Source organism: Marinobacter sp. (assembly GCF_048259445.1).
Taxonomy (GTDB): domain Bacteria; phylum Pseudomonadota; class Gammaproteobacteria; order Pseudomonadales; family Oleiphilaceae; genus Marinobacter.
In genome coordinates, this window is sequence record NZ_JBLXHQ010000003.1 from 115344 (window position 1) to 173014 (window position 57671).

Consider the following 57671-nt stretch of genomic DNA (forward strand, 5'->3'; position numbering starts at 1 on the left):
GTCGCAATTGGGAAGTATGTCCATATTGCACCTTTTTGCTTGGTTGCAGGCGGTGAAAAGGGCGTCTTCATGGACGATTTTTGCGGGCTGGCGTATGGAGTTCAGGTGTTTTCACAATCGGATGATTATTCCGGCCGAACGCTAACGAACCCTACCGTAAGTGGAAAATACAAGAATGAGCGAAAAGCTGTAGTTCGAATTGGCAGACATGTGATTATTGGTGCAAGTTCGATGGTATTCCCCGGTGTGGATTTGGCAGAAGGCTGCTCTGTCGGTGCGATGACGCTTGTGAACAAAAGTACCCAACCCTGGGGCACCTATGCAGGCAACCCAGCTCGCAGAATCAAGGATCGCAAGCAGGATTTACTGGAACTCGAAGCGCAATTTCTCAAAGAGCAGCGAGAATGATTCCGTTCAATATCCCTCCGGTCACAGGCGCTGAAGAGCGATACATCACGCAGGCGCTGAAGAGTAACAAACTCTCCGGTGACGGCCCTTTCGGCAAAAAATGCCAGAAGTGGTTCGAATCGAACCTTCCAGCTAACAAAACGCTGCTAACCCCATCCTGCACCGCAGCACTGGAGTTGGCCGCCGTTTTGATCGATATACAGCCCGGCGATGAGGTCATCATGCCGAGCTACACTTTCGTGAGCACTGCAAATGCCTTCGTACTCCGTGGTGCGAAGATTGTATTCGTCGATATCCGTCCCGATACCATGAATATCGATGAAACCTTGATTGAGGCGGCAATCACTCCCAAAACCCGAGCCGTTGTGCCCGTGCACTACGCTGGTGTTGCCTGCGAGATGGACACTATTATGGATATTGCCGGGCGCCACAACCTCTATGTGGTTGAAGATGCGGCCCAAGGCATGATGAGCAGCTACAAAGGGCGTGCGCTGGGAACCGTTGGCCATCTGGGAGCTATCAGCTTCCACGAAACCAAGAACTACACCAGCGGCGGTGAAGGTGGCTTACTAATTATCAATGATGAACGTTTTGCCGAGCGTGCCGAGGTGATTCGAGAGAAGGGCACCAACCGGAGTCAGTTCTTCCGGGGCATGGTAGACAAGTACCAGTGGGTGGATATCGGCAGCAGTTATCTGCCAAGTGAATTGCAGGCCGCTTATCTGTGGGCGCAGTTGGAACATGCAAACGAAATCAATGAGTCGCGCCTAAGTGCTTGGCAACATTACTGGCAACAACTACAGCCATGGGCTGAGGAAGCACGCATTCAACTTGCAACCATTCCAGAAGGCTGCACGCACAACGCCCATATGTTTTATCTGAAAACTTCTGGGTTGGACGAGCGCACCGCTTTGCTGGAACATCTCAAGAGCCGGGATATTCTTGCGGTATTTCATTATGTGCCGTTGCACTCTGCCAAAGCAGGTGCGGCATTCGGTCGATTCCACGGTGAAGATCGTTTTACCACCAATGAAAGCGAGCGGTTGGTGAGACTGCCTATGTGGTTCGGGATTGATGAGGCGAAGCAGCGGCGAACGGTTGACGCCATTTTCGAGTTCTATCGGTGACACCCAAACAAATAGCCGTCTTCGCCATAGGCCCGGTTGGAGGTGCTGTCTTAGGTCTCATATCCCTGCCAGTTATTACCTGGTTCTTCTCTCAAGAAGACGTTGGGCGGATGGCCATGCTTCAAGTGACGCTTGGTTTTAGCGTCCTGCTATTCAGCTTGGGGTTAGACCAATCGTACGTGCGGGAGTTTCACGAGGCAGACAGCAAACCCGCACTATTAAAGCGAGCAATGCTGCCGGGGCTGGTTTTGCTGGTAGTTACCGTTTTGGTACTGTTGTCACTCGGCGGAAAGCTGGCCGGTTGGCTGTTCGATGTGCCTGCATGGCACTTGAGTATGTTGGTGGCCTTGGCGTTGGTGGGCAGCTTTATCTCCCGATTTTTGTCGCTCGTGCTGCGAATGAACGAGCGAGGCTTGGCCTTTTCGATGAGTCAGCTGCTCCCTAAACTGCTATTGCTTGCCATTATCGGGGGGTACGTTGCCGTAGGGGCTGACAAGAATCTGACCAACCTCGTTCTCGCGAACACCGCAGCGATTGCTTTTGTTTGTGCAATCTATGGGTGGAATACACGGGCAGAATGGCTTGCTGGCATTCGCACCAGGCTGGATATTGATCAGCTAAAAAGCATGTTCCGCTTCGGGCTGCCCCTGATTCTTGGTGGCCTGGCGTTCTGGGGGCTCACTGCCGTAGACAAGGTATTCCTGCGAACCCTTGCCAGCTTTGAGGAGCTGGGAGTTTACTCGGTATCGGTCAGCTTTGCCGCAGCGGCCAGCATACTGCAAAGCGTTTTTTCAACCGTTTGGGCACCCACGGTATACAAGTGGGCCAGCGCAGGCACCGGGCTGGAGAACGTAAATAGAGTAAGCCGTTACATACTGGCTCTGGTTATACTCGGGTTTGCCTTGGCCGGGTTGTTGTCCTGGGTGGTCACGTTCTTCCTGCCGGCCAACTACGCGGCAGTGCAGTGGATTGTGGTGTCCTGCATTGGTTATCCCTTGCTGTACACGCTTTCTGAAACCACCGTTGTAGGCATAGGTATCTCCCGGCGCACCTCTTTCTCTATGCTGGCAGCCGTTATCGCATTTGCCTTCAACCTAATTGGCAATTGGTGGTTAATCCCGATCTTCGGCGCCGCCGGTGCGGCGGTGAGTACCTGTGTTTCGTTTTGGGTATTTCTCTTACTGAGAACCGAGTTCTCCATTTTCTTGTGGAAGCCCATGCCCCGGCTAGTGCTGTACGCCTTCACACTGGTCTCTGTTGCTGGCGCTGTGGTGTTTACGCTTTGGGGCGAGGTTTTGAGGGGTTGGATGGTTGGGTATTGGTTGGTTGTTTTGGGGGCCTGGGCGGTTGTTTTTCGGGGTGAAATTTTGGGTGTGCTGGAGTTCTTAGCCAAACGCCAGAAGAGAGCCGAGCTCCCGTTAATTTAATAAGCATTGTAAATATTAGCTATTGACTAATTGTTGGATTTGGAGTAAATGAAATGAGTTTTTCTAAAATCAGCGTTGTTGGATTGGGCTACATTGGCCTCCCTACTGCAGCTGTAATTGCCTCTCGCAAACGTGAGGTGGTTGGAATAGATGTTAGTCAGCATGTTGTGGACACGATAAACAGAGGTGAAATCCACATCGTTGAACCTGATCTGGACATGGTCGTTCACGCTGCAGTAAAAGAAGGCTACCTGCGGGCCACGTTGGTGCCAGAGCCGGCGGACGCCTTTTTGGTGGCGGTTCCAACACCCTTCAAGGCTGAGGATGGCAAAACTCATGTTCCGGATTTGAAGTATATTGAGACCGCTGTCAAAGCTATTGCGCCGGTGTTGACGAAAGGCAATTTGGTGATTTTGGAATCTACGTCTCCGGTTGGTGCTACGGAGCAGATGGCCGATTGGTTGGCTGAGGCTCGGCCGGATTTAACTTTTCCCCAAAACCATGGCGAAGAATCTGACATTCGCGTTGCCCACTGCCCGGAGCGAGTATTGCCGGGACATGTGATTCGGGAGTTGGTGGCGAACGACAGAGTCATTGGCGGAATGAGCAAAGCCTGTTCTGCGGCAGCCTGTAAACTGTACGAGATCTTTGTGGAAGGTGAGTGTGTAGTCACCAATGCCCGCACGGCGGAGATGGCCAAGCTCACGGAAAACAGCTTCCGCGATGTGAACATTGCCTTTGCCAATGAGTTGTCTCTGATTTGCGACAAGCTGGCTATTGATGTGTGGGAACTGATTGGGCTGGCTAACCGCCACCCTCGCGTGAATATTCTTAAGCCTGGTCCCGGTGTGGGCGGGCACTGCATTGCAGTGGACCCCTGGTTTATCGTGAGCGAGGCGCCAGAACAGGCGCGGCTGATTCGCACAGCGAGGGAAGTCAATGATTCCAAGCCGAAGTGGGTGATTGAAAAAGTGAAGGTTGTGGTGGGGGATTTTCTATTGAAAAATCCGGGCCACACTGCGAAGAATGTCACGGTTGCCTTGTTTGGCCTGGCGTTCAAGCCGGATATTGATGACCTTCGTGAAAGCCCTTCTCTGGCCATTGCTCAACAACTAAAGCGTGAACTTGTAGGCACGCTGCTGGTGGCAGAGCCTAACATTCATAGGTTGCCGGAAGCTCTAGCGGGCTGCACGCTGGTTCAGCCAGAAGTGGGTATTGCCCGGGCGGATATATGTGTGGTTTTGGTGGGGCACAAGCAATTCCGGGGGCTGGATTTCTCTGCAAAGCCAGCAGATTTTGTAATTGATGTTGTTGCCAGTGGCCGGGTCTAACGTGGAGTTGGTTTTGAAGGTATTAACGGTATTTGGCACTCGCCCCGAAGCTATCAAGATGGCGCCGCTGGTGTTGGCACTCCAGGATGATGAGCGGTTTCAATCGGTATTGTGCGTAACCGGCCAGCACCGTGAAATGCTGGACCAGGTGTTGTCGTTATTTGCGCTGGTGCCGGACTATGATCTGAATATTATGAAAGCGGGCCAGGATTTGACTGATGTCACTGCGGGTATACTGCAGGGTATGAGAGGTGTTCTCGCAGAGGCTAAGCCTGACTTGGTTCTGGTGCATGGCGATACCGCTACCACCTTTGCTGCGACGCTTGCAGCGTATTATCAGAAGATTCCGGTAGGACATGTGGAAGCGGGATTGCGTACCGGAAACCTCTACTCCCCGTGGCCCGAGGAGGCCAATCGAAAGTTGACAGGTACGCTGGCCACACTGCACTTTGCTCCTACCCAGAGGTCGGTCGATAACCTGTTGGCGGAGGGTATTGCTGGTGAGTCGGTGCATATTACCGGTAATACTGTGATTGATGCTCTGCTCCGGGTTGTTGAGCGGTTTGATAAAGACTCTGACTTGGCGGACTCATTAGCGGGTCAGTTTTCGTTCTTGAGCTCTGACCGGCATATGGTGTTGGTGACCGGCCATCGTCGTGAGAGTTTTGGCGGAGGTTTTGAACGTATCTGCGAAGCGCTGAACCGAACGGCCCGCGCCTTTCCAGATGTGGATATTGTGTACCCGGTACACCTCAACCCCAATGTGCGTGAGCCGGTAAATCGGCTGCTGAGCGGGCTGGATAACGTGCACTTGATAGAGCCGCTGGGTTACCTGCCGTTTGTGTACCTGATGAGCCGTTCTTACCTAATCCTGACCGATTCTGGTGGTATTCAGGAAGAGGCGCCTTCGCTGGGTAAGCCAGTATTGGTAATGCGTGATACCACCGAACGGCCGGAGGCAGTTGAGGCTGGCACTGTGGAGTTGGTGGGTACAGATGTTGAGCATATTTGCGATCGGCTTCGGGCGTTGCTGACGGGAGATGAGGTATATCAGCGTATGAGTTTGGCGCACAATCCGTATGGGGATGGGAAAGCGTGCAGAAGAATAACGGCTGCAATTTTGTCGGAGGAACAATTGGTTAGAAATTTTCAGGTTAGTCATTAATCAGCTAAATCATTTCGTTGAGGTTTTTTGAGTGCGGTAGCCAAGGTCTAGCGAGACTCTGAATAAGTCTTAAAATCAGCGATAATACGGTCATCGTCGACCGCGCAGGCTTCGTTTCCACCATGGATCAGATCACCTTCTCTGAAGCCGAGTACCAGATCAAGAAACGCAAAACCCGTCGCGAAATCTTTCTGGAGCGGATGGACAAGCTGATTCCCTGGAAGCAGCTGGAGAAGAAGGTAGCCCGATACTATCCCAAGGGCCAGACGGGCCGGCCACCCTATCCGTTGCCCACCATGCTGCGAGTTCACTGCATGCAATTGTTTTATAACCTCAGCGACCCGGCCATGGAAGACGCTCTTTACGAGACTGAATCCGTGCGGCACTTTGCGGGCTGAAGCTGGACCGCCTGCCAGACGAAACCACCATTCTCAAGTTCCGCCATTTCCTTGAGCGCTAAGGACTCGGCAAAGTACTGTTCAAAGAAGTGAGCAAGCATCTGGTGAAAAATGGTTTGATGCTGCGTGAAGGCAGCATTGTGGATGCGTCCATCATTTCTGCCCCAGGCTCCACGAAGAGCGAAAGCGGCCAACGTGACCCAGAGATGCACCAGACCTGAAAAGGCATTTGCCATGAAGATGCACATCGGCGTTGATGACACTCTCGGACTGATCCACAGCATCGATACCACCGCTGCCAATGTCCACGACATCGTGTGCGCTGATAACCTTCTCCACGGTGACGAACGGCGAGTGTTCAGTGATGCCGGTTATCTTGGAATTGAGAAGCGGGGTGAGCATAAGGATCGTAAAGATGTTTCCTGGTTCATTGCCAGACGCCCCCGCACTCGAAAGAAGCTGGACGCCCGTAAACTGAAGGCCGAGAAGCTCAAAACCAGCCGCCCGGGCCAGGGTGGAACACCCATTCCGCTACATCAAACAGGTCTTTGGCTACAGCAAAGTTCGCTATCGCGGCTTGGCACAAAATAGTACCCGGTTGCACTCGCTGGCCGCGTTCACGAGCTTATTGATCGGTGAAAAATACTTACTAGTGTAGGGCCAGTGTGCCCGAATTCCGTCAAAATGGCGGGATTCGGGCAAAAACTAACAAATAGAAAGGAGGGTTGCGTCCGAATTGCTTTTAAATAGTATTTTATCGAATTGAAAAAATATTTAGCGATAAAGCAGGCGTTAATCAGACCTTCTCTAGAATGAACAATGATTTAAAGATGGGGGCCTTTTGTTAATTTATATTTTTCTGCTTGGGTTTATTCTTTTAGCTGGATTATTTTCGGTATGTCATCCTAGATCCTCTAACTTTCTTCTTGGTGTTTCAGTGCTTTTGATGACTGTTGTGGCTGGCTTAAGGGGAAGCGTTGGTCAAGACACTTGGTCATATATTTATTTGTATGATGAGGTTTTTGTTGGTGAGAGCTCAAGTTTAGTTTTTTTAAAGTTTGAACCATTGTTCTCTTTAGTTTTTATTTTTTCGAAATTTTTGGGTATTAGTTCTCAGGCTTTTTTGTTTTTTGTTTCAGTAATTCAGGGGGTGCTCCTGTTTAATGTTTCTAGGCGTTTGCGGGTACCTTTTGTTTTTTTGATTCTTTACTTTCTTGGTTTTTATTTGCAGTTTAGCTTTAATGTGATTCGCGTGGGTGTTGCGTGCTTGTTTTTTGCTATGGCTCTACTGGAGAGGCAACTATTCAAATCAGTTGCATACTATGTATTAGCAGTTCTTTTTCATTTTAGTGTGATTCCTTTTTTCTTTATTTTTTTCTTGTTTGGAAGATGGCCGAAAAAGCATTTTTTTTGGATGGCCGGATTTCTAGGTATAGTGGCTTTGGCCTTTTTTAGGAATTTGATATCTGAAAAGTTGCACATATATGCTTTAGAGTCAGAAGCTACTGAGATGTCAATTTATGGTTTATTTTTATTTTTTGGACTGCCGGTGACTTATTTTGCTACATCATTTTTTGTTGGGCGTGTGGATAGAAAAGTATTTTTTTTGTTTTTTGTGCTTTTGGTTCTGGGTGTTCTTAGGAATTATTTTGATATAGCGTATAGGCTTTATGATATTTATTCTTTTTTGTTACTGGTTTCTATTTGCTGGCTCTATTGCTTTAATGATATTTTAAAAAGTCCTCGTGTTCTGTCGTCATTTTTAATCTTGTTTTTTTTGGCAGTGCTTCGAGTTTCGGGTGTAGTCGGCGAGGCAGAGGCGATAAACGATTCAATTACGAAAGCTAGAATCGATTATACCTTCATTCCATATTCGGTGTTTTGGCAGGACACTTGATTTTGGTTCTTGACGACTTTCTTTATTATGCCTGCGGAGGCAGGGAGGGACTCGGGAGTTAGTCAGTAAAAATATTGAGCGTATTCGCGGGCGTTTGACGGCTTTGTTTGTGGATGTGGCAATTTGTCATCGTATGAATCAACTGAATAGCTCCTATGCTGATTCTGGAAAGGATATTGCCGGAATATCGTTTTATGCCTACGATGGAGAGTTTTATTAAATATATTCTTTTTATTTTTTTGAGTCAATTTTAACGGGATATGAGTCGTTGCGTCCTTTTCTAGGCTTGAGGGTTATATGATTTTTAAAAATGACGATGAAGCTGTTCTGCCCGATAAAGGCAAAAAAAAACTACTGGTTGTGTACAACAAGGTCTGGCCTTACAGGGTTTGTATATTTAATATATTATCAGAAAAGTTTGATTTGACGGTTGCGGTTAATGATAGGACTTCGCTCTCTCAAAGTTATAATTTTAAAGTTGTTTATTTGGAGACTAAAAAGGTAGGGCCGTTTCAATGGCACAGGAATAATCTTAGAAAGATAATGAACAGTTTCGACTGTGTCGTTGGGCTTTATGATATAAGGTGGCTCCGGTTTATGTTGGCATCTTTGTTTTCTAAGTCGCCAGTAATTTTTTGGGGAATTGGTGTAACTGCTTCTTACGAAAATAAATTTGACTCAAAGTCTACTTGGGATCGCGTCAGATTGTTCTTCGCAAAGCGAAGTAGAGGTGTTCTTTTATATAGTGATTATCCAGTAGAACGGCACATTAGGCTTGGTATGCCGAAGGATCGGATATGGGTTGCTCACAACACAACGAATGTTTCGCTAGACTCATATGATGAAAAATGTGAAAGATGTTCAATCTTGTTTGTGGGTAGTCTTTATAAAGAAAAGAATGTAATGGGTTTGTTGGGTGATTATAGGAAAGCTGTAAATGTGTCTGGTAGTATTCCAAAACTTGAAGTAATTGGTTCTGGTGAAGACTTTGAGATGGCAAAAAAATTCGTTATCGATAATGAGCTTTCTGATAAGGTTGTAATGCATGGTGCGATTTATAATCCTCAAGATTTGGTTTCTATTTTCAATAGAGGCATCGTTTGTATTTCTCCCAGTCAAGCGGGGTTGTCAGTTTTAACTTCGATGGGTATGGGGGTGCCTTTCGCAACCAATAGTGATGCAATTACAGGTGGCGAGATTTTTAATATTAGACACTTGGAGACAGGTGTTTTTATAGATAAGTTGGCGGAAGATACTACTAGTTTCTTTTTGTGGGTTGAAAAAAATCATGAGGATTTGTTATATATGGGTATTAAAGCTCGAGATTTTTATTTGAGTTATAGGCGCCCAGAAATTACGTCAGATATTATTTCTCAAGCAGTTGAGTCGGCAATTAAATGCTCTTAGTGTCGAGATTTTTATAGCTTGGGAGGATTCTCTGATTTTTGATTCTATTTTCTATCATTTTTCTTGTCGTTTTTAAGGCTTTCCGATGATAGTTTCTATTTTAAAAAATAATGAAAGGTGTAGGTTTTTAATTAGGGCGGTTTTCATGTTTATAAAGCGCCTTCTTTGGGGGTTAAAAGGAGTTTCTTCAAGTTTTTATTATTCTGGATGGGCTAGACTTCCGTCTGACTTGAAGGCTGACGATTTCTCTTATATTGGTCCAAACCCTAAACTTTGCCCGAAAATTCGGATTGGTAAATATACTCTCCTGGGTCCGAATGTGACAATAACGGGGGGCGACCATAATTATAATCTGCCTGGGGTTCCAATAATTTTTTCTGGTAGACCAATGCTTCAAGAAACAGTTATTGGGTCTGATGTGTGGATAGGTAATGGGGCCTTAATTATGGCAGGTGTTGTAGTAGGAGATGGTGCGATAGTGGCAGCGAGGGCAGTCGTTACGAAGAATGTACCTCCATTCGCAATCGTTGGTGGTATCCCGGCAAAGGAAATAGGGACAAGGTTTGAGGCTGACTGTGAGATTCAGCAGCATCAAAGAATGTTGGAAGCCGGGACATTTAAAGGGAAACTGTGTGGCCCTCTGGAGGGTAATTGATGTCATTCTCAAGCAAAGCACTACTCATCACCGGCGGCACCGGCTCCTTCGGTAACGCCGTTCTAAACCGCTTCCTGGACACCGACATCGAAGAAATCCGCATTTTCAGTCGGGACGAAAAAAAACAAGATGACATGCGCAAGCGCTACGCTAATCCCAAACTCAAGTTTTATATTGGTGATGTGCGTGATTATCAAAGCATCCTGAACGCCACCCGTGGCGTGGATTTTATCTTCCATGCCGCAGCGCTCAAGCAGGTGCCTTCCTGCGAATTCCATCCCATGGAAGCAGTCAAAACCAACGTTATCGGCACGGAAAACGTGCTCGAAGCTGCTATTCAGAACGAAGTGAAGCGCGTGGTTTGCCTAAGCACAGACAAGGCGGTTTACCCCATCAATGCTATGGGCATCTCCAAAGCAATGATGGAAAAGGTCATGGTGGCCAAGTCCCGCAATGTGGACCCGGAGAAAACTGTTATTTGCGGTACCCGCTATGGCAACGTGATGGCTTCTCGCGGTTCGGTTATTCCCCTGTTCGTTGACCAGATACGTGCCGGTCAGGCGTTGACCATTACTGATCCGAACATGACCCGCTTCATGATGACTCTTGCAGATGCTGTGGATCTGGTACTTTACGCCTTTGAACATGGCTCCAACGGTGATCTGTTTGTGCAGAAGGCGCCGGCCGCTACGATTGAAACTTTGGCACGTGCGCTTACCGACATTATGGGTAAGCCGGAGCATTCCATAAATGTGATTGGAACCCGGCATGGAGAGAAACTCTTTGAAGCGTTGCTCAGCCGGGAGGAAATGGCCTGTGCGCAAGACCAGGGTGGTTATTACCAGGTGCCGCCGGATCTGCGGGATTTAAATTACGGTAAGTTTGTGGAGGAGGGGGAAGAGAAAATCTCTCACACTGAGGATTACAATTCCCACAATACCGAGCGCCTGGATGTAGCCGGGATGCAAGCGTTGTTGCGTAAGCTGGATTTCATTCGAGCCTTGGAACGGGGTGAATACCTCAACACGGAGGATTGAACCATGCGTGTACTGGTAACCGGCGCTAACGGTTTTATTGGCAAAAACCTGCAAATGCATTTACGTGAGCGTGATGATGTTGAGATAGTTACGTTCACCCGCGAGCACACTGAGGCTGATTTCCCTGGTCTGTTGAAAGGCGTGAATTGGGTCTTTCATCTGGCAGGCATCAACCGCCCGGAAGACCCTTCTGAATTCATTACCGGCAATGCCGGGCTTACTCAGGCTTTGTGCGATGCGGTGAAGGAATCCGGCCGCAAAATTTCTGTGGTTTATACCTCTTCTATTCAGGTGGAGCGGGATAACGACTACGGCACCAGCAAGCGTGCAGCGGAAGATGCCCTGCTGGATCTGAACCAATCGACAGGCTGCCCGGTTTACATCTATCGCCTTCCGAATGTGTTCGGTAAGTGGGCACGGCCTAATTACAACTCGGCGGTGGCTACGTTCTGTCATAACATCGCCCGGGATTTGCCGGTACAGATTAATGATCCGGATTCAGTGATTCAGCTGGTTTATATTGACAACGTAGTAGCCAGCTTTATTAGCTTACTGGATGGTGGTGCACAGGCTATACCCTTTGTTGACGTAGAGCCGGTTTATCAGATTGCTGTGGGCGAACTGTCGGAACAGCTGCAGCGCTTCAAAGCTACCCGGGACAACCTGATTAGCGAGGCTGTAGGCACGGGCTTGACTCGCGCTCTGTATTCGACATACGTGAGTTACCTGCCACCGGAGAACTTTACCTATACCGTGCCCCAGCATGGGGATGAGCGCGGAGTGTTCGTCGAGATGCTGAAAACCCGGGATGCTGGCCAGTTTTCGTTTTTCACCGCGCACCCCGGTGTTACCCGTGGCGGCCATTACCACCACTCCAAAACTGAGAAGTTCCTGGTGATCAAAGGCGAGGCCTGCTTCCGTTTCCGCCATATGCTGAGCGGCGAGTTCTATGAACTGCGCACCTCCAGTGACAAGCCGGAGATCGTGGAAACCGTACCGGGCTGGACTCACGACATCACCAACGAAGGCGACAGCGAGTTGGTATGCATGCTCTGGGCTAATGAGATTTTTGACCGTGAGCGTCCGGATACCTTTGCATGCCCGGTGGGTACCCGAGCTTGAATAATGGTACGAATAGGTGAGTAACGTAATGAGCAAGTTAAAAGTCATGACTGTGGTTGGCACCCGGCCGGAGATTATTCGCCTCTCCCGTGTAATGTCCAAGCTGGACGAGCACTGTGAGCATATTTTGGTGCACACTGGCCAGAATTACGATTTTGAACTGAATGAAATTTTCTTCCAGGACTTGGGTATCCGCAAGCCGGATCATTTCCTGAATGCCGCTGGAGCCACTGGTGCAGAAACGATAGGCAACGTGATTATTGCGGTTGATAGAGTGCTGGCTGAAGTTCAGCCGGAAGCTCTGCTGATACTGGGCGATACCAACAGTTGTATGGCGGTTATCCCCGCCAAGCGCCGCAAAATTCCGACATTCCATATGGAAGCCGGCAACCGCTGCTTTGATATGCGTGTACCGGAGGAGATCAACCGCCGTATCGTGGACCACACGGCGGATATCAATCTCACTTACAGCACGATCGCCCGGGATTATCTGCTGCGCGAAGGCCTGCCATCAGACCGTGTAATTAAAACCGGGAGCCCGATGTTTGAAGTGTTGAACCACTTTCGCGAGGACATTGATGCTTCCGATGTTGTGGAGCGCCTGGGTCTGAGGGAAGGACATTTCTTTGTGGTTAGTGCTCACAGGGAAGAAAATGTAGATTCTGACAAAAACTTCCAGGCTCTTGTCGATACTCTGAACGCCGTGGCGGCGCAATATGGCTACCCGGTAATTGTTTCCACCCATCCCCGAACCCAGAAGCGTGTGGATGCCATGGGTGTGCAGTTCCATGAGAACGTACGTCTGTTGAAGCCTCTGGGGTTTAAGGATTACAACAAGCTGCAGTTAAGCGCGAAAGCGGTATTGTCGGATAGCGGAACCATTAACGAAGAAGCTTCTATTCTCAACTTCCCTGCACTGAACATTCGTGAAGCACATGAGCGCCCCGAGGGGATGGAAGAAACTGCGGCGATGATGGTAGGCCTAGGTATGGAGCGTGTGCTGCAAGGCCTGGCTATTTTGGAAACTCAGGGACGTGGTGATGAGCGCACCTTGCGGTTAGTGGCTGATTACAGCATGCCTAATGTGGCAGATAAGGTTGTTCGCATTATTCACAGTTATCGAGACTATGTAATGCAAACAGTTTGGAAGTGCTATTAAGGAAGTATCGCCAGCATGGGAAGGAAAAAAACGGATCTTGCTATCGTGAATCGCAGTTTCTGGCCTCACAGCCAGGTTATTGGGGAGGGCCTGCTGCAGTTTGCCGAACTGGCTGCGAAGCAATATTCGGTGTGTGTCATTACTCAACAAGAGGATAATCTAGCGGAGCTTCTGGCTGGCAAGGGCCGAGGGCAGGGAGTGGAGGTTCGAGCCTGCAAAGCCTACACGACATCTGGTAGTGGTTTGGTCAAGCGTATAGCTGAAGCGATATTCTTCATGCTTTGGACCTTCGTCAGCCTTGTAAGGACAAAACCAGCCAATGTGTACGTGTCCACTAACCCTCCTGTTGTTGTGCCTTTCGTCGTAGCTTTGTATTGCCGGTTGTTTCACGCCAATTACGTCTACCACTTGCAGGATATTCACCCAGAGGCGGCCAATGTTGTTGTGCCGTTGAACGGATTGGTATTTCGGTTACTCAAATGTATTGATGACTACACTCTGCGCCATGCCAAAGCCATTATCACCCTCTCCGGCGATATGAGGGAATATGTTCAGCAACGCAGCGGTACCCAAAGCGAGATCTACCTGCTCGATAATCCTTCTTTCGATGTGACTCCGGTACCCATGGCCCATCGCACCAGAGACGTCATATTCTGCGGGAATGCCGGGCGCTTGCAGCGAATTCCGCTATTGATGACGGCAATACGCGAGTACTTGCAGAAGGGCGGCAACCTGCGATTCACCTTTGCCGGTGGCGGCGTGTATACGCCGGATGTGAAGGCGCTGGCTGATGCGTACGAACAAGTAGACTACCTGGGCTTCATCCCCGCAATTGAAGCCGCTGCACTTGTTAATGATCATCGCTGGGCACTGCTGCCGATTGATGATGAGGTAACTAAATATGCCTTTCCCAGTAAAACTTCAGGCTATGCTTTATCTGGTTCGGGAGTGTTGGCCGTGTGCGGAGCTGAAACCAGCGTGGCTCGGTGGGTAGGTGAGCTTAACGTTGGTTTGGTTTGTGCTGCCGATCATGATGCCTTGGTTCAGTGTTTATTTTCTCTTGAAGAAAGAGTCGAAGACAACTTCACGGTTGGCGAGAATGTTAAAAAACGGCTGCAGATTTCTTATTTTGCTGAAAGATTAAGGGATTTCGTATTCACTGAAAGCCCCCCCAAGGACTAGTCTCGTATGTTTAAACGACTATGCGATATCGTGGCCGCCACTTTCGGCCTATTACTCCTTGCACCGGTTATATTGGTCATAGCATGGGAGGTAAAACGTAAACTCGGCTCTCCTGTCTTCTTTCGTCAAACTCGTCCGGGCCTGTATGGCAATTCCTTCGAGATGATTAAGTTCCGCACCATGAAGGATGCGATGGATGCCCAAGGTGACCCATTGCCGGATTCAGAGAGGATGACGCGGTTTGGTCAGTTCTTGCGATCCAGCAGTCTGGATGAGCTGCCAGAACTTTGGAATGTGTTGAAAGGCGAGATGAGCCTGGTGGGCCCCCGCCCGTTGTTGATGGAATACCTGCCGCTGTACTCGGAAGAACAGTTCCGCCGCCATGAAGTTCGCCCCGGTATAACTGGCTGGGCCCAGGTGAACGGGCGAAATGCGATTTCCTGGGAGGATAAGTTTAAGTTGGATGTGTGGTATGTCGAGAATCGTTCACTCTGGCTAGATTTTAAAATCCTGTTTCTAACTGTGAAGAAGGTGTTGGTAAGGGAAGGGATCAGTGGAGAGGGGGAGGCAACTATGTCTCGATTCACTGGAAAAGATCGAAAAGGAGACTAATTAATATGGCCAAAGTTCTTGTCGGTATATACGGCGCAAGTGGCTTCGGGCGAGAAGTTTTACCCTTGGTTCGCGCACAATTGAAGGTGGTCGACGCCGAACTCGTGTTTGTCGATGATGGTGATGTCGGTCCTTCGATGAATGGATACAAGGTTCTTAGCTACGAACAGTTTTTGGCTGACGACGCTCCGGGAAAACAGGTGGTTCTCGCAATTGCTAACAGCGTGGTCAGGGAGGAGCTGGCACAGAAATGTGCGGGCGATAATATTCCGGCGCTTACCGTGGAGGCTGACAACACTGTGGTGCTGGATGAAGTTTCGGTTGGCGAGGGCGCAATTTTTTGCCACTTCACGCAGTTAACCTCCAATATTCGGATTGGTAAGTACTTTCACGCAAACATATACAGTTATGTTGCCCATGATTGTGTGATTGGCGATTATGTAACTCTTGCTCCGGCGGTGCGCTGTAACGGCAACGTTGTTATCGAAGATCATGCCTATATCGGCACTGGCGCGGTTATTAAGCAAGGCTCACCTGATAAACCACTGGTGATTGGCAAGGGTGCGATCGTTGGGATGGGCGCTGTGGTAACCAAGGATGTGCCACCGGGCGTTACTGTCGTCGGTAACCCAGCGAAGATTTTCGAGCCTCGTAAAGCTTGATGCGATCACGTTCAAACCACGACAGTCACTCTACTTTAACTCGAAACCAAACAGAGTATCCATGCTAAACGGACCTTTCTCTCCATGGCCTTCCTTCACCGAAGAAGAAGCCAACGCTGTTTCAAATGTTCTGCTTTCCAATAAGGTCAATTATTGGACCGGAACGGAATGCCGTGAGTTTGAGAAGGAATTTGCTGAGTTTGCAGGTTCTGAATACGCCATTGCTCTGGCTAACGGTACGCTTGCGCTTGATCTGGCTTTGAAAGGACTGGGTATTGGCCCTGGTGATGAGGTGGTGGTCACGCCCCGTACGTTTTTGGCTTCCGTTTCCAGCATTGTAACGGCGGGTGCGGTGCCGGTATTTGCGGAGGTGGATGCGGATTCCCAGAACATTACAGCCGAAACGGTTAGGGCGGTGCTCACTGAACGCACCCGTGCGGTGATTTGTGTGCATCTGGCTGGTTGGCCTTGTGATTTGGATCCGATCATGGAATTAGCTACGGAGCATGATCTGTTCGTAATTGAAGATTGTGCTCAGGCCCACGGTGCCCGCTACAAGGGGCATGCGGTTGGTTCCATCGGTGATGTGGGTTGCTGGTCGTTCTGCCAAGACAAGATTATGACCACTGGAGGCGAGGGTGGTGCTGTTACCTGTAATGATCGTAACTTGTGGTCACGTATGTGGTCATATAAAGATCACGGTAAGAGTTGGAACGCTGTTTATGAACGCCAACATCCGCCTGGGTTCCGATGGTTGCACGAAAGCTTTGGAACCAACTGGCGCATGACGGAAATGCAGGGTGTAATCGGGCGTATTCAGCTTGCCCGTATGCCAGAGTGGCGGGAAGCGAGACAAAGGAATGCCAATGGGATCTGGGAGTGTGCCCGAAACCTACCAGGCTTGCGGGTACCGGAGGTACCTGCGGATATTGAGCACGCTGCCTACAAGTGTTATGTATTTGTTGAGCAGGATAGGCTGGCAGAGGGTTGGAGCCGTGATCGCATTCTGAATTCAATTGCGGAGGCAGGTGTTCCATGCTTCTCGGGCTCCTGCTCAGAGGTGTATCTTGAGAAAGCGTTCGATGGAACAGATTGGCGACCCAAAACGCCGTTGCCTGTTGCTCACGAACTGGGAGAGACCAGTTTAATGTTTTTAGTACACCCAACTTTGACAGACGACGAAATTGCTAAAACTTGTGATGTTTTGACGAGCATTATGAAAAATGCGGTGCCTGCGGATGTTTGAATCGTTTTTAAAGCTATCGCGCTTTCATAAACGTATTGTTTCTGTCGGCGTGGATGCGGTTGCCCTTCTCTTCGCTCTTTGGGCGTCCTTTGCACTGCGATTAGACGAGAGCCTCTGGTTACCCAACAAGGGGCAGCTGCTGGTCTCCGCTCTTACGGTCGTTTTCACTTTAGGCGTTTTTGTCCGTCTCGGTCTTTACCGCGCCGTTGTCCGTTACATGAGCGACCGAGCCTTCCTGACCATCATCATGGGCGTTGGCACTTCCGCCCTGTTATTGATCATTCTCGGCTATAGCCTCCAGGTTCAGATTCCACGCTCCGTTCCGATAATTTATGCAGCACTTGCGTTCATTTTCGTAGGTGGCAGCCGGATGAGTGTGCGCATGCTGGTGCATCACACCTCTAACCGTGGCAAAGAATGGGTAGCCATTGTGGGTGCGGGTGAAACCGGCGCTCAGCTGGCTAAGGCGTTGCAGCAGGGCACGGAATACCATCCCGTGGTGTTCATTGGTTTACTGGACGCCAATCACAAAGCCCTTATTGCTGGTGTGCCAGTGGTTGCTCTGAACGACCTTGAACAGGCCGTTCGCGTTCATGGTGTAAAACGGTTGTTGTTGGCACTGGATGTTGAGAAGCAGATCGATCGCCGACAGCTTCTTAAACGGCTGGAGTCATTGAAACTGCCGGTTCAGACGGTTCCTTCCATGTCTGAGCTGGTTGCAGGGCAAGCCCGCATTAACGATATCCGCGATCTGGAAATCGAAGACCTGTTAGGTCGGGATCCGGTACGGCCGGATAACGCCCAGGTTGCGGCCAGTCTGTATAACAAGGTGGTGATGGTAACGGGCGCCGGTGGCTCTATCGGTTCCGAGCTTTGCCGGCAGATTATCCAGCATCGGCCCCGGGCTCTGGTTCTGTTTGAACAGTCCGAATATTCCCTGTACGCCATTGAGCGGGAGCTACAGGCCATCAACCGGATTGACGGGCTTGATGTGGAGATTCATCCGCTTCTTGGCAGTGTGGTGCATCGTCGCCGGTGTGAGATGGTGATGCGCAGTTTCCGTATTGAAACGGTTTACCATGCCGCAGCTTATAAGCACGTGCCGCTGGTTGAGCACAATGTGATTGAAGGCGTTCAGAACAATGTGTTTGGCACGCTGCATGCGGCTGAGGCAGCTATTTCAGCGGGAGTTGAGCGGTTTGTTCTGATATCGACCGACAAAGCTGTCCGCCCTACCAATGTAATGGGTGCCAGTAAGCGCATGGCGGAGCTGGTGCTGCAGGGTCTTGCGCAGCGGCAGAGCAAAACCATTTTCTCTATGGTTCGTTTTGGCAATGTTCTGGGCTCTTCCGGCTCGGTGGTGCCTTTGTTCCGTGATCAGATTCGCGATGGCGGGCCGATTACCGTTACGCATCAGGATATCATTCGTTACTTCATGACTATTCCTGAAGCCAGCCAGCTGGTTCTGCAGGCTGGCAGCATGGGCCGTGGTGGTGAGGTGTTTGTATTGGATATGGGCGAACCGGTGAAGATTGCCGACCTGGCTCGCAAGATGATTCACCTGATGGGGCTTGTGGAAAAAACACCGGATCGGCCGGAGGGTGACATTGAGGTTGTCTTCACGGGGTTGCGGCCGGGTGAAAAGCTGTTTGAGGAATTGTTGATTGGTGATGATCCTCAGGGCACGTCCCACCCGCGCATCATGATGGCGCGAGAAGTATCCATGGCCTGGGATGAGCTGGAGTTGGTGTTGAGCAAGCTTTCACGCGCCAGCCAGGAGTTCGACTGTCGGGAGATTGTTGAGACTCTGAAAAGTGCACCGACTGGATTTGCGCCGAATGGTAATGTGGCGGATCTTGTTTGGTGTAATGGGGGGCATGAGGTGTCTCTTGCGAAAGAAGGTAAAGGAAAAATACATCGCCTTCCTGTTTGATTGAAGTTTAGAGGTGCTTGCCCTCTTTCCCCCGCCCCTCGGTCTCAAGTGAGCCGTTAGAATACTTCTATCGGCTCAATTTTTGAGTTAATGTGAGCCGATAGATCACTGCGAACGGCTCATTGATGTATACATGGGAATTGGACAATTGGCCTGCTTACGGCTTCGGCGATTCACCCTTATGAAGACGGTAATGGAAGGGTAGGCAGGGCGATTGCGGATGTGGCTGTGTCTCAAATGCTGGGGCAGCCGCTGATGATGAGCTTGGCGACGGTGTTGAGTAAGCATCGCAAAGCCTATTATCGGCAACTTAACAATGCCTCGAAAGACACGCTGAACGTGACGCCTTGGGTCGATTGGTTCGGTGAGCGGATTGTCGAGGCGTTGTCTGGCGCAATTGATGTGATTCAGTACGTGGTGGCAAAAGCCCGCTTCTGGGATGGGCTCGACACCGATGCACTGAACGCCAGGCAGATTAAGCTGATTCGAAGAATGCTCGGCGAGGATGTGCTGAGCTTTGAAAACGGAATCAATGCGGCGAAATACCAGAACTTGACGCGCTGTTCCAAAGCCACCGCTACCCGGGATCTCCAGGATCTGGTTGCGCAGGGTGTTCTGGCGCCGATTCATAGCAAAGGGCGTTATGCTCGGTATAAGTTAGTCACAACATGGATTGTTGATTGTGATAAATATTAGCCATCACGGCGCCACCACCGGCGTCACTGGTTCCTGCCACCAACTTACCCTCCGTTCTGAGCCAAACGCCTTCGGTGGTATCTTGATTGACTGCGGTCTATTTCAGGGTCAGGAGAAGGGCGACGGTGCCAGCGCTTCCAGTCTTTCCGTTGATTTCCCCCTTGAACATATCCGCGCTCTCGTGGTTACCCATGTGCACATTGACCATGTTGGCCGTATTCCCTATCTATTGGCGGCGGGGTTTGACGGGCCAATTATCTGTTCCGAGCCGTCCGCTATTATGTTGCCGGAAATTCTCGAGGATGCCCTGAAGATCGGTTTCACTCGCGACAAGTCGCTGATTGAGCGGGTGCTCGGACTGATCCGTTCCCGCCTTGTGCCTGTGCCTTACGGGCAGTGGCATGAAGTGTTTGCAGAGCAGGGTAGTTCGCTCTCCGTTCGCTTTCAGCGCGCGGGGCATATTCTGGGCTCGGCTTATGTGGAGTGTGATGCGGTTTCCGGAGAGCAGCGCGAACGCATAGTCTTCAGTGGTGATCTTGGCGCGCCCCATGCGCCTTTGTTACAGGAGCCGGCCTCTCCGGAACGGGCGGATCGTCTGGTGATTGAGAGCACTTATGGCGACAAGGATCATGAGAGTCGGGAAACACGTCGCTATCGCTTGAAAGCCATTCTGGAGCGGGCGCTGTCGGATGGTGGCACGGTGTTGATTCCGGCATTCAGCATCGGGCGCACCCAGGAACTGTTGTACGAAATTGAGGGCCTGATACACGAGTTCCGAAACGACCCGGTTGCAGAGAACCTGGTTTGGGATGATCTGGAGATTGTGGTGGATTCACCCCTGGCGGCGGAGTTCACCGGTATTTATCGCAAGCTGAAGCCCTTCTGGAACGCGGAAGCGGCCGATCGGGTTCGGCAGGGCCGGCACCCGCTGTCGTTTGAGCAGTTAACGGTGATTGATTCCCATGCGGATCATCTGAATGCGGTGGAGTATCTGGCCCGTTCTAATCGGCCTTGTGTCGTGCTGGCTGGTTCCGGGATGTGTGCCGGGGGCAGGGTGGTTAATTATCTTAAAGCAATGCTCGGTGAAGCCAGAAACGATGTGTTGTTTGTGGGCTATCAGGCGGCTGGTACTCCGGGGCGGGATATTCTTGCTTACGGACCTCGGGGTGGTTGGGTAGAACTGGATGGAGAGCGCTTTGATATACGGGCGAAGGTACATCAGGTGGGTGGTTATTCTGCTCATGCAGGGCAATCAGATCTGATCCGCTTTATTGAGGGTATTCCCGAAAAGCCGGCTGAGATACGTATTGTGCATGGGGATGAGCCTGCAAAGCTTGCGTTTAAGCAGCGTCTTATTGAGATGAATTATCCGCACGTACTCATACCCGATTAATAAAGTATTTAATAAGCTCTTTGATTTATTAATGTCTGTTAAATGAATAGTCTTTGCCAACTATATCGTGATGACTTATTATTCCTGTGATTTGAAAAAACCCTTGAGCCGTACACTGCGATATTCTAAGGTCGGGTTCAGATTTCAGAACTCAAATTTTAGAGTCCACAGAAAATATAAGGTTTTAATTCGATGGCAAAGATTAACGATTATTACCAGAAGAAGCAGCTTATGGAGAAGCTTGCAGACGAGATTAATCAACTGGAACAGGATCAATCTCTGAAGCGCGAACTGGCGTTTGAGAACAGCATTCGTGAGTTGATGAAGGAATACGACAAGTCTCCGAAGCATGTGCTGCAGATTCTGGCCGCTATTGATCCGTCCATTGCTGGCGCCAAAGCAGAAAGCACCACCGGCGGCACCCGTGCCAAGCGCCCGATGAAGACCTACAAGAACCCGCATACCGGCGAAGTGGTTAAAACCCGCGGCGGTAACCATAAGGTTCTGAACGAGTGGCGTGAAAAGCACGGTAAAGAAGCTGTACAAAGCTGGCAGCAAGATTGATCAGCTGAGTATTAAAAAAAGAGGCCAGATGAGTATGTCATCTGGCCTCTTTTTTTGTCTCAACCAAAGCTAATCAAAAACAATGACGCGATTTCTTCCACCTTTCTTTGCGGCATATAAAGCTTCGTCTGCCTGTTGCATCCATTCCATATAGCTTTTGGCAGTGTCACTTAATTGTGAAATACCGACACTCACCGTATAGCGGATAGGTGCCATGCTGGTCTGAACCACACTGTGCTCTATGCTCTCCCTTATACGCTCACATATTATGCGAGCCCCTTCGGCATCGGTTTCCGGTAATATGATTCCGAACTCTTCGCCACCATAACGGCCGATGCTGTCGGATTGGCGCAGGTTACTTTTTGCAGTGCTGGCGGTATGTTTGATTACCTCATCGCCAGCCAGATGGCCGTAGCTATCATTCACTTTTTTGAAGAAGTCGATATCGAACATTACAAGGCTGGTTGCCTGGTTATAGCGGCGATACCGTTCAAACTCCGCATCCACGAGGTTCTCCCAGGTACCTCTGTTCAGCAGGCTGGTTAACCGGTCGGTCATACTGAGTTTGGCGAGTTGCTCGTTTGCACGCTCCAGTGCGCGTTTGCCGGTGGCGATATCGGTTACGTCGTACACCATAAGGCATATCTTCTCCACCTGACCGGTACTGCCTGAAAGCGGGCTGATGGTTAGGTTCTGGAACATATAGTCTTCTGTTCCGGTAATGGGGCGTGTATTACGAAACCGGAACAGGTATGGCCGTTGCTCCCAGGAGGTGAAGGCGCGGGTGTTCAGCAGCGCGACTGCATCCACTTTGCGGGTAAGCCAGGCTTCCGGGATATCGGGAAACAGCTCAAACAATACTCGATTGCGGATTTTGCTGGCAGTAATGCCGCTGTGGTTCTCCATAAACCCGTTCCATGCCTGCACCCGGAATTCCAGATCCAGCACCACCAGGCCAACCTCAACGGATTCCAGCATGTCCACCAGCCAGTGGAAGGATTGAGCTTCAAGTTCGTCTATGGCCATGGTTCAGTCCGTCAAGTATTGAAGGCGTTGTTCAAGGAAGGGCACCGAATCTTCCGTGAGCAGCACCAGCATGTCGCACTGTATATCTCGATCTTCCAGCGTGTAGCTGATTTCAATGCACAGGAGTTGTTCTTCCCGGGAGTTCTGATGCTCGAGCAGGTCTGCGATCTGCCGGTGCTGGCCCAGTACGCTGGGGTGGCCAAGTCCGAGCTTGAGATCCAGTTGGTCGCCGATACCTTTGAGAAAAGCGCCGAACAGTATGCTGGACATATCCATCAGTACCTCCACGTTTACGGACTCACCCTCGAGTGTTTCGTAGTGGAGGAGTTTGGCCATTTCCATGAAGCTGGCGTCTGCAAACAACAGCAGGGCTTCGCCCGCAATACCGGCACCGGTGAAGCCCTGACACACCGCAGAGTAGGTATCGCTGTAGTGGGCGGCCGAGATGGCCATGTGGAGTTCAGAATTGGCAATAAAAGCGACTTTCGGGATGGGCTGCTTCACGAATACCCGTAGAAGCCTGGCAAGCAGGTCTGATGAGCGCCCCATCGCGACGTTGGAAATTTCCTGCAGGTAATCGTTCAGTGAAACCGAGATTTCCTGGGCTGGGGATTCTTCGCCGGGATTGAGTTCACCATCGCTCAGCGCGGCACTTTCAAGATCGCCCGGTCTGTAAAAACCGTAGTCGGCCAGCAGGCTGAGCACAACGGCCAGGTCTGTGGGCTTTTTTATAAAATCAATGGCGCCGAGTTTGCGCACTCGCTCCCGGGCTTCTGGTTGTATGTCGCCGGAGACCACGATGGTCATGATGGGCAGATCTTCAGCGAGAACATGCTCCAGCACCTCGTAGCCGTCCATCTCGGGCATGTTGAGATCCAGAAACATCAGGTCTGCTTCGTGCGCGCGAAGCTTTTCAAGAGCTTCCAGGCCGTTATTCGCAAAAAGAATGGTGTCTGCAAGGCCCACGGGTAGGGCTCTGGCCATCTGTTTTCTGGCAAGCGCGGAATCATCGCAAATAAGTATGCGGGTGGTCATGACTGGGGCCGGGAAAGATTGAACAACGTTTCATCAATTTTAACAGCACGAAGTATAACAGCACGCTCAAATATGTACACGTAAACGACACCTTATTGAGTTGCTTGAATTCTGATGGATTGTAACCGTTTGTTATCCGCGTTTGTGACTGAGCTCACTCTCTGGCCCGTATGGTCTCCGCTATAGTGATTGCGCGGTAACAGGAAGATGTTAAATGCAAGTATAGGTTGCCTGAGTGCACCGGTAAAATAAAAACTGACCGTGGCAACCCTTTAATCAGAGACACTGCTATGCGACACCACGCGTATGGATACGCTGCCTTCATCACTTTTTGCCTGGGCATCGCGCCTGTTGCCCAGGCTGAACTGGAGCCGATTTCCGAATCTGCGATGAGTGATGTGACGGGGCAGGCCTTTATGAAGGTAGAAAATGTTTCTGGCACAACTCACGAATTCACTCGCATGACTCTGGGCATGGATGTGGAAACGCGAGTCAATATTGATGGTGCAAGAATCGGTGAGATCAATGGCGGTTCAGATTTCGCAGCGTCTCATATTGCGCTTGGCCATATCTCTCGTGACGCTTCTGCAGTTCAATACGATGGCAACACCTACGCCGTGGGAGAGGTTGTGCCTTTCGAGGCTGTTCAGCCCTATATCGAGCTGGCGGAAACCCTCGATAAAACCCAGTTATCCGGGTTTCGCATGGGGTTTCGGCAGGCGCGTGGATCGGTTTCCTCTCTTACCAGCAGTTTCAGCGGTAACATCGGCCTGAAACTGACAGACACCGCCGGCACTGAACACGACGCCACGCTTTTAAACGCCGCCAGCGGCGCGACGGATTACCGGGCAACGCATATCGGAATCAATGATGGCACAGCGGACTGCTCTGCCAGCGTAAATTGCGCGCCTCTGAGTCATTTACAGTCGGTTATTGTGGGTACGGACAACGGCGATACGACCACCGGCTTTACGGATGACTTCTTTATCGGCTTTCAGCGTGAAGGCGTTGAATGGAACAGCCCGGATGGCGCTAACGTGATTAATGCCGGTAAGGGGGTATTCATTAATCTGCCCACTAATATGAAGGTCGATATGAGCACGCTGATCAACCAGGGGGTATCTCGCCTTCAGACTCACCGAACGGATATGGGTACCAAGCTGTTTTGATTTTGTTAGACTCCTGAGTTCAATGATTCACAAGGCAGGAGTCTTCCCTTGATCCGCTCGTTTTACTGGCACGATTACGAAACCTTTGGCGTAGACCCTGTTCACGACCGGCCCTCTCAGTTTGCCGGCGTGCGAACCGATGCGGACTTGAACATTATTGAAGAACCACTGGTTATCTACTGCAAACCGACTGATGACTACCTGCCATCGCCGGAAGCCTGCCTGATTACTGGCATTACGCCCCAGAAAGCCATGGAAGAGGGCTATCCGGAAACGGAATTCATCGCTCAGATAAACGAAGCGTTCAGCCAGCCGGGCACTTGCGTAGTGGGCTACAACAGCCTGCGTTTTGATGATGAAGTAACCCGCCACACCTTGTACCGTAACTTGCGTGATCCCTATGCCCGTGAATGGCAGAACGGCAATTCCCGCTGGGATATTATTGATATGGTGCGGCTGACTTACGCACTTCGGCCCGAGGGTATCAACTGGCCGCGTAAGGAAGACGGCAGCCCCAGCTTCAAACTGGAAGCGCTGACCACCGCCAATGGCATTGCCCACGAAGCCGCCCACGATGCCATGTCGGATGTGGAAGCGACTCTTGCGGTTGCGAAGCTGATTAAGGAAAAACAGCCTAAACTTTTTGAATTTGTTCTGAACAATAAAGACAAGCATTCCGCCCGTGCCATGCTGGATACGGCGGCTATGAAGCCGGTATTTCACATCTCAGCCAAGTACCCGGCCACGCGCGGCTGCTGCGCCATGGTCGCGCCGCTCGCCGACCACCCCACGAATAAAAACCTGGTGGTTGTTTATGATCTCCGGGAAGACCCCACGGAGCTGATTAGCGCCACCCCTGAGCAGATTCGTGAGCGTGTATTTACTTCTCAGGCGCAGTTGGGTGACACGAAGCGATTCCCGCTCAAAAGTGTGCAGCTGAATAAATGCCCCGTGCTGGCACCTGCAAATATGCTGACCACGCTCTCGGCTGAGCGACTCGCAGAGCTGGAACTGAACGGCGAAACGCTTCGCGCCAACTTGGCGCTGCTGAGAAAAGCTCCGGGTTTGGCGGCGAGAATCGCCGAAGCGTTCGACCAGCCCCACGAAGGCGACCTGACGGATCCGGACGAGCAACTTTACGCTGGAGGCTTTATTTCGTCTGAAGATCGCAGCGAACTGAACCGGGTACTTAAAACGCCGCCGGAAGCCCTGGTGGAAGAGACCTTTAATTTCAAAGATGAACGATTGCAGGAACTGCTGTTCCGGTATCGCGCTCGCAATTACCCGGATTCACTGACTAGTGAGGAAGCGGAGCGTTGGGAAGAGTTTCGTAGTCAGCGCCTGATGGCACCCAAGAAAGGCTGGCTTTCGCTTGAGGCATTTGGACTTGAGTTGCAGAGGCTTGCGGGTGATCCGGAATTGACGCCGCAGAAGCAGCAGATTCTGGAGGATTTGCATTTGTATGGGGAATCTTTGATTCCTTATATGTGATGAGGATGTTGGCCCTTTGGGCCGCTGCTTCATTACCCCCTCTCCCCAACCCCTCTCCCGCGAGGGGCGAGGGGCTAAAACAACCCTCGGGCTCTGGGCGGTGTAGCTCCCCTCTCCCTTCACGGGAGAGGGGGTTCCGTATAGGCACCAAGCCTAAACCAAGCCAAGGATGGCAAAATGAACCAAACCCAGTTCGCAAAATACCTCCGCCAAAATATGACCGATGCGGAAAAGCTCCTCTGGTTCCACCTCCGAGCCTATCGCCTGAATGGCAAGCGCTTCCGGCGCCAGCAACCGCTGGGGCCTTACATCGTCGATTTCGTGCATTTTGGCTCAAGGATGATCGTTGAAGCCGACGGTGGTCAGCATAATGATTCATTGAGTGACAAGGAACGAGATGCCTGGCTCAGATCGCAGGGCTTTCGGGTGCTGAGGTTTTGGAATCATGAGATTTTGCGGCAGACGGATATTGTGCTTTCGGTGATTTATGAAGCTTTGGAGGTGCCGGGTGATATTGCGAAGAAGGGTGTGGGGCGGGTTGCCGGGAGTTGATTGGCCCCCTCTCCCCCGGCCCCTCTCCCGCAAGGGGCGAGGGGAGCTACACAGTGGCGGTCTGAGGTAGTGCAGTAAAAGCCCCTCGCCCCTTGTGGGAGAGGGGTTGGGGAGAGGGGGAGGGTCACAGCAGCACTGCAGTCACAGTCACCGCCGCCGCTGAAAATAAACACTCAAATTCTGCCCCATCAAGCTCTGCACTTCACTCCCCAGTGCCTCCGCCTGAATCTGTGTTTGCACTGGCCGGGTGGCCAGGCTGTGGCCATCCGCATCCCGGGCCTTTACTAGCTTCCATTCCACTTCATTGCTCACCATTGCCATCAGATCTTTCAACTGCACCTCATCCTGCGGCCGAAACCAGCGATCGCGACAGCCGCCGAGGCTGTAGAAGTCATCCTCATTGGCAAGCTCTTTCCAGGTGTCGTCCTGTCGGTTGGTGAGTACCATCCGGCGAAGCTGACGCAAGGAAGAGCGGTTTGGTTGCAGGCCATGTTCTGCAATCAGCTTGCGCATTTGCCGGTCGCCGGGTGTGCGTTCGGCTACAGAGGTATGCAGGTGCACAATGGCGCCGGATCCCGCAGCGTTGTTTACCAAATCGGCCAGGGAGAGTTCGGTCATTGCCGGGGACGGCAGGCGGCCGACTTCGACCCAGTGCACCTTGTGACCATCCGCTACAAACTGTTGGGCGATGGACCAGGGCCAGAATACGATGTTGGTTATCTCGGATTCGGCAGCCATGCGGGTGGCCTTGGCAATGTTGGCCAGGGACTCATCCACAGCGATGACTTCCACATCCGCCAGGTAGCGGGCAAGTTCCATAGCGCGCTGACCGGACTGGGCACCGCACACCATGATGCGCAAGGTATCTGGCAGATTGTTAGTGGCCAATCCCAGCTCTGTTGCCATCAGCGACTTCAGGCTGCTTTCAGCGCGGTAAGCCAGTTTCGACCAGGCAGGCCATGCTTGTGGCACGTCGGTTTTGTCCAGGCACAGTTCTTCGGCTTTCTCATCAAAGCACTGTTTGATGCCTTCTTCTTCGGCGCGGTGGTAGTAGCTGGCGGCCAGAACCGGCTGAAGTGCCAGGGGCCAGTCCACCAGATTCCATTGCCCGAGTTGTACCGCGAAATCCTGATGAAACAGGGCGCCGTACATGGCGCTGATCATCAGAGAACCGATCAAGGCTTCCTGGGGCTCACCCATTACAATTTGTGCTTTTAGGCTGTCGTTCACCGCTGCTACGAGCCGCTCCTCATAATCCTCAGCCGCCAGCGCATAGCCGGTGCGGTCAGCGTATTGGGCTATGGCAAGTACAAGCTGCTGAAGCTCGTCGCGCAGACCAACGGTTTGAGCGACTTCCGCCAGAATGGCGCGGCGCAGCATCACAACGAGCTCTTCCACGGCAGGGTCTGGCATCAGTGTTTTTTGCAGTGCCAGAATCAGCAGTTCATCTGCACTGGCGGCATCCAACAGAATCTCCGCTTCCGGATTATCCAGATCGTATTGCTGGCGGATGATAGAGCCCACAAAACGACCGATTTCCTGGTGCGGCAAGCCGTCATGCTTTAATAGTGCAATGGCATCTAACGCAAGATCGCTATCCGCTTTGTTAACCGCCAGATGCTGAGCGCAGGCGAGCATGCCACTGTAGACAGAATCCCACTCAGCGCCCGCCTCCAGCAGCTTGCGATAATGCAGATAGGCCACATCAAACTGACCCTGCAATCTCTTGGCATGGGCCACCCCGCAAAAAGCGGCGGCCGATTGCCGGTCGCAGTCCAAAGCCTGCAGGAAGTGCTGTTCTGCGAGGGCTGGCCGCTCGGTCTTTAGTGCCCAGTAACCCAGGTTAGCGTATTGCTGTGCCTGGCCGGGTTGGGCTTCCCGGCTGGCATTAAAGAGATCGCGGGCCTTTTCAAGCTGCCCGTCGTCCATTTCGACACGTCCCAATAATCCCATAGCAATGGCGCTGTTTGGCTCCAGTTCAAGCACTTGTTCCAGATACACACGGCATTCCTGCCTGGCTTGCAGGCGCTGAATATGGCTAAGCCCGTTGCTGTTGGATTCGCCATAGGCAAGATTGGCCTGCAGAAGCAGACGGGCAGCCTCAGCCTGTTGGGTGCGGGATTCCTGGATGTGATGTTTGGCTTGCATGGGATACCTCGTTTACCTGCCGCTCATATAGCGAGTTGCGGCAAAGGCCTGCAGTTTTTTTGGTGTTTGCGGTGTTTAAGAGAGGTATTGCGAAAGATGTGCCAGCTTTGATGTTAACTTACTTGCTTTTGGCAGTGCGGATTATTTCTGCTCGAAAAGCGACCAGGCGAGAGGTGAAGTTATATGAACAAAACATCTAAAACAGACTGGAAGCGGTTAGCTGAAATGGAAGATAAGGCGATCGACACCAGTGATATTACAGAACTGGATGACGATTTCTTTGAGAAGGCCGAGCTCCGTGTGCCGGCAAAGCAGCCGGTTACTTTGCGCATTGATGAAGATGTGTTGGTTTGGTTTAAAGCGCAGGGGAAGGGGTATCAGACCAGAATCAATAAGCTGCTAAGGCAGTATATGGAGAGTCAGGACGCCAGGCGCTGACATAATGTGTAACGAGCTCGACTCAATACAAAATGGCCGGGCTGTTAGCCCGGCCATTTTGTATTTTGTGCGGGAGGTTAACCCTGCAGCAACTGCAGCACCTGCTGCGGCCGCGCATTGGCCTGGGCCAGTACCGAGAGGCCAGCCTGTTGGAGCACCTGGGTGCGAGCCAGTTCGGCGGATTCTGCGGCGAAGTCGGCGTCGCGGATACGGCTGTTTGAGGCCGAGAGGTTTTCGGAGGTTGTGGCCAGGTTCGCTATAGTGGACTCGAAACGGTTTTGGACGGCACCGAGCTCGGCGCGGAAGCCGTTGATGGTGTCGATGGCGTAGTCGACAGCAATCATCGCTAAATCCGCCCCTTCCCGGGTGGATATGTCGATATTATTCATTGAGGTGGTGTCGCTTTCTACGGAAGCGTCGACAGTAAAGTCAATATTATTTGTGCCGTTGCCAGTCGTGTCTGCGGTGATTTCAATAGTGAAGGCTTCGCCGAACTGTGATGAGAACATTATGTTGGTGTTCGTAGCATCAAGGTTGGCGCTTATGCCTGTTTCATTGGTGCGAGCGTTCACCTTTGCAACGATATCGTTTAGCGATGTCGCTCCTTCTACAGGGACCTGAGTTCCATTAACGTCGACAGCGAAGTCAATGGTGCTTCCATCCTTGAAAAATTCTTGAATAGTTTTTGTGTCTGAGGCGGCAAATGCACTTGCAGTGTTCGCGCCAGCGTTACCCGTGCCATCTGTAAGGCTCCCGGCTACACTTAAACCCGTTGAGGTATTGTTGACGAATCTGAAGCCTGTGCCCTCTTGCTCAACGGACAGGCCCTCGAGTTCTTGGTTTTGACTAATCTGGGTTTGAAGTTGATTGATTGCTTCGTCTACCGTTTTTGCGCCATCAATAACGAGGGTTGCGAGGCTCGGATTGCCGGCGCTCGAAATCGTTAGACCAGGACTATTAGTAGACACGCCTGTGCTTGAGTCGAAATCGAGGGCCGCTGTATCGACAAAATGGAGGCCTGGCTCAAGCGCTCGATTTCCAAAAATAGATGTCTGATCAATGATCGCGCCGATTTGGCTGCCACGAGAATCCAAACCGCTAACAGAAATAGTCTCGCCAGTGTTTGCACCTACCTGAAATGTCTGGGTATCAAATGTGCCATCCAATACCTTCAGGCCGTTAAAAGAAGTCTGGCTGGCAATCCGGTTGATCTCCTCGATCCGCTGCTGCACTTCCTGATTCAGTGCTTGACGGTCAGAAATACTGTTGGTGGCGTTAGCCGACTGAACCGCCAGTTCACGAATGCGCTGCAGGTTGTTGGTGATCTCATCCATCGCTCCTTCAGCTGTCTGCGCCAAAGAAATACCGTCGTTGGCATTTCGCTGCGCCTGATTAAGACCGGAGATCTGGGACTGGAATCGCTCAGAAATCGCGAGGCCGGCGGCATCGTCTTTGGCCGAATTAATGCGCAGGCCCGATGAAAGCCGCTCCAAAGCTACGTTGGCAGCGCCTTGAGATGCGTTTAGGTTACGCTGGGCGTTCAGTGAGGCAATGTTGGTATTAATGACCTGAGGCATATCTAATCTCCCTGCTCAGAGGTGCCGGGTCAGGCTGCTTTATAGTGGTTGGGGCAGCATACCGGCAAACAATTCGTTTGATGGCCGTTTGCGGAAAGACTAAGCGAAGGGTGTGCCAATTTTTTAAAGTGAGACCTAACTATCTAATAAATATAGCGTTGTCTTCTTTTTTTTGATGAGGTTTAGTGGGCTCTGTCATATTTCCGGCGGAGTGTGCAGGAAGCAAATTGCCGCTTTTTTGAGGCAAGTAGCAGGTTAAAAGTATGAGTTTTATGAAATGTGTTAAATAAAAAAATGTATTAAAAACAACGGTATATATTTTTATTCTGGAGCTTTTACATTCCTTTACAAAATCCCGGCAGTTTTTTCTAAAGGAAGAACAGTGAGCGCCGTTAAGTAAATCAACAGGGCGGCGCTCCAAACCAAAAAGAGAACGCCAGACCTTATCCATGAAAAAACGACTTAAGTCGAAGGGGAAGCATAATGGCTCTCGGAATTAACACTAACGTCGCTTCATTGAATGCTCAGAACCAGTTGGGCAAGTCTCAGAGCATGAACGATCAGGCGCTTCAGCGTTTGTCTTCTGGTCTGCGCATTAACTCGGCTAAAGACGATGCCGCGGGGATGGCGATTTCTACTCGCTTTCAGTCTCAGATTTCGGGCCTGAACGTAGCTACCCGTAACGCCAACGATGGTATTTCTTTGGCACAAACTGCCGAAGGCGCGCTGGATGAAATTACTAACAACCTGCAGCGTATTCGCGAGCTGTCAGTTCAGGCCGCGAACGCCACCAATAGCGGTTCCGATCGTCAAGCTTTGAATGATGAAGTGCAGCAGCGCATCGCAGAGATTGATCGAATTTCAACTCAAACATCTTTTAACGGTTTGAAGGTTTTGGACGGTTCGTTTGGGGAACAAGCCTTCCAGGTTGGCGCGAACGCTGGTGAGACAATTGGAATTAACTTGAGTCAAGGAACTAGAGCGACTCAAATCGGTGCGATCGCAAAAAGTGGCGAGCTGGACGTTGGCGATACTAGCAGTGGTGGGTTGGGCGCCGGTAGTTTTTCAATCGCCGTAGGTGATGGTGATTTCTCTGAAATCACCGTTGCTGAGGATGCAGATGCAAGCGATATTGCCAAGTCGATTCAAGCTGCGAACGTTGCCGATTTAACTTCTGTAGAAGCTAAGAACAAGGAAGAAATTTCCTTTGCTACAGTGACTGGGGCTGCAGCTAATAACGTATTTGCTCTCGAAGTTAAGGTCGGTGATACAACTGAAAATATATCGAAGACGCTAGCGGCTGGCGAAACACTTACTGCAGGTGATATTGCGAACGAGATTAAGGCTTTAGGGATTGAGGGTCTTTCTGTTACAGAGGATGCAGGCACAATCACTTTTGAAACATCTAATGGGCAGGCATTTGCCATTGACCAAACTATAGGTGCTGACCTAAGTGGTGCGGCGTTTGCGGCTGAAGGTACGTACCGAGGAACTGTTTCTGTTCAGGGGCTAGAAGATATTGAGTTAGTGGATAGCACTAGCTACCTTGAGGGAACGGAGACTTTTGCAGCTAAGGGGAACATTGAAGGTATTGATATCTCAGATGTTCCTGGTGCAAACGATGCTATTGAACGCATTGACTCTGCATTAACAGCGGTTAATGGTCTTCGCGGCGAGCTCGGTGCCATCCAAAACCGCTTCGAATCTACAATCGCAAACTTGGGCACCTCTGTAGAGAACCTCAGCGCCTCCAACAGCCGTATCCTGGACGCTGACTTCGCAGCAGAAACTGCCAACCTGGCTAAATCCCAGGTGCTGCAGCAGGCCGGTATCTCTGTTCTGGCACAGGCCAATGCCCGTCCACAGCAGGTTCTGTCCCTCCTGCAGTAAGGGATTAGCGGTAGCAGCCGGAACCTTCGGGTTCCGGTTTTACGCCGTTTGAGTGTAGCGAGGTAAAGCTATGAATGACGTTAACCTGAACAGTCCGGACCTGAAACTGGTGCGTTCTGGCGCCCAGGCTCCGGTCAAGGCAATGTCGTCATCTCAGGCCGAGGGTCGAAACGCCCCTGACCTTGTTGCTTCATCTACGGGTACTCGCCAGGTTCAGAGCGCTCAAGTTGCGAATGAAGCCTCCAAAGCTGAAAAGCTTCAGGAGCGCAGCGAAGCGCAGCGGGAGGAGCTGAGTCAGGCAGTTAGTCAGCTGAACGATTTCGTTCAGAATGTGCAGCGTGATCTTCAATTTGAGGTGGATAACGAATCGGGTCAGACCATTGTGAAGGTGGTTGACCAGTCTACCCAGGAAGTGATTCGCCAGATGCCGGATGAAGTAGCTTTGAGGTTGGCAGAAAAATTGCAGCAGGATGAGCCGCTGACGTTGTTCAACATTAAAGTGTAAAGGCTTGCCGCTTTTGCGCGATTGAGAATAACGGTATTTCAGCACCGCCACTCCGAAAGGGGCTGGCGGTGTTCTGGTTTATGGGTATTTGAATTTGGCGGTAAAGTTTTGCCGTTCGTTGCCGATAAACTATACAGTATAGAAATTCGCTCCCATGAGGATGCAGGATTATGGCAGGTATATCATCGTTAGGCGTTGGATCCGGGGTTCTAACTTCCGATCTGGTTGATCAGTTGGTGGCGGCAGAGCGCAGGCCCACTGAGGTTCGACTGGATCAGAAAACAGAGCGCACCGAGGCACTGATTTCTGCCTATGGCCTGCTGCGTAGTGCGGTTACGGAACTGCGGTTGCCAATGCGGCAATTGGGCTCAGCCGACGCGATGAAGTCTTTCTCAGCTACATCTTCCGGCAGCAATGTAGATGTATCAGTAGACGCCAGTAAGGCGGCTCGTGGTTCCTATAGCATTGACGTAGTCGGCCTTGCTGAGTCCCAGGCACTGGCGAGTACTAATAGCTTTGCGGACCGCGACTCCACGAGCGTTGGCCGGGGCACTATTACTCTTCAGGTGGGCGATAAGACCACCGAGATTACCATTGATTCCAGTAATGACACGCTTCAGGGTTTGGCGAACGCTATCAATGACGCCAATGGGGGTGTGTCTGCCGGTGTTATTGATACCGGAAGCGGGTTCCGGCTTACGCTCTCCGCCGATGAAACCGGTACTGCCAACGCCGTGAAAATTACCGCCTCAGAAGATGCGGGCGCTGAGGGGTTGGCTCGTTTCGCTTTTGACCCTGCAGACCCTCTGGCCAATCCGGCCATGGAGCAAACCATTGTCGCTGCTGACGCGCAGATGAAGATCAATGGTGTGCTGGTTACTCGCGCCACCAATGCCATTGAAAATGTGGTAGACGGGCTGACCTTCAACCTCACAGAAGTCGGAAAATCAACGGTTAAGGTTGAGCAGGATACCGCAGCGGTAGCCGAGCGGGTTCAGGCGTTCGTAGACAAGTTCAACGAACTCCAGAGTACCATTCGAGATCTGTCGACGTTCAATAGCGACACCGGGCAGGGCAGCATTCTGACTGGTGACTCAACTGTTCGCAATATTCAGAACGAGCTGAAAAGCGTGCTGACGAATATCATTCCCGGACTGGAAAATGCCAGTGTACGCAGCCTTGCTGATGTAGGCATTGGGACTGATTTCCGCACGGGTGAGCTCCAGTTCGACAGCCAGAAGTTTCAACAGCAGCTGCGTGATAATCCCGATGATGTGACCGCGCTGTTCGCAGAGCAGGGCAGAACAACAGATTCTCAGGTGGAATTTGTTCGCAGTGGCTCCAATACGGTGCCGGGTGGCTATGATATCAACGTTACTCAGATGGCGACTCGGGGTAGTCTGAATTTTGCCATTCCAGACACGGTTGACGCCATTAACGTTCAGGCTGATAACACCTTTACATTCCAGGTGGATGGCGAAACCAGTGCGACGGTTTCCATTGCTGCAGGGGACTATTCCGGTGCTGATTTTGCTGCAGCCATTCAGTCGGCGCTGGCTGATAATCAGGCGCTTAACGCTGCGGATCGGTCGGTTCAGGTAGCATATGATGCTGTGGAAGGGCTTACCTTCGCGTCTAACCGGTTTGGCGGTGATTCCAACGTAAACCTGACAGGCCTTGCCAATGTGACCGGTCTCAATACTGGCACAGGCACTGCTGGTCTGGATGTGCAGGGCACGATCAACGGCCTGGCAGCGCAGGGCGATGGCCAGGTGCTCTTCCTGGCAAATGATGCGGGCAACAGTGCTGCCGGATTGCAGGTGCGCATTACAGGCGGTGAAGTTGGTAGCCGAGGAGAAGTTAACTTCATTGAAGGCGTCAGTGAACGTGCGGTTGATGCCATTACCAATATTCTTGGTGCCGAAGGTGCGCTTAGTTCCCGTACTGAAGCATTGAACCGGGATCTGGAGCGTATCCAGGATGATCGCGTCAAACTGGATTTACGGATTGAGAGCTATCAGGCAAGGCTTGTGGCTCAGTTTAGTTCTGCCGATTCTCTTATTTCCCAGCTTAATAACACCCGGGACTATGTAACCCAGCAGCTAGATGCGCTGGCACCACAGAACTTCAACCAGAAGTGATTCCGGCTAACGCTTTGACAGTTCCGGCGTAGCCGGTGATAAACGAGGTTAATTATGAACGGCTTACAGGCCTATCAACGAGTAAACACACAGACCAGCATTACAGATGCCGATCCGCACAAGCTGATTCAGTTGCTGTATAACGGTGCGCTGGAGCGGATCAATATGGCCAAAGCTCGCATGCAGGCAAAGGATTATGCGGGTAAGGGTCAGCTGATCGGTAAGGCCATTGAGATCATCGGCGGCTTGAAGAGCTTTCTGGATTTTGAGAAGGGCGGTGAGTTGGCTGCTCGTCTTGAAGGCCTTTATGACTATATGGAACGAACGCTTCTGGAAGCCAGTGCCAAGAATGATATAGCCAAGCTTGATGAGGTGGCTGATCTGCTGCGCTCTGTCAAAGGCGGCTGGGATGGAATTCGGGAAGAGGCGTTGGGGCATTCGGCTCAGGTTGGTTGATTTGAGCTGCCCCCCTCTCCCCGGCCCTCTCCCGCAAGGGGAGAGGGAGTAAACCGTGTAAGCCCCTCGGCCCTGAAGGGAGATGGGAGTTAGTGCTCGCCAATAGCCAACTCCCCCGCCATCCCGTACAATATCGCTCTTCTTTTCAATACATCCATTCTGTTCAGTCTGGAGCACAAAGCATGTCTGATATTAAAAAGGTGGTTCTGGCCTATTCTGGTGGCCTGGATACTTCCGTTATTGTTCGGTGGTTGCAAGATACTTACGGCTGTGAAGTGGTTACCTTTACTGCCGATATAGGTCAGGGCGAGGAAGTTGAGCCGGCGCGGGCGAAGGCTGAGGCGTTGGGCGTTAAGGAAATCTACATTGAGGACCTGCGCGAAGAGTTTGTGCGTGATTACGTGTTCCCAATGTTCCGTGCGAACACTATTTATGAAGGTGAGTACCTGCTGGGTACGTCTATTGCTCGCCCCTTGATTGCCAAGCGTTTGATCGATATTGCCAATAAAACCGGCGCTGATGCCATTTCTCACGGCGCTACCGGCAAGGGTAACGATCAGGTGCGTTTCGAGTTGGGTGCCTATGCGCTCAAGCCGGGTGTAAAGGTAATTGCGCCTTGGCGTGAGTGGGATCTGAATTCCCGTGAAAAGCTGCTGGCCTACTGTGAAGAACGCAACATTCCGGTGGACATGAAGAAGGGCAAATCGCCTTACTCCATGGATGCCAACTTGCTGCATATTTCTTACGAAGGCATGAACCTGGAAGACCCATGGTCCGAAGCCGAGGAAGATATGTGGCGTTGGAGTGTGTCTCCGGAAGCCGCGCCGGATACGCCGACGTACATTGAACTGACTTACCGCAAGGGCGACATTGTTGCCGTTGACGGTGTTGAGATGAAGGCGCACGAAGTTCTGGAAAACCTGAACAAGGTTGCCGGCGCCAACGGTATTGGTCGTCTGGATATCGTCGAGAACCGTTACGTGGGCATGAAGTCCCGTGGCTGCTACGAAACACCGGGTGGAACCATCATGCTGCGTGGCCACCGCGCCATCGAATCAATCACCCTGGACCGCGAAGTAGCGCACCTGAAAGATAGCCTGATGCCGCGTTATGCCGACATCATTTATAACGGCTACTGGTGGTCACCGGAGCGTGAAGCTCTGCAGGCGCTGATCGACCAGACTCAGGAATACGTCAACGGAACGGTTCGTCTGAAGCTTTACAAGGGCAACGTTGATGTTGTTGGCCGTAAGTCTGACGATTCACTGTTCGATGAAACCATCGCGACCTTTGAAGAAGATCACGGTGCTTATGATCAGAAAGACGCAGAAGGCTTTATCAAACTGAACGCTCTGCGCCTGCGGATTGCCGCCGGTAAAGGTCGTAAGTTATAGGTTTTTGTTAAGCGACTGGCAAACAGTCAGGCAGGCCGGGGCGGGCAGAGCCTCCCAGAAACGTGGAGCGCCAAGGATGGCGCGACCGAGCCCTACAGGGAAGTATTTACGGGCGCTTTCTGGGAGGCTCTGTCCGCCCCGGCCGTTTGCGCTCAGCTACCAGACTACGACTGCCTGAACTCTCCAGGCGTCTTCCCCGCTACCGCTTTGAATTTACGGTGAAACGAGGTGGTTTCGCTGTACCCCAGCCTTAATGCAATGTCCGGAATGGTCAGATCGCTGTTCAGTAGATAATCCTCCGCCATTTTCTGGCGAACCTCATCCAGCAGCTTTTGGTAGGAAACGCCTTCCTGGCTCAGTTTTCGTTGCAGGGTTCTGCTCGTAATACCCAGATCTTCCGCCACCATGTCCTGCCGGGTTATGCCGTGCACCAGCTGTTGCTGGATGCTGTGTTTTACCTGTGATGTAAGATCTGTGTCTGTGTCCATTGTATCCAGTGAAGCCAGCTGGGAGAGGGCGTGCGCCTCCAGGGTTTTGCGCAGCATGGGGTCTGGCTGGCGCAGGCGAGTGTCCAGCAGCTTCTGTTTGAGCGCAATGGCGTCTTCATCAGCGCCAAACTGAACCGGGCAGTTCCAGCGGTTGCGATAGGCTTTTTCCAGCTCGGCGCCGGGTGATTCCCGTTGAAGGCGAACGCTGGTAGGGGAGGCAGCTGTATCGTCTGCCAACCAGCGGGCGTAGTTCACCCAGGATGCGAATACGTTATCAATTACCTGTGGTCGAACCACTGGGTCATCGTAGTTGCAGTTCCAGGTTAAGGTAATCGAACCCTGCGCTATGGCCAACCCGGTTGTGCCCATGTCGCCCACGAGTTTTTCAAACGGCGCTATCCGGGCAACGGCTTCCCCCAGGGTGGCGCAGCTCATGGTGATGTAGCCCAGCACGCTGTAGGAGCCCGGCTGCACGAAGTCGCCGGTTTCCAATCCAAGAATCGGGTTGTTGGTGAGTTCGCAAAGCAAGCGGATGAAGTGCTGGAATTGTTCGCCATCAATCCGGCCGTCGTCGGAATCCAGAAGGTTTGGGTTCAGGTTGGCTTGTGCAAGAAGGGCGGAGATCTCTATGCCTGCTGATTCGGCCGCACGAACGTATTGGCGGAGGGCGGCGACGGAGGCAGTTCCAAGATTTTTCATGAATACAGCACAATTTTTGGATGTTATAGCCGGAGTATAACGAATGTTGTGTCGAACGACTTATAAAGAAGGGAGTGCTCGGTCGCAAAAAACAAAAAGGCCAGCTAAAGAGCTGGCCTGAAAAAGAACAACGAAAGTGCCTGAAAAATTCGTTAATTCGGTGGATTTCCCATTTGGTGGCGGAGGTACAACACGGCCCCTCCGCCATGGGGGATACTGCTTGAATCCACAATCTTAGAATAGGGCGTTCGCTGTGCCTTGTCTGTGCGAGATGTGTGTCTCAGTGTTACGGATTGTTTGAACGCTCAGGCGCTCACGCCGATCTCTGGTGCGGTCTCGGTAAACCGGCGGGTTTCGTAGGCGTCGACCAGGCCATGAACGGAAGCTCGTTCCATATCCTGAACGGAGGGCGTTCCGTTCTGGGCGTCGGCTTTGCAAAGCACCATGCCGGCTTCTACAGAAATATAACCGGCTGTGGTTTTTAGTGCCTTATGGTTAATGCCATCAAATACCCGGCGAAAAGCCGTTGTTGTGCAGTGGTCGCTGTTCGGGAAGTAGGAAATAATCGCAAACTGATTATCGCCGACCCTGCATAGCACATCGATAGGGCGAATCAGGGTGCTGAGCCTACGCGCAATGCCCACCGACAATTCATTCATGACAGTGGGCGGGTGCTTGCGTTTGAGTTCCTGCCAGTTGCGAATGCCACAGAGCACGTATGCGGAAGCGCCACCGCGAGATTCAGCATGGCGAAGCATTTTGGTTAACCGGTCCCGGCCATATCGGTTATTGCAAAGCCCGGTTTCAAGGTCGATGATGTTGCTGGATTCCAGCTCCCGGTTGTTCTCGATCAGCAGGGCGTTGGCGCGTAATAGCGTATTCTGGCGATCTGCCATACGGTCTGCAGCAAAAATCCTGGGGATCAGCTGTTTGCTCATGTCGGATTTGTAGACAAAATCGTCCACGCCACGGTCAAACGCTTCTGCGAGAGCTTCCACACTCTCCCGGGCGGTTAGCAGCATTACATAGGTGTAGTGGTTGTTCTGTTCATCCTGTTGGCGTACCTGGTCGGTCAGCTCCAGCCCGTCCATTTGCGGCATCAGCCAGTCTGCAATCAGCACGCTTACCGGGCGCTGTTCTATAAGCTTGAGGGCCGCCGGTGCGTCATTGGCGATACGTACGTCGCGATAACCGGCATTTTTCAGCGTTCGGCCAACCACCATACTGCTGAATTTCGCGTCGTCTACTACAAGTATTGGAAGGTCCAGGTTTGGCATGTTTGTCTACTTTTTACAGTCCATTGTCAGATGCGATGATTAACGGGGCTTGGTATGCTTGCCTCTATTTCTAATGCCGACAGTATACTCGCTACAGGTCCAGGAGAATAACGACCATGCCTTCTTTTGATATTGTTTCTGAAGTTGATATGCACGAAGTCACCAACGCCGTGGATAAAGCCAGGAAGGATCTCGGCAACCGCTGGGATTTCAAAAACGTAGACGCAGAAATTGAGCAGGATGATAAAGGCGTAACCGTCAGCGCCGAGCAGGAATTCCAGCTGGAGCAGCTGATCGACATACTGCGCATGGCCTTTGCCAGCCGCAATATCGATGGCCGTGCCCTTTCCGAGAGTGGCGAGAGCAAATCCGGCAAGCTGATGAAGCAGCATTTTGTGCTGAAGCAGGGCCTTGAAACAGACATGGCGAAAAAGATCGTGAAGCTGATCAAAGACGCCAAGCTGAAAGTACAGTCGAGCATCCAGGGTGACAAAGTTCGTGTTACCGGCAAAAAGCGGGATGATCTGCAAACCGCCATTGCCCTGCTGCGCGAGACCGAACTGGATGTCCCTCTGCAGTTCAATAATTTCCGCGACTGACCCGGAGGCTTCACCATTTCAACCGGCACCCGCCTGGCCCTGATTCGGGACACGCTGCACACCTACACTCGCTGGCAGGTGATTGCTCTGCTGTTTCTCGGTTTTTCTGCCGGGCTGCCGTTTTTGCTGGTGTTTTCGACGCTGAATGCCCGACTTGCCGATGTAGGTGTTGAAACCGCGACCATCGGATTCTTCAGTTGGTTGGGGATAACCTATTCTATAAAGGTGTTCTGGGCGCCGGTGGTCGACCGGCTGAAACTGCCGATTCTGGACAGGCTGCTGGGAAAGCGTCGTAGCTGGATATTGCTGGCGCAGGCAGGTATTGCGACCGGCCTTTACCTGATGGCGCAAGTAGATGCTATCGCAGTACCTGAAACCATGGCGCTTTGTGGGCTTCTGGTGGCGTTTTCCTCTGCAACCCAGGATGTGGCCATTGATGCCTACCGCATCGAGATCGCGGAAGAGCGACTTCAGGCCGCCCTGGCTGCAACCTATATCTTTGGTTATCGGTTGGCACTGCTGGTGGCCGGCGCCGGGGCGCTGTACCTCGCGGAGTTCTGGTCCTGGCAGGTATCTTATGAAGTGATGGCCGCTCTGGTGGGTGTAGGTGCGTTAACCGTGCTCATTGTGAGGGAACCGAAGGTAAACCACTTCTCCGCCGCTCAGGATATTGCACATAAAATCGAGCAGGAAGCGGCCAAACGCACCGATTTGAGCCCGCGCCTGGCTCGCTTTGCAGGCTGGTTCTATGCCGCGATTGCCGGGCCTTTTCTGGATTTTTTCCGGCGTTACAAAGAGCTTTCCATTGCGATTCTGGTGATGGTGGCGGTTTATCGCATTTCTGATATTGCCATGGGTGTCATGGCCAATCCGTTCTATCTGGATTTTATGGGGTTCAGCAAAACCCAGGTGGCGGACGTCACCAAGATTTTCGGATTCTTTATGACGATCGCCGGCTCACTGGCTGGTGGTGTTCTGGTTGTGCGCTACGGCACGAGGAAGATCCTGCTGGTCGGCGCAATCATGACTGCGGCCACGAATCTTCTGTTTGTGTTTCTGGCTCAGTATCCGCCAAACCTGGTCACACTTGCGGCGGTGGTGAGTGCCGATAACCTTAGTGGCGGCATTGCTAACGTGGCCTTGATCGCCTGGCTTTCAAGCATGACCAGTGCTTCTTTTACCGCCACTCAGTATGCCCTGTTCAGTTCTCTGATGACGCTGCCCGGGAAGTTTCTGGGCGGGTTCTCCGGGATGGTTGTTGCGGGCTTCGGTTATGCGGAGTTCTTCCTCGTAGCCGGCCTGATGGGTATTCCGGCCATTCTTCTGGCGCTGTTTATGATTCGCCAGGGCGACAGGCTGGATGCCTTGGCGCCGGACCACTCGGGGAGTAATAGCGAAGAAGCAGGGCAGGCGACAAGCGGGTAGGGCGTATGGAGCAGCAAACAGAACCGGGAAAGGATCAGAAAATCTGGCAGGTTGTGCTCGCAATCCCGCCGGGTAAAGTCGCCAGCTACGGCCAGGTTGCTGAAATGGCCGGCCTGGGTCGCCAGGCCCGCTACATAGGCCGGGCGCTCGGCAAACTACCGCCAGGCCATTCCGTACCCTGGTATCGGGTGATCCGCAGCAATGGTCAGATTGCGTTTCCGGAAGGTTCCGAGATCTATCAGGAACAGGTCAGTTTACTGCAAGCGGAAGGTGTGGAAGTGGTTGACGGCCGCGTGGCTATGTCGCGGTTTCGTTGGCAATAAGAGTCTGCAAGTGCTCAAGCACCATTGACTGCTCACTGTTCGGGTTCTGAGTAAGTCGGGTGGCGATGTAAGGCGACAGTTTTTCCAAAGCCTTGCGGCACTCCGCGTAAAGCGCGCTGGCCTTTAATGCCGTCAGATTGCACGCCTGTACTCCAAATCGCTCCATTTGCTTGCGTGTGTGCCATTTTTTGCTGCCTGCAAGCGTAAGCGCTGGAATATCCTGGCTGATATAGGCCGTGGTGCAGACAATATCGTAAGCCGGTGCAAGTCTGGCTGAGGTAAAGCTCTCATATACCAGGCCAAAGTTTTTCAGGTGTGCATCGCCGTTCTGTAGCGCGTTGCTGAGAACAAGCATCTTGAAGAACTGCTCCAGCGAAGCCTGTTTGTTTTCAGGGCTTACAAAGGTTTTTATTGTTTTCGCGATTTTTTCATAGCTGCCGTAGTACTTGTCTTCCCGCTGCTTCGCCTGAAGGACACACATATCCTCGAAGCCCAGCGCATTGCCTTCGTCGTTTAGGTCAAATCGCTTCATGATAAACAGGGATTCGTCATCGGAGAGATAGAATTCCGGAACAGGAATGCCAGCATACTTGCAGGCCAGCATGCAACAGTATTCGTTCAAGGCAAGAGCGGGGTAGTCTGGCCCCCAGGCTTTAACAATGAAGTCATCCAGGCGCAGAGTCGCCTTGTTCTCGAGTTGTGCCAGCACTTTGGGCTGCACCCCGCTCAGCGCAGAGCGCAGCGCAAACCGTGAAACCAGTTCTTCAAACAGGTTTGGATTACCGGAATGCAGAAGCGTGTCCAAGTGAAGCGTTGAGTTTTCGGGCTGGTCGTCACGGGTGTATTCAACGCGCCCACGAACGTTGGGCGCAAGCAATCTGAGAAGCCCGAAATCGTCGGTATTTGTAATTTTGGCAAATTGCTTTTTGATGATCGATAGCAGATAGCCTTCGGGCAGATGCATCTCGAAAATCGGGTGCAGGCGAGGGTGGATATAGTCCTTTCGCCGCACGGGCATGGTCAGTGAAACAAACTGTTCTGGGAGTGCGGTTTCGCTATAACGGAATACGAACTCTTCGGTTTCGGGAAATAGTTTACCTGCCGGGTGCCCCCCAATGCATACGTTCAGCTCATTGCTCATCCCTCAACTCCTCGAGAGTAGGAAAGGGAGATTTATCCCGAATGGCCAGCTCTTTGCCCAGGTAGTCGAGTATCGTCATGACTTTTCGGATGCCAATATCGCCCGAACGGCCATTTTCAAGAGCATTGATGGTGGCGCGGGATATGCCGAGGTGCTCAGCCATTTTTAGCTGAGACACCCCGTTCTGTTGGCGCAAGCTAGCGATTGTCTTGCCTAATGTTTGTAAGTCCATTTTTGAGCGGTTGCTTTGGCTAATTTACTTTACATATTATTATTTTTGTTTATTTTGTAAAGTATTTTGAGCAATTAAATGCGCATCGCGCCATCCACTTCAATCATCCGGCCCGACAGGTAATCGTTTTCGAGAATAAAGGCCACTGCCGAAGCGATTTCTTCAGGTGTGCCCATGCGTTTGAGGGGGATACCTGAGATCAACTTTTCGAGGACTTCCGGCCTCATTGATGCGGTCATTTCGGTTCCCACAAACCCCGGTGCAATGCCCATGCAGCGGATGCCATAGCGTGCAAGCTCTTTTGCCCACACGGGCACCAGTGCAGAGATACCGGCTTTGGCGGCAGAGTAGTTGCTCTGGCCCACGTTGCCAGCACGGGAAATGGAGGCGATGTTGATGATCGCGCCTTTGCTGTCGCTGTTGATCATTTGAGTGGCGGCTTCACGGCCACACAGGAAGACTCCGGTGAGGTTAACGTCGATAACGGACTGCCACTGCGATAGCTCCATGCGCTTCACAATCTCGCCGTCTTTCACTTTTAATAACAGGCCATCTCGCAATATTCCGGCGTTGTTAACCAGGCCATTCAATTGCCCGAAATCCTTCACGATGGCTGCAAAGGTTTTCTCTACTTCGTCTTCTTTCGCTACGTTGCACACGTAGGTTTTTGCTTCGCTGCCGACTTCTTTGCAGGCTGCGGCGGTTTCTTCAAGTTTCTCAGGCACCAGATCTATCAAGGCCAGTCTTACGCCTTTTGCGGCCAGATACTCTGCCATGGCGCGGCCAAGGCCCTGACCGCCTCCGGTTATTGCAACTACGGAATCTTGAAGTTTCATGTTTTGCCCTAAATGAGAGAGGAAGTGATACTGGAAAGGCTGTGAGTATACCAGACCTTCATATATCCATATCCAGACCGTGAGAGCCTGATGTCCATATTATTATTTGTTTTCATTATTATGCCGATCGCTGAAATGGCGGTTCTTATTCAGGTGGGCAGTGTTATTGGCGTGTTCAATACCATTGGCTTTGTTCTGCTGACGGCTGTTGCGGGTGCATGGCTGCTTCGCCAGCAGGGCCTGGCGACATTGCTCAAGGCTAATCAGCGCCTGAACAGTGGCGAGTTGCCCGCTAAAGAAGTTGCCGAAGGGCTGATTCTGGCCATTGGCGGTGTGCTCCTGCTTACGCCCGGATTTATTACCGACACCGTCGGGTTTCTCTGTCTTATTCCGTTTACCCGCCACTGGCTGGCTGCGCAGGCGATGAAGCGTATGCTCGTTTCGGGTAAGAGTGGCGGGTTCTATTTCCGTGCCGGTGGAGGCCAGAACCCGTTCGGGCAGGACCCTTTTGGAGATCGCAGTAACCCTTTTGGTCGGCAGCGCCCCTTCGACAGGGATCAAAACGGCGAGATTATTGAAGGTGAATATCGTGATGAGACCAAAACCGAGCACGATCGCCTTGATAAAAAGTGAAAAAAATTATGAGGCGGGTGTTGAAAACCCCGGTGCCAGCCCCACATAGATCTCACAAGTTAGCTGCGGGCTGATACCGGCTGGAAAACAGCGGGTTAGCAGCCGGGCAATTTTGTCGGAATGCATTAGCAATCCGGCCATCAACAGCAAATGTCATTGCCACATTAATCTGACTATTGGAGAAGCCGAGCAATGAAGATTCGTCCGCTACACGATCGTGTCGTTGTACGCCGTAAAGAAGAAGAGAAAACTGCGGGTGGCATCGTGCTGCCGGGTAATGCCAAAGAAAAGCCCTCCCAGGGTGAAGTCATTGCCGTTGGCAATGGTCGCGTTCTGGAGAATGGCGATGTTCGTGCGTTGGCAGTCAAAGCGGGTGATACCGTGGTATTTGGCCAGTATGCCGGCAACACCGTAAAAATCGACGGTGAAGAGCTGCTCATCATGAGCGAAAGCGACATTTACGGCGTGCTTGAGTAACAGCTCAGGCAGTTCGCACGGCCAGTCGATTATTAGATTGGCACAACGAATTCGGTTTAACGAACAGGAACAGAAGACATGGCAGCAAAAGAAGTCAAATTCGGTGATAGCGCCCGCAAACGTATGGTTGCAGGCGTAAACGTTCTGGCAGATGCAGTCAGGGTAACGCTCGGTCCCAAAGGCCGTAACGTGGTTCTGGAGAAGTCTTTCGGCGCTCCGGTCATTACCAAAGACGGTGTGTCGGTTGCCAAAGAAATCGAACTGAAAGACAAGTTCGAGAACATGGGCGCCCAGATGGTGAAGGAAGTTGCTTCCCAGGCCAACGAAACCGCCGGTGACGGCACCACCACTGCGACCGTTCTGGCTCAGTCCATTGTTAATGAGGGCGTAAAGGCAGTGACTGCCGGCATGAACCCGATGGATCTGAAGCGTGGCATCGACAAGGCTACAGCGGAAGCCGTAAAAGCTATCCGTGAAATGGCCAAGCCCTGCGATGACAGCCGTGCCATTGCTCAGGTTGGCACCATCTCCGCCAACGGCGACGAGACTATCGGCCAGCTGATTGCCGATGCAATGGAAAAAGTGGGCAAAGAAGGCGTTATCACGGTTGAAGAAGGCCGTGGCCTGGAAGACGAGCTCGACGTAGTTGAAGGTATGCAGTTCGACCGCGGCTTCCTGTCTCCTTACTTCATCAACAACCAGGACAACATGTCTGTTGAGCTTGACGACCCGTACATGCTGCTGGTTGACAAGAAGATCTCCAACATCCGCGAGTTGCTGCCGGTGCTGGAAGCTGTTGCCAAAGCCGGCAAGCCGCTGATGATCATCGCTGAAGACATCGAAGGCGAAGCTCTGGCGACTCTGGTTGTGAACAACATGCGTGGCATTGTGAAAGTCGCCGCTGTTAAAGCGCCTGGCTTTGGTGATCGCCGCAAGGAAATGCTGCAGGACATCGCCATTCTGACCGGCGGTACTGTGATTTCTGAAGAAGTTGGTCTGAGCCTTGAGAACACCACTCTTGACGATCTCGGCACAGCCAAGCGTGTAAACCTGACCAAAGAAAACACCACCATCATCGACGGTGCTGGTGCGCAGGTTGATATCGAAGCCCGCGTTGAGCAGGTGCGTAAGCAGATTGAAGACAGCTCTTCAGACTACGATAAAGAGAAGCTTCAGGAACGTGTTGCCAAGCTGGCTGGCGGTGTTGCCGTTATCAAGGTAGGCGCTGGTTCTGAAGTGGAAATGAAAGAGAAGAAGGCCCGTGTTGAAGACGCCCTTCACTCTACCCGTGCTGCTGTTGAAGAAGGCATCGTACCGGGTGGTGGTGTAACTCTGATCCGCGCTATTGCTGCGCTGGACAAGGTTGATGCCATCAACGAAGAGCAGAAAGCCGGTGTGAACATTCTGCGCCGTGCCATGGAAGCTCCTCTGCGCCAGATCGTTTCCAACGCTGGCGGTGAGTCTTCAGTTGTAGTGGCCAAGGTTCGCGAAGGTAAAGACGCGTTCGGCTATAACGCAGCAACCGAAGCTTACGGCGATATGCTGGAAATGGGTATTCTGGATCCTGCCAAGGTAACCCGCTCGGCACTGCAGGCTGCGGCGTCCGTTGCATCTCTGATCATCACCACTGAGGCGATGGTTGCAGATGAGCCGGATGACGAGAAAGCCGGTGGCGGCATGCCTGATATGGGCGGAATGGGTGGAATGGGAGGCATGGGCGGCATGATGTAATGCCGATCATACCTGGCTGATTCCGGCTGCGTCTCATCTTTCGAGGCGTGGCCTGATCTGCTCCCGAAAACCCCGCGTTGGTTCACACTGGCGCGGGGTTTTTGTTTTTTTGTCATGAACTTGGCCAAGTCGTTTGCTAGACTCGGCTACCTGCCAACAGTTTGTGTGCAACCGAATGAGTGATGCTGAATCCAAACCTTTTTTACGCCCTGGCAAGTTATTGCTGCTTGTGTTGCTTGGGGTGTTCGTTTATCTCGGTGCGCTGATCGTGTTTGTTCCCGCGGGCTGGGCCTGGCAGCAGGCTGCGCCGCACATTTCCCTGCCTGCTCAGGTTCAGGTTCGGCAGGTAGCGGGCAAAATATGGGATGGAGCTGCCGGAGTTGTTGTTGCCGGTTTTCCGGTGCGTGTTCAGTGGCAACTGGGCTGGCCTTCAATCACGGCTCTGGAGCAGCCTGCGCGGATTTCGGTAGAGTCTCTGCAGTCTTCTGTTTCGGGCGATCTAGCCCTGGGCTGGCCTGCAAATGCTCGTCTGAATGCCCGCGGTAATATTGCCGTTGCCGAGTTTGAAGAGCTTATACGGCGCAGTGGTGGCGCTATGATTGAAGGCGACGTGAGCATCGATCGTCTGGCGCTGGAGTGGGCTGACGATCGCATTGTGCGCGCCGATGGCCTCGGCCGGTGGGCAGGAGGGCAGGTAAGCTGGCCCATGGGTAACCAGACCGGACAGGCACAGTTCCCGCCCATGCAGGCCAGTATGGATACCACGAATGGCGGCGTGGCTCTTGTGGTCTCTGAACAGGCGGGCAACGGCCCGGCGGCAGAAGCCAGTATTCTCTGGAACGGTATGATGGAGCTTCGGGTTTACAAGCGCATGATTGATCTTGCCGGCCAGCCCTGGCCGGACTCTGCCAGCCCGGATGATGTGGTGTTCCGTGTAAGGCAGCCATTGCTCCCGGGGGCACGTTGATGATGGCTATGCCGGCTGCCGACACCCAGTATAGGATTGCGAAAACAGTCGCCAACCTGCTGCTAACGGGATTGGTGATCTATCTGGGAATTGTGTTGGCGAATGCTACCTGGCTATACGCCTGGAACGACAAGCCGGTTGCAATTGCGCCAACTTCCAGCGCATCCGGCGCATCGATTTTCGGGAGTTCTGGCCGCTATCCGATGGCCAGCTACGAGTTTTTTGGCCGGCCGGAGGTATCGGGAGAGGTGGCCGAGGCCGTGAAACGTTCGGCTCCGGAAACCGGTTTGAAACTCAGGCTTCAAGGCGTTCTGGTAGGCCAGCGCCCGGAAGATTCAGGTGCTATAGTGGCCGGAAGTAATGGTGAAACGGCGTGGTACCGGGTTGGTGATTTGCTTCCAGGCAATGCCGAGTTGGCAGAGGTAGAGGCGGGGCGCATACTGATTCGCCGTGGTGGGCGTTACGAATCACTGACGTTTGAAGAGGACGACACCTCAACAATGGTTGCAGAGGTGGCCCGGGAGCCGGCAGAATCATCTCCGGAAGCGTTCCTTGAGAACGCCAGGCAACAGCTGGATAGCTCGGGCGTAGCGGCTCTAACGCCTTATGGGCTTAGCCCCGTGGATGATACTGGTGTTTCGGGCTACGTATACGACGGCTCCAATGCCATGCTGAATGCAGTGAATCTCAAAGCCGGAGATGTGATTACCGCCATCAACGGGCAACGCCTGGGTGATGTGCAACAGGATCGGTCGCTGCTGGAAAGCTGGCGCGGCCAGGCCAGTCTGGATATAGAAATCGAACGTGACGGGTCTTTCCTTACCATAAGCTATGCCATACCCGAGCAGTGGCGCTGATCGGGTTCATCGATACAGGACGAAATCGCCAGATGTATAACCATAAAACCAATTTTCTGCGGGCCCTGGCTCTGCTTGTTCTTCTACCCCTGATGTCGATGGCATACGGCCAGGAGGAAACCTGGAGGCTGAACCTCAAAGACGCGGATATTCGCGCCTTTGTTACTCAGGTGGCTGACATTACCGGTTACAGTTTTGTGGTGGACCCACGGGTTAAAGGCAAGGTCACCGTGCTTTCCAGTGCGCCGATGAACAAGGATGAGATTTATGATCTTTTTCTGGCGGTGCTTAACGTTCATGGCTTCACCGCCATTCCCGGAGAGGAGGTTATTAAAGTGGTGCAGCAGGTGGACGCGAAGCAGTCTGCCGAAGCTCTTGGCCGCTTTCCCAGCGTACCCTCCGAACAGCTCATTACCCGGGTTATCCAGATTGATAATGCTAACGCGCTGGAGTTGGTGCCCATTCTCCGTCCGCTCGTGGCAAAGTATGGTCATCTGGCCGGCGTAGCGGCTGCCAATGCGCTGATTATCAGTGATCATTCATCCAACATTCAGCGCATCGAACAGATTGTCCGTGAATTGGACAGCCCGTCCAAATACGAAGTAGAAGTGATTAAACTCAGGGAAGCCTGGGTCGGTGATATGGTGGTTCTTCTGCAGGAACTGGCACCGGATGAGCTGGGCCGCGCCGGAAACGACAGCGCTGCCAGAAAGTACAGTGTCACCGCAGATGAGCGCAGCAACCGTCTTATCCTCCGGGGTGATGAATCCTTCCGGAACAAGATGCGTGGGCTGATCGCGCAGCTTGACCAGCCATCTGCCAGCGGTGGCGCAACAAAGGTCATTCGCCTCAGGCACGCCGATGCCAAGAATCTGACCGAGATTCTCAAGGGTGTAATGGGCGAACTCGTCAAGGAAAGCAGTACCGGAGGTGCGACTGGTAGCGCTACCAGTAAGCCTCAGGGCAGTTTTGCAGTGTTTGCCGATGAAGGGCTGAATGCTCTGGTTGTTCGTGGTGAACCTTCGCTGATGCAGGAGGCAGAAGAGATTGTCGCAGCGCTGGATGTGCGTCGTGCCCAGGTACTGATCGAGGCGGCCATTGTAGAAATAAGTGATGAGCTGGGCCAGGACCTTGGTGTTCAGCTTGCGGTGGGTGATGAATCCGGATCGTCCACGCCTGTAATGGGCACTAACTTTGGCAATATTGGCCGTAGCCTGGGCGACGTACTTGGCGCGATACTGAATGAGACTGTTATTCCCCCGGCATTGGGGGGAGTTACTGTTGGTGCGGGGCAAAGAAATGAGAACGGCGTGAGCTGGGGCGTGCTTTTGCAGGCACTTTCAACGTCCGCTGCAGCCAACCTGCTTTCAACGCCGAGCATTATTACCCTCGACAATCAGGAATCCGAAATTATTGTGGGCCAGAACGTCCCGTTCCGCACCGGTCAGTCCACCGTTACGGGCGATGGCACAACCAATCCGTTTACCACCATCGAGCGTCGCGATATTGGTCTTACTCTGAAGGTAACACCAACCATCAGCGCAGACGGCCTGGTGAGGCTGGTTGTAGAGCAGACCACCGAAAGTGTTGCCGACAGTATTGAAGATGCGTCGGACATTGTGACCAACAAGCGCGAAATCAAAACAACGGTGCTGGCCGATGACGGCGAAACGATTGTGCTTGGAGGACTCACTCGCGAGGATTATCAGGTAAACATCAGTAAGGTACCCCTGTTGGGTGACATACCCTACCTCGGCCGTTTATTCTCCTCAAAGTCCGAGCGTAAGATAAAGCGGAATCTGATGGTTTTCCTGCGACCGAAGATTATGTTCGGAAAGTCTGAAGCCGTTGCGGCGACCTCCGAAAAGTTCAACAGGCTGTGGAACGTAAATCTGGACATGCGCAACAAGCTGGGGTTGCCGGAGATTCAAGCCAACCCGGATATCGATGTGTTGTTTCGCGCTGAAGACAGGATGCTGTTGCAGTGATGCTCGCGTACTGATTCAAATGGTCATCGGCGGCATCGGGCAGTCCATCTGATCCGCCACCAGCCGCATCAGCTCGTATTCCCGCACCTCAATTACACCGTCATATGTGATGCAATGCCCGCAGGCATCGATAACTGCGGGCTTCAGCAGGGGCGATAGCCCATTCAACGCCTTCAGTGCTTCCTGCAGCTGCCGCATGGTGACTTTTTTCAGTACCGGGTACTCAGTGTTTCCCCGGCTTGCGAAGCCGGCCATGGCTTCGCGGTACAGAATGTCTGCTTCCTTTTTGTCGCCCGATCCAGCTCTTGCCAGCAGGCTCAGAAGGCTCTGTAATGCGGGCATCACGGCTTTGTAGCTGCGGTGGCGTACAGGCATTGCTCTGTCTGAATCCACGCCTAGATGGCGGGACAGGAAGCTGGTGAGAGCCAGTTCAAACAATGTGACACGCTTATCCGCGTTGACGAGATCTCTGGCATTGCGAATCAATTGAGCACGTTCGTCTGGGTCCAGTTTGCGCAGAGCTGGCATGGCGAGTTCCAGAGCGGGGAAGCGCACAGCCTCGCCAAGGTTCTGAAGTGCAGGGATGAGTTTTGCCAACAGGTCTGATTGCGCGCCAAGCAACGAATGTTCCGGGAGCAGCTTGAGGCGTTCCGCTTGCTGCTGTTTGTCCAGATCGCTGATAAGCAGAGCATAACAGAGCTGAATCGCTCCGGCTCTGGTGTACAGCAAGCCGCGGAAGGTTGAGGGCAAACGACGCAGCAGATGAACTGCAAAGTCTTCGCCTTCCGGGCTCACTGTGCCGACTCTTTCCGATAGCTTTTGCGCGGCTGCGGTTGCCGGCAAGGGTGTGGCGATTGCCGAGCCTGAATGAGATGTGCGCCGGCCAGAAATGTTGCCGTAAAGGTCTGCAGCAGTTTCCGCAAAGCCTGACGCACCCAAAGGGGCCCGCCCGGAGGTTGCCGCGCGCAGATCATCGCCGGGTTCGGTGTCCCTGAGGCGGCTTTTGAGACGGGCCATCAGCCCGGGCTGAATGGCATTAATACGTTGCTCAATCGGTGGGTGGGACGCGAGCAGAGAAGTGAACTTCATGCGAGCGGCTTCTCCGAAGCACATGTGGTTCATGTCGCTGGCATGGCCCGTAGTGTCCAGGTAACTGCTTCGAAGACCGATCTTGAAGAGGGCACCGCCAATCCCTTCCGGGTTGCGGGTAAACTGAACAGACGAGGCATCTGCAAGGGTTTCCCGTTGACGCGATACGGCAGCCTGAATAAGGCGCCCGAAAAACACGCCTACGTAACCGATTACAAACAATGCTACTCCAAGAATCCCCATGGCAGCCTGGGCGCGACCATCCCGGTTGCGGGCCGTTGTCCGTCCACCACTGTAGAAAGATACACGAATGAGGAAACCGCCGATCTGGCCAATCATCAGGATGCCGGCAAGCAGAGCTATAAGGCGAACGTTCAGGCGCATGTCACCGTTGAATATATGGCTGAACTCATGGCCCACAACGCCCTGAAGTTCGTCCCGGGTTAGCTGGGTGATTGCCCCGTGGGTGACCACCATCACAGCGGAGCCAGGTGTGTAGCCCGCCACAAAAGCGTTGATGCCGGTCTCGCTATCCATTATGTAGAGTTCCGGCACGGGCACGCCGCTGGCAATGGCCATCTCCTCCACGATATTGCGCAGCTTGCGCTCATCTCCGTCACGGGTGTCCGGATCAATGGGCCGGGCGCCAACCATTTTGGCAACGCGGCTTCCGCCTCCGGAAAGGTCGGCCCAGCGTATGAGCGAACCCATGCATATGAGGATCACAACAGCTGATGCGGTGATCAGCCCGTGGCTGGAGAGCAGCCAGTAATGAAAAGGCTGGCCGGAGGTTTCGCTGCGGGTTACGAAATAACCCACGAGACACACGGCCAGTGTGATCAGCATCACCGCTGTTATAAACAGAAACACGAGCAGGCTGGTGTTGCGCCGGGCACTGGCCTGGCGCTGGAAAAAACCGGGATGAGCCATGCGTCAGAGCCTCAGAAGGCCACTTTCGGAACCTGGCGTGCCTCAGGAGACTCAAGCTCCAGCTGGGAGGTTTCCTTGAACGCAAACATGCCGGCGATAATGTTGTTAGGGAATTGTTCGCGAAAGATGTTGTAACTCATTACACCGTCGTTGTAGGCCTGGCGGGCAAAGGAAACCCGATTTTCGGTGCTTGAAAGCTCTTCCATCAATTGCTGGATGGTTTCGTTGGCCTTCAGGTCCGGATAATTCTCTGCCACAGCATAGAAGTTGGCGAGGGCTTTGGTGAGCAGGTTCTCGGCACCGCCAAGGCGCTGGATCTTGGTGCCATCTCCGGGATCTTTCGCCGCATCTTTCTGGGCGCTTACGGCGTTGTTTCTGGCTTCCATAACCTGAGTAAGCGTTGATTTCTCGTGCACAAGGTAGGCCTTGGCCGCTTCAACCAGGTTGGGGATAAGATCGTGTCTGCGCTGAAGCTGAACGTCTATCTGGGCAAAGCCGTTTTTGAACTGGTTGCGCAGAGAAACCAGGCGGTTGTAGATAAAAACCAGGTAGATTGCCACGATGGCAATAACGATCAGGCCGATAATGGTAGTGCCCATGGCAATTCCTCACAGGTAATGGATCAGGTGTTGTTTTCCAGGATTTTCTGGTGAAATCCCTGAACAAAAGTTTCGAAATCCGCAGGGCGAATGGGTCGGCTGAAGAAATACCCTTGGGCCAGTTTGCAACCTCGCTGGCTGAGGTAATATTCCTGTTCAGCTGTTTCCACGCCTTCCGCGATCACCGTAAGGTTGAGACTTTTGCCGAGATCGATAATGGTGTTGGCAATTTGTGTGTCTTCTTCGTTAACCAGCAGGTCCCTTATAAACTGCTTGTCAATTTTCAGGTGCTGCACAGGCATTTTCTTGAGGTAGGTAAGGGATGAGTAGCCGGTGCCGAAGTCATCGACGGCAATGCTGATGCCCGCCCGGTTCAGGGTGTGAAGCTTGGCGACAGCGTCTGAAAGGTTTGTCATGAAGCTGGTTTCCGTGACTTCAAGTTCTAACCGACCAGCCGGGATGCTGTGTCGCTTCAGCGTACTCAGTATGTCGTCCACTATCCGGTCCTGGCGAAGCTGTACCGCAGACAAATTGACGGCGATCCGCAGGGGAAGCCCCTTGTCTGCCCATAACCTGGCTTGCAGACAGGCCTGTTCCAGCACCCACTGACCAATTTCTACAATAGTGCCATTATTTTCCGCGACCGGAATAAAGTAATCCGGCGGTACCAGGCCACGCACGGGGTGCTCCCAACGAAGCAGTGCTTCTGCGCCGATAACTCGTTTGGTTTCGAGGTTTATCTGAGGCTGGTAAACAAGGTGAAGCTGGTGAAGGGCCAGCGCCTGGGAAAGGTCTTTTTCCAGCTGCTTGCGATCCCGGATTTCCTGATCGATGCTCGCCACGTAAAACTGGAAGTGATCCCGGCCCTTCTGCTTGGCTAGCATCATGGTCTGCTCTGCGCTCTGCAGCAGGCGGTCTGGCTGGATGGCATCGGATGGGTAGAGGGCAATGCCGAGAGTTGCTGTCATGGAAATGTTCTGATCTTCAACACCGATGTTCTCGCTGATTCCAGCCAGAATGGCTTCGGCGGTGTCTGCCGCCTGAAAGCCATCTTTGAGTCCTTTCTCGACAACCACGAACTGGTCACCCCCGAGCCGGGCGACTGTAAAGCGTGAACCGCTCAGGTAGTTGATGAGCCGGTCTGCAACGGTTTGCAGGGTAAGATCTCCGGTACGGAAACCGCATTGATCATTGATGGATTTAAAGTCGTCGATACCGCAAACAATCACCGATAGCAACGTATGGTTGCGCTTCGATTCTTCTATGTCCGCTTTCAACAGTTCCATGAAACTGTCCCGGCTGAGCAGCCCGGTTAACTGGTCGTAGCGGGCAAGCCGGCTGACTCTGTCTTCGGCTTCACGATGGCGTTTCTGGCTATCACCTATGGCGGTAAGCAGGGTGTTGGTCGCCTTTACCCAAAGCCCGAGTTCGTCTTTCTCATGGCCAGCGGGGGTGTCAATCAGGCGGTCATCCGGGTGTGCCGGGTCCACCTGTTTCAAGGAGTGCACAATGCGCAGCAGCGGACGGGTCAGAAGCATGTAGAAAACGAAGAACAGCACCATGCCTAGGATCACGGCTGTAGCAATAACCGAGGTGAAGGTAATGATGGCACGGCCGAGCCACATGTGGGCTGCTGGCACTGTATCGTAGTGAACGACGAAATAGCCGTATACAGGGCCTGCCGCGTCACCGTTGCGCACTAGTTCTGACCGAAACTCGCGCTCAGCATCGAAAATCCTGTTGATCAGCGGCCGGAATGCACTTTCAGCCAGCGGGCGCGAACGACTGCTTAAAGGCTCGCCGTTAGTGTGGAGAATCTGGGCCAGATGCACGGCCTCCCTTTCAAACAGTCCGTCGACCACCTGTTTTGCGAGATCGGCATCAATACTGAACACGGCCTGGGTAGCGGCATCTTTAACCATCGCGATGGTTTCCCCGGCCTGATTGTTCAGGTCAGCGGATACGCGACGGGAGTCGAGTGCTACCTGTATGGCACTGACGATCACACCACTGATCAGTGCAACGGCGAGTATCCACCGAAGAATGCGGTAGCCAAGGCGGTTTTCAACCTCAAAAGATGTTTGCATCAAGATCCGTCTTTAGCCCGTTCATCAGGCGCCTGTGTTCTAGTAGCCAATAAGTGTTGGCATCTCGACATGCCGCATTACTGACAGTTTAGATTATGGTTCAGGTCGAATGACACTGCCTATAGTATCGACGATTATTTCAGATACTTAAGGGCATCGACGTTTCAATTTGTAAGTTTCGTCTATCGCCACAAATAAAACGCCCGCGTGTAGCGGGCGTTTTATTTTCAGCCGTTGCCGGCTCTGTCTGTATCGCAGTTCAGGCTGATCAGGCCAGGTTTTCGTTTACGAAATCCCAGTTGACCAGGTTCCAGAATGCTTCCAGATAATTCGGGCGGGAATTACGGTAATCGATGTAGTACGCGTGTTCCCAGACATCAACGGTCAGCACTGGCTTGTCAGCGCCGGTCAGCGGTGTTTCAGCATTGCTGGTGTTGGCAATCGCAACGCTGCCGTCTGCTTTCTTGACGAGCCAGGTCCAGCCAGAGCCGAAGTTGTTAGCGGCTTTGTCGTTGAATTCTTTTTTGAAGTTATCGAATGAACCGAAGGCTTTATCGATCGCTTCTTTTGCTGCGCCTGTTGGCTCGCCGCCGCCGTTCGGGCTCAGGCAGTGCCAGTAGAACGTGTGGTTCCATACTTGTGCTGCGTTGTTGAACAGCGGGCCACTTGCGCTTTTAATGATGTCTTCGAGCGACTTGCTGGCGTTATCCGTACCTTCAACCAGGCCGTTGAGCTTGGTTACGTAGGTGTTGTGGTGCTTGCCGTAATGATACTCGAGGGTTTCTGCAGAGATATGGGGTTCGAGTGCGTTCTTTTCGTAAGGTAATGCCGGAAGTTCAAATGCCATGAGGTCGTTCTCCCTGATTCTCTCAATTATGGTGAATGTCACCGCTCTAATATAGGGTCGATTTGCGCGATATCAACCCCACAAGGCAATTCAGCCTCAGCGGTTTAACGAACTGCTGAATTCGGGGCTCCCGGGCAGAAACTGCACGCAGTTTCTCACGCGCCACACCAGCTCTGCGTAGCTATCCGCCAGAACGTTTACGTGACCGAGCTTTCGCCCCGGCCGTTCACCTTTGCTGTACAGGTGAACATGAGCGTAAGGAAGCTCCAGCAGGCGATCAACTTCACCATGTTCACCGATAATGTTAATCATGCAGCTCAGGCCACGGGGTTCAACGCTGCCCAGAGGATGCCCGCTTACTGCCCGAATGTGGTTCTCAAACTGGCTGGTCATCGCGCCCTCGATTGTCCAGTGCCCCGAGTTATGAACCCGCGGCGCCATCTCGTTTGCTACCAGTCCGGATGGCGTGTCGAATAGCTCAAGAGTCAGCACACCAACATAATCCAACTCGTTCAGGAGAGCTTTGATATAGCGCTCTGCATCTTCCTGAACGTGCTTTTCCAGTTTCGGCGCCGGAGCGATTGCGTAGCGCAGAATGCCTTCGTGGTGTACGTTTTCGGAGATGGGATAAAAGGCCAGCTGACCATCCTCAGCGCGCACCGCAATGATGGAAACCTCGCGACTGAACTCAACAAACTTTTCTACCATCAGCCGTGGATGACCGATGGATGCCCAGGCTGCTTCCGCATCTTCCGGGCTTTTGAGTACGGACTGGCCTTTGCCGTCGTAACCCTCAGTATTGGATTTGGCGACAACCGGGCAGCCCAGGCTTTCGGCTGCAGCTTTCAGGGATTCAGCGCTGTCGGCAATCTTCCACTGTGGCGTGGGGATGCCGAGCTCACCAAACAGGGTTTTTTCGGCTTCGCGGTTCTGGCAAACCTGCAGCGCGCGGGGGCAGGGGTGAACCGGTTTTTCTTTAGCCAGTTTTTCTGCAACGTCGACAGGCAAGTGTTCAAATTCGTAGGTGACCCGATCGACCCGGGAAAGAAAGTCGTCCAGGTACTTGCCTTCGCGATCAATAATGACTTCACCCAAGCCGGCACTGGGGCTGCCTGACATGTCATAGAAAACAAAGGTTTTGGCCAGCGGATATCCGGCGAGGGCGAGCATTCTTCCCAGTTGGCCGGCGCCTAATACACCAAT

At 52.4% G+C, this 57671-nt stretch carries 50 protein-coding genes and 2 pseudogenes (2 of these 52 cut by a window edge); 38 read left to right on the plus strand and 14 right to left on the minus strand.

Features of this window, described 5'->3' with window-relative positions; all coding sequences use genetic code 11:
- The 20 genes and pseudogenes from ACN0RL_RS03275 to ACN0RL_RS03370 all read left to right on the plus strand — a co-directional run.
- On the plus strand, positions 1-408 hold the 3' portion of the coding sequence (locus ACN0RL_RS03275; protein ID WP_417513664.1) for an acyltransferase. Its footprint begins 156 nt before the window's first position; the window shows 408 of its 564 coding nt (coding positions 157-564); its start codon lies off the left edge, out of view; its stop codon occupies positions 406-408.
- Positions 405-1535, plus strand: a complete 1131-nt coding sequence (gene rffA, locus ACN0RL_RS03280; protein WP_417513666.1) for a dTDP-4-amino-4,6-dideoxygalactose transaminase — start codon at positions 405-407, stop codon at positions 1533-1535. The genes ACN0RL_RS03275 and rffA overlap by 4 nt, the downstream gene beginning before the upstream one ends.
- Complete coding sequence (locus ACN0RL_RS03285) at positions 1532-2962, plus strand: oligosaccharide flippase family protein (protein WP_417513668.1); 1431 nt, start codon at positions 1532-1534, stop codon at positions 2960-2962. Before rffA ends, ACN0RL_RS03285 begins: the two co-directional genes overlap by 4 nt.
- A 53-nt stretch (positions 2963-3015) precedes the next feature.
- Entirely contained in the window at positions 3016-4293 is a 1278-nt protein-coding gene (gene wecC / locus ACN0RL_RS03290) for a UDP-N-acetyl-D-mannosamine dehydrogenase (RefSeq protein WP_417513670.1), read from the plus strand.
- A 7-nt stretch (positions 4294-4300) separates the two neighbouring features.
- Positions 4301-5458: a non-hydrolyzing UDP-N-acetylglucosamine 2-epimerase gene (gene wecB, locus ACN0RL_RS03295; RefSeq protein WP_417513936.1), complete on the plus strand. Its 1158-nt coding sequence runs from the start codon at positions 4301-4303 to the stop codon at positions 5456-5458.
- 122 nt (positions 5459-5580) lie between these two features.
- Positions 5581-6514, plus strand: a pseudogene (locus ACN0RL_RS03300) (IS5 family transposase).
- A 183-nt stretch (positions 6515-6697) separates the two neighbouring features.
- On the plus strand, positions 6698-7753 hold the full coding sequence (locus ACN0RL_RS03305) for an EpsG family protein (RefSeq protein ID WP_417513672.1): 1056 nt from the start codon (positions 6698-6700) through the stop codon (positions 7751-7753).
- 297 nt (positions 7754-8050) lie between these two features.
- Complete coding sequence (locus ACN0RL_RS03310) at positions 8051-9160, plus strand: glycosyltransferase (protein WP_417513674.1); 1110 nt, start codon at positions 8051-8053, stop codon at positions 9158-9160.
- A gap of 397 nt (positions 9161-9557) precedes the next feature.
- Positions 9558-9734 (plus strand): annotated as a pseudogene (locus ACN0RL_RS03315) (acetyltransferase); the annotation flags it as partial.
- Positions 9735-9814: 80 nt separating this feature from the next.
- Positions 9815-10852 carry a polysaccharide biosynthesis protein gene (locus ACN0RL_RS03320; protein WP_417513676.1) on the plus strand — a complete coding sequence of 346 codons (1038 nt, stop codon included), beginning with the start codon at positions 9815-9817 and terminating at the stop codon, positions 10850-10852.
- A 3-nt stretch (positions 10853-10855) separates the two neighbouring features.
- Complete coding sequence (gene wbjC / locus ACN0RL_RS03325; RefSeq protein ID WP_417513678.1) at positions 10856-11974, plus strand: UDP-2-acetamido-2,6-beta-L-arabino-hexul-4-ose reductase; 1119 nt, start codon at positions 10856-10858, stop codon at positions 11972-11974.
- A gap of 28 nt (positions 11975-12002) precedes the next feature.
- The gene (wecB, locus tag ACN0RL_RS03330) at positions 12003-13133 is read left to right on the plus strand and encodes a non-hydrolyzing UDP-N-acetylglucosamine 2-epimerase (RefSeq protein WP_417513680.1); all 1131 of its coding nucleotides are present in this window, start codon (positions 12003-12005) and stop codon (positions 13131-13133) included.
- A gap of 15 nt (positions 13134-13148) precedes the next feature.
- A complete protein-coding gene (locus tag ACN0RL_RS03335) occupies positions 13149-14315 on the plus strand; it encodes a glycosyltransferase (protein ID WP_417513682.1) in 1167 nt (388 codons plus the stop codon).
- Positions 14316-14321: 6 nt separating this feature from the next.
- A complete protein-coding gene (locus ACN0RL_RS03340; RefSeq protein WP_417513684.1) occupies positions 14322-14927 on the plus strand; it encodes a sugar transferase in 606 nt (201 codons plus the stop codon).
- A gap of 5 nt (positions 14928-14932) precedes the next feature.
- A complete protein-coding gene (locus ACN0RL_RS03345; RefSeq protein ID WP_417513686.1) occupies positions 14933-15589 on the plus strand; it encodes an acetyltransferase in 657 nt (218 codons plus the stop codon).
- Between the two features lie 61 nt (positions 15590-15650).
- Positions 15651-16835 carry a DegT/DnrJ/EryC1/StrS family aminotransferase gene (locus ACN0RL_RS03350; RefSeq protein ID WP_417513688.1) on the plus strand — a complete coding sequence of 395 codons (1185 nt, stop codon included), beginning with the start codon at positions 15651-15653 and terminating at the stop codon, positions 16833-16835.
- Positions 16828-18768 carry a polysaccharide biosynthesis protein gene (locus tag ACN0RL_RS03355; RefSeq protein ID WP_417513690.1) on the plus strand — a complete coding sequence of 647 codons (1941 nt, stop codon included), beginning with the start codon at positions 16828-16830 and terminating at the stop codon, positions 18766-18768. Before ACN0RL_RS03350 ends, ACN0RL_RS03355 begins: the two co-directional genes overlap by 8 nt.
- A 228-nt stretch (positions 18769-18996) precedes the next feature.
- The gene (locus ACN0RL_RS03360) at positions 18997-19464 is read left to right on the plus strand and encodes a Fic family protein (RefSeq protein WP_417513692.1); all 468 of its coding nucleotides are present in this window, start codon (positions 18997-18999) and stop codon (positions 19462-19464) included.
- Positions 19451-20857, plus strand: coding sequence for an MBL fold metallo-hydrolase RNA specificity domain-containing protein (locus tag ACN0RL_RS03365; protein ID WP_417513694.1), 1407 nt, complete (start codon positions 19451-19453; stop codon positions 20855-20857). The genes ACN0RL_RS03360 and ACN0RL_RS03365 overlap by 14 nt, the downstream gene beginning before the upstream one ends.
- 192 nt (positions 20858-21049) lie before the next feature.
- On the plus strand, positions 21050-21421 hold the full coding sequence (locus tag ACN0RL_RS03370) for a histone-like nucleoid-structuring protein, MvaT/MvaU family (RefSeq protein ID WP_417513696.1): 372 nt from the start codon (positions 21050-21052) through the stop codon (positions 21419-21421).
- Between the two features lie 69 nt (positions 21422-21490).
- Here the strand turns inward: ACN0RL_RS03370 and ACN0RL_RS03375 are convergent, their stop codons facing one another.
- On the minus strand, positions 21491-22447 hold the full coding sequence (locus tag ACN0RL_RS03375) for a diguanylate cyclase (RefSeq protein WP_417513698.1): 957 nt from the start codon (positions 22445-22447) through the stop codon (positions 21491-21493).
- A gap of 3 nt (positions 22448-22450) precedes the next feature.
- The gene (locus ACN0RL_RS03380; RefSeq protein ID WP_417513700.1) at positions 22451-23482 is read right to left on the minus strand and encodes a response regulator; all 1032 of its coding nucleotides are present in this window, start codon (positions 23480-23482) and stop codon (positions 22451-22453) included.
- 290 nt (positions 23483-23772) lie between these two features.
- On the opposite strand from ACN0RL_RS03380, the gene ACN0RL_RS03385 reads away from it, so the two are divergent.
- From ACN0RL_RS03385 to ACN0RL_RS03395, 3 genes are all read left to right on the plus strand, one after another.
- A complete protein-coding gene (locus tag ACN0RL_RS03385) occupies positions 23773-24651 on the plus strand; it encodes a hypothetical protein (protein WP_417513702.1) in 879 nt (292 codons plus the stop codon).
- Positions 24652-24699: 48 nt separating this feature from the next.
- The gene (gene sbcB / locus ACN0RL_RS03390) at positions 24700-26142 is read left to right on the plus strand and encodes an exodeoxyribonuclease I (RefSeq protein WP_417513704.1); all 1443 of its coding nucleotides are present in this window, start codon (positions 24700-24702) and stop codon (positions 26140-26142) included.
- A gap of 177 nt (positions 26143-26319) precedes the next feature.
- On the plus strand, positions 26320-26694 hold the full coding sequence (locus ACN0RL_RS03395; RefSeq protein WP_417513706.1) for an endonuclease domain-containing protein: 375 nt from the start codon (positions 26320-26322) through the stop codon (positions 26692-26694).
- Positions 26695-26841: 147 nt separating this feature from the next.
- Here ACN0RL_RS03395 and ACN0RL_RS03400 read toward each other — a convergent pair whose 3' ends face one another.
- A complete protein-coding gene (locus tag ACN0RL_RS03400; protein ID WP_417513708.1) occupies positions 26842-28842 on the minus strand; it encodes a tetratricopeptide repeat protein in 2001 nt (666 codons plus the stop codon).
- Positions 28843-29025: 183 nt separating this feature from the next.
- Between ACN0RL_RS03400 and ACN0RL_RS03405 the strand changes: the two genes are divergently transcribed.
- A complete protein-coding gene (locus ACN0RL_RS03405) occupies positions 29026-29280 on the plus strand; it encodes a BrnA antitoxin family protein (RefSeq protein WP_417513710.1) in 255 nt (84 codons plus the stop codon).
- A 77-nt stretch (positions 29281-29357) separates the two neighbouring features.
- On the opposite strand, the gene ACN0RL_RS03410 is transcribed toward ACN0RL_RS03405, so the two are convergent.
- The gene (locus ACN0RL_RS03410) at positions 29358-30857 is read right to left on the minus strand and encodes a flagellin (protein ID WP_417513712.1); all 1500 of its coding nucleotides are present in this window, start codon (positions 30855-30857) and stop codon (positions 29358-29360) included.
- Between the two features lie 483 nt (positions 30858-31340).
- Here ACN0RL_RS03410 and ACN0RL_RS03415 point away from each other — a divergent pair, with 483 nt between their 5' ends.
- The 5 genes from ACN0RL_RS03415 to ACN0RL_RS03435 all read left to right on the plus strand — a co-directional run bounded on the left by ACN0RL_RS03415 (position 31341) and on the right by ACN0RL_RS03435 (position 37243).
- Positions 31341-32747: a flagellin gene (locus ACN0RL_RS03415; RefSeq protein ID WP_417513714.1), complete on the plus strand. Its 1407-nt coding sequence runs from the start codon at positions 31341-31343 to the stop codon at positions 32745-32747.
- A gap of 70 nt (positions 32748-32817) precedes the next feature.
- Positions 32818-33252, plus strand: a complete 435-nt coding sequence (locus ACN0RL_RS03420; RefSeq protein ID WP_417513716.1) for a flagellar protein FlaG — start codon at positions 32818-32820, stop codon at positions 33250-33252.
- Between the two features lie 170 nt (positions 33253-33422).
- Complete coding sequence (gene fliD / locus ACN0RL_RS03425; RefSeq protein ID WP_417513718.1) at positions 33423-35393, plus strand: flagellar filament capping protein FliD; 1971 nt, start codon at positions 33423-33425, stop codon at positions 35391-35393.
- Between the two features lie 54 nt (positions 35394-35447).
- A complete protein-coding gene (gene fliS, locus ACN0RL_RS03430; RefSeq protein ID WP_417513720.1) occupies positions 35448-35849 on the plus strand; it encodes a flagellar export chaperone FliS in 402 nt (133 codons plus the stop codon).
- Positions 35850-36031: 182 nt separating this feature from the next.
- Positions 36032-37243 carry an argininosuccinate synthase gene (locus ACN0RL_RS03435; protein WP_417513721.1) on the plus strand — a complete coding sequence of 404 codons (1212 nt, stop codon included), beginning with the start codon at positions 36032-36034 and terminating at the stop codon, positions 37241-37243.
- Between the two features lie 164 nt (positions 37244-37407).
- Here ACN0RL_RS03435 and ACN0RL_RS03440 read toward each other — a convergent pair whose 3' ends face one another.
- On the minus strand, positions 37408-38430 hold the full coding sequence (locus ACN0RL_RS03440; protein ID WP_417513722.1) for an AraC family transcriptional regulator: 1023 nt from the start codon (positions 38428-38430) through the stop codon (positions 37408-37410).
- Between the two features lie 305 nt (positions 38431-38735).
- The gene (locus ACN0RL_RS03445; RefSeq protein ID WP_417513724.1) at positions 38736-39707 is read right to left on the minus strand and encodes a response regulator; all 972 of its coding nucleotides are present in this window, start codon (positions 39705-39707) and stop codon (positions 38736-38738) included.
- A gap of 116 nt (positions 39708-39823) precedes the next feature.
- Between ACN0RL_RS03445 and ACN0RL_RS03450 the strand changes: the two genes are divergently transcribed.
- The 3 genes from ACN0RL_RS03450 to ACN0RL_RS03460 all read left to right on the plus strand — a co-directional run bounded on the left by ACN0RL_RS03450 (position 39824) and on the right by ACN0RL_RS03460 (position 42054).
- Positions 39824-40306, plus strand: a complete 483-nt coding sequence (locus tag ACN0RL_RS03450; RefSeq protein ID WP_417513726.1) for a YajQ family cyclic di-GMP-binding protein — start codon at positions 39824-39826, stop codon at positions 40304-40306.
- A 78-nt stretch (positions 40307-40384) separates the two neighbouring features.
- Complete coding sequence (locus tag ACN0RL_RS03455) at positions 40385-41731, plus strand: AmpG family muropeptide MFS transporter (protein WP_417513728.1); 1347 nt, start codon at positions 40385-40387, stop codon at positions 41729-41731.
- A gap of 5 nt (positions 41732-41736) precedes the next feature.
- Entirely contained in the window at positions 41737-42054 is a 318-nt protein-coding gene (locus ACN0RL_RS03460; protein ID WP_417513730.1) for an MGMT family protein, read from the plus strand.
- Here ACN0RL_RS03460 and ACN0RL_RS03465 read toward each other — a convergent pair.
- From ACN0RL_RS03465 to ACN0RL_RS03475, 3 genes are all read right to left on the minus strand, one after another.
- Positions 42029-43195, minus strand: coding sequence for a type II toxin-antitoxin system HipA family toxin (locus tag ACN0RL_RS03465; protein ID WP_417513732.1), 1167 nt, complete (start codon positions 43193-43195; stop codon positions 42029-42031). The two genes, ACN0RL_RS03460 and ACN0RL_RS03465, sit on opposite strands and share 26 nt — an antisense overlap.
- Positions 43185-43358, minus strand: coding sequence for a helix-turn-helix domain-containing protein (locus ACN0RL_RS03470; protein WP_417513734.1), 174 nt, complete (start codon positions 43356-43358; stop codon positions 43185-43187). The genes ACN0RL_RS03465 and ACN0RL_RS03470 overlap by 11 nt, the downstream gene beginning before the upstream one ends.
- Before the next feature lie 143 nt (positions 43359-43501).
- On the minus strand, positions 43502-44263 hold the full coding sequence (locus ACN0RL_RS03475; RefSeq protein ID WP_417513736.1) for an SDR family oxidoreductase: 762 nt from the start codon (positions 44261-44263) through the stop codon (positions 43502-43504).
- Between the two features lie 90 nt (positions 44264-44353).
- Between ACN0RL_RS03475 and ACN0RL_RS03480 the strand changes: the two genes are divergently transcribed.
- The 6 genes from ACN0RL_RS03480 to gspD all read left to right on the plus strand — a co-directional run bounded on the left by ACN0RL_RS03480 (position 44354) and on the right by gspD (position 50916).
- Complete coding sequence (locus tag ACN0RL_RS03480) at positions 44354-44896, plus strand: FxsA family protein (protein ID WP_417513738.1); 543 nt, start codon at positions 44354-44356, stop codon at positions 44894-44896.
- Positions 44897-45088: 192 nt separating this feature from the next.
- On the plus strand, positions 45089-45373 hold the full coding sequence (gene groES, locus ACN0RL_RS03485) for a co-chaperone GroES (protein ID WP_417513740.1): 285 nt from the start codon (positions 45089-45091) through the stop codon (positions 45371-45373).
- 78 nt (positions 45374-45451) lie between these two features.
- The gene (gene groL, locus ACN0RL_RS03490) at positions 45452-47104 is read left to right on the plus strand and encodes a chaperonin GroEL (protein WP_417513742.1); all 1653 of its coding nucleotides are present in this window, start codon (positions 45452-45454) and stop codon (positions 47102-47104) included.
- A gap of 175 nt (positions 47105-47279) precedes the next feature.
- On the plus strand, positions 47280-48071 hold the full coding sequence (gspN, locus tag ACN0RL_RS03495; protein ID WP_417513744.1) for a type II secretion system protein N: 792 nt from the start codon (positions 47280-47282) through the stop codon (positions 48069-48071).
- Positions 48072-48073: 2 nt separating this feature from the next.
- Positions 48074-48928, plus strand: a complete 855-nt coding sequence (locus ACN0RL_RS03500; RefSeq protein ID WP_417513938.1) for a type II secretion system protein N — start codon at positions 48074-48076, stop codon at positions 48926-48928.
- A 32-nt stretch (positions 48929-48960) separates the two neighbouring features.
- Positions 48961-50916, plus strand: coding sequence for a type II secretion system secretin GspD (gspD, locus tag ACN0RL_RS03505; RefSeq protein ID WP_417513746.1), 1956 nt, complete (start codon positions 48961-48963; stop codon positions 50914-50916).
- Positions 50917-50931: 15 nt separating this feature from the next.
- Here gspD and ACN0RL_RS03510 read toward each other — a convergent pair whose 3' ends face one another.
- The 5 genes from ACN0RL_RS03510 to ACN0RL_RS03530 form a co-directional block, all read right to left on the minus strand.
- Positions 50932-52935: a M48 family metallopeptidase gene (locus ACN0RL_RS03510; protein ID WP_417513748.1), complete on the minus strand. Its 2004-nt coding sequence runs from the start codon at positions 52933-52935 to the stop codon at positions 50932-50934.
- 11 nt (positions 52936-52946) lie between these two features.
- Positions 52947-53534, minus strand: a complete 588-nt coding sequence (locus ACN0RL_RS03515; protein ID WP_417513750.1) for a LemA family protein — start codon at positions 53532-53534, stop codon at positions 52947-52949.
- Positions 53535-53557: 23 nt separating this feature from the next.
- Complete coding sequence (locus ACN0RL_RS03520) at positions 53558-55621, minus strand: putative bifunctional diguanylate cyclase/phosphodiesterase (RefSeq protein ID WP_417513752.1); 2064 nt, start codon at positions 55619-55621, stop codon at positions 53558-53560.
- Positions 55622-55889: 268 nt separating this feature from the next.
- On the minus strand, positions 55890-56468 hold the full coding sequence (sodB, locus tag ACN0RL_RS03525; RefSeq protein ID WP_417513754.1) for a superoxide dismutase [Fe]: 579 nt from the start codon (positions 56466-56468) through the stop codon (positions 55890-55892).
- Positions 56469-56564: 96 nt separating this feature from the next.
- On the minus strand, positions 56565-57671 hold the 3' portion of the coding sequence (locus tag ACN0RL_RS03530) for a 5-(carboxyamino)imidazole ribonucleotide synthase (protein ID WP_417513756.1). The gene runs 6 nt beyond the window's last position; only the last 1107 of its 1113 coding nucleotides appear in the window; its start codon lies beyond the right edge, outside the window; its stop codon occupies positions 56565-56567.

What these genes read in the sequence shown, in the direction of transcription:
- rffA (WP_417513666.1), top strand. Translation starts at nt 405, where the DNA reads ATGATTCCGTTCAATATCCCTCCGGTCACAGGCGCTGAAGAGCGATAC.
- wecC (WP_417513670.1), top strand. Translation starts at nt 3,016, where the DNA reads ATGAGTTTTTCTAAAATCAGCGTTGTTGGATTGGGCTACATTGGCCTC.
- ACN0RL_RS03310 (WP_417513674.1), top strand. Translation starts at nt 8,051, where the DNA reads ATGATTTTTAAAAATGACGATGAAGCTGTTCTGCCCGATAAAGGCAAA.
- ACN0RL_RS03320 (WP_417513676.1), top strand. Translation starts at nt 9,815, where the DNA reads ATGTCATTCTCAAGCAAAGCACTACTCATCACCGGCGGCACCGGCTCC.
- wbjC (WP_417513678.1), top strand. Translation starts at nt 10,856, where the DNA reads ATGCGTGTACTGGTAACCGGCGCTAACGGTTTTATTGGCAAAAACCTG.
- wecB (WP_417513680.1), top strand. Translation starts at nt 12,003, where the DNA reads ATGAGCAAGTTAAAAGTCATGACTGTGGTTGGCACCCGGCCGGAGATT.
- ACN0RL_RS03335 (WP_417513682.1), top strand. Translation starts at nt 13,149, where the DNA reads ATGGGAAGGAAAAAAACGGATCTTGCTATCGTGAATCGCAGTTTCTGG.
- ACN0RL_RS03340 (WP_417513684.1), top strand. Translation starts at nt 14,322, where the DNA reads ATGTTTAAACGACTATGCGATATCGTGGCCGCCACTTTCGGCCTATTA.
- ACN0RL_RS03345 (WP_417513686.1), top strand. Translation starts at nt 14,933, where the DNA reads ATGGCCAAAGTTCTTGTCGGTATATACGGCGCAAGTGGCTTCGGGCGA.
- ACN0RL_RS03350 (WP_417513688.1), top strand. Translation starts at nt 15,651, where the DNA reads ATGCTAAACGGACCTTTCTCTCCATGGCCTTCCTTCACCGAAGAAGAA.
- ACN0RL_RS03355 (WP_417513690.1), top strand. Translation starts at nt 16,828, where the DNA reads ATGTTTGAATCGTTTTTAAAGCTATCGCGCTTTCATAAACGTATTGTT.
- ACN0RL_RS03370 (WP_417513696.1), top strand. Translation starts at nt 21,050, where the DNA reads ATGGCAAAGATTAACGATTATTACCAGAAGAAGCAGCTTATGGAGAAG.
- ACN0RL_RS03375 (WP_417513698.1), bottom strand. Translation starts at nt 22,447, where the DNA reads ATGGCCATAGACGAACTTGAAGCTCAATCCTTCCACTGGCTGGTGGAC.
- ACN0RL_RS03380 (WP_417513700.1), bottom strand. Translation starts at nt 23,482, where the DNA reads ATGACCACCCGCATACTTATTTGCGATGATTCCGCGCTTGCCAGAAAA.
- ACN0RL_RS03385 (WP_417513702.1), top strand. Translation starts at nt 23,773, where the DNA reads ATGCGACACCACGCGTATGGATACGCTGCCTTCATCACTTTTTGCCTG.
- ACN0RL_RS03395 (WP_417513706.1), top strand. Translation starts at nt 26,320, where the DNA reads ATGAACCAAACCCAGTTCGCAAAATACCTCCGCCAAAATATGACCGAT.
- ACN0RL_RS03400 (WP_417513708.1), bottom strand. Translation starts at nt 28,842, where the DNA reads ATGCAAGCCAAACATCACATCCAGGAATCCCGCACCCAACAGGCTGAG.
- ACN0RL_RS03405 (WP_417513710.1), top strand. Translation starts at nt 29,026, where the DNA reads ATGAACAAAACATCTAAAACAGACTGGAAGCGGTTAGCTGAAATGGAA.
- ACN0RL_RS03410 (WP_417513712.1), bottom strand. Translation starts at nt 30,857, where the DNA reads ATGCCTCAGGTCATTAATACCAACATTGCCTCACTGAACGCCCAGCGT.
- ACN0RL_RS03415 (WP_417513714.1), top strand. Translation starts at nt 31,341, where the DNA reads ATGGCTCTCGGAATTAACACTAACGTCGCTTCATTGAATGCTCAGAAC.
- ACN0RL_RS03420 (WP_417513716.1), top strand. Translation starts at nt 32,818, where the DNA reads ATGAATGACGTTAACCTGAACAGTCCGGACCTGAAACTGGTGCGTTCT.
- fliD (WP_417513718.1), top strand. Translation starts at nt 33,423, where the DNA reads ATGGCAGGTATATCATCGTTAGGCGTTGGATCCGGGGTTCTAACTTCC.
- fliS (WP_417513720.1), top strand. Translation starts at nt 35,448, where the DNA reads ATGAACGGCTTACAGGCCTATCAACGAGTAAACACACAGACCAGCATT.
- ACN0RL_RS03435 (WP_417513721.1), top strand. Translation starts at nt 36,032, where the DNA reads ATGTCTGATATTAAAAAGGTGGTTCTGGCCTATTCTGGTGGCCTGGAT.
- ACN0RL_RS03440 (WP_417513722.1), bottom strand. Translation starts at nt 38,430, where the DNA reads ATGAAAAATCTTGGAACTGCCTCCGTCGCCGCCCTCCGCCAATACGTT.
- ACN0RL_RS03445 (WP_417513724.1), bottom strand. Translation starts at nt 39,707, where the DNA reads ATGCCAAACCTGGACCTTCCAATACTTGTAGTAGACGACGCGAAATTC.
- ACN0RL_RS03450 (WP_417513726.1), top strand. Translation starts at nt 39,824, where the DNA reads ATGCCTTCTTTTGATATTGTTTCTGAAGTTGATATGCACGAAGTCACC.
- ACN0RL_RS03460 (WP_417513730.1), top strand. Translation starts at nt 41,737, where the DNA reads ATGGAGCAGCAAACAGAACCGGGAAAGGATCAGAAAATCTGGCAGGTT.
- ACN0RL_RS03465 (WP_417513732.1), bottom strand. Translation starts at nt 43,195, where the DNA reads ATGAGCAATGAGCTGAACGTATGCATTGGGGGGCACCCGGCAGGTAAA.
- ACN0RL_RS03470 (WP_417513734.1), bottom strand. Translation starts at nt 43,358, where the DNA reads ATGGCTGAGCACCTCGGCATATCCCGCGCCACCATCAATGCTCTTGAA.
- ACN0RL_RS03475 (WP_417513736.1), bottom strand. Translation starts at nt 44,263, where the DNA reads ATGAAACTTCAAGATTCCGTAGTTGCAATAACCGGAGGCGGTCAGGGC.
- ACN0RL_RS03480 (WP_417513738.1), top strand. Translation starts at nt 44,354, where the DNA reads ATGTCCATATTATTATTTGTTTTCATTATTATGCCGATCGCTGAAATG.
- groES (WP_417513740.1), top strand. Translation starts at nt 45,089, where the DNA reads ATGAAGATTCGTCCGCTACACGATCGTGTCGTTGTACGCCGTAAAGAA.
- groL (WP_417513742.1), top strand. Translation starts at nt 45,452, where the DNA reads ATGGCAGCAAAAGAAGTCAAATTCGGTGATAGCGCCCGCAAACGTATG.
- gspN (WP_417513744.1), top strand. Translation starts at nt 47,280, where the DNA reads ATGAGTGATGCTGAATCCAAACCTTTTTTACGCCCTGGCAAGTTATTG.
- ACN0RL_RS03500 (WP_417513938.1), top strand. Translation starts at nt 48,074, where the DNA reads ATGGCTATGCCGGCTGCCGACACCCAGTATAGGATTGCGAAAACAGTC.
- gspD (WP_417513746.1), top strand. Translation starts at nt 48,961, where the DNA reads ATGTATAACCATAAAACCAATTTTCTGCGGGCCCTGGCTCTGCTTGTT.
- ACN0RL_RS03510 (WP_417513748.1), bottom strand. Translation starts at nt 52,935, where the DNA reads ATGGCTCATCCCGGTTTTTTCCAGCGCCAGGCCAGTGCCCGGCGCAAC.
- ACN0RL_RS03515 (WP_417513750.1), bottom strand. Translation starts at nt 53,534, where the DNA reads ATGGGCACTACCATTATCGGCCTGATCGTTATTGCCATCGTGGCAATC.
- ACN0RL_RS03520 (WP_417513752.1), bottom strand. Translation starts at nt 55,621, where the DNA reads ATGCAAACATCTTTTGAGGTTGAAAACCGCCTTGGCTACCGCATTCTT.
- sodB (WP_417513754.1), bottom strand. Translation starts at nt 56,468, where the DNA reads ATGGCATTTGAACTTCCGGCATTACCTTACGAAAAGAACGCACTCGAA.